52 protein-coding genes (2 of these 52 only partly in view) are annotated in these 57,671 nt (G+C 62.8%); 37 read left to right on the forward strand and 15 right to left on the reverse strand.

Going from position 1 to position 57,671, the window contains the following annotated elements:
- Positions 1–103, forward strand: partial view of a hypothetical protein gene (locus AO716_RS17410; protein WP_160317901.1) — the final stretch only. 296 nt of this gene lie to the left of the window's left edge; only the last 103 of its 399 coding nucleotides appear in the window; its start codon lies beyond the left edge, outside the window; the stop codon is at positions 101–103.
- Positions 104–157: 54 nt separating this feature from the next.
- On the opposite strand, the gene AO716_RS02815 is transcribed toward AO716_RS17410, so the two are convergent.
- The 3 genes from AO716_RS02815 to AO716_RS02825 all read right to left on the reverse strand — a co-directional run bounded on the left by AO716_RS02815 (position 158) and on the right by AO716_RS02825 (position 2,039).
- A complete protein-coding gene (locus AO716_RS02815) occupies positions 158–907 on the reverse strand; it encodes an SAF domain-containing protein (protein ID WP_082413261.1) in 750 nt (249 codons plus the stop codon).
- A 138-nt stretch (positions 908–1,045) separates the two neighbouring features.
- Positions 1,046–1,342, reverse strand: a complete 297-nt coding sequence (locus tag AO716_RS02820) for an FmdB family zinc ribbon protein (RefSeq protein ID WP_055239423.1) — start codon at positions 1,340–1,342, stop codon at positions 1,046–1,048.
- An 88-nt stretch (positions 1,343–1,430) separates the two neighbouring features.
- A complete protein-coding gene (locus AO716_RS02825; RefSeq protein WP_055239424.1) occupies positions 1,431–2,039 on the reverse strand; it encodes a 5-formyltetrahydrofolate cyclo-ligase in 609 nt (202 codons plus the stop codon).
- 68 nt (positions 2,040–2,107) lie between these two features.
- On the opposite strand from AO716_RS02825, the gene galU reads away from it, so the two are divergent.
- The 11 genes from galU (at position 2,108) to AO716_RS02880 (ending at position 12,461) form a co-directional block, all read left to right on the forward strand.
- Positions 2,108–3,010, forward strand: a complete 903-nt coding sequence (gene galU, locus AO716_RS02830; RefSeq protein WP_055239425.1) for a UTP--glucose-1-phosphate uridylyltransferase GalU — start codon at positions 2,108–2,110, stop codon at positions 3,008–3,010.
- Between the two features lie 4 nt (positions 3,011–3,014).
- The gene (locus tag AO716_RS02835) at positions 3,015–3,632 is read left to right on the forward strand and encodes a GNAT family N-acetyltransferase (RefSeq protein ID WP_055239426.1); all 618 of its coding nucleotides are present in this window, start codon (positions 3,015–3,017) and stop codon (positions 3,630–3,632) included.
- A gap of 94 nt (positions 3,633–3,726) precedes the next feature.
- Entirely contained in the window at positions 3,727–4,686 is a 960-nt protein-coding gene (locus AO716_RS02840; protein ID WP_055239427.1) for a hypothetical protein, read from the forward strand.
- A gap of 110 nt (positions 4,687–4,796) precedes the next feature.
- Positions 4,797–5,966: a phosphotransferase gene (locus tag AO716_RS02845; RefSeq protein ID WP_152969832.1), complete on the forward strand. Its 1,170-nt coding sequence runs from the start codon at positions 4,797–4,799 to the stop codon at positions 5,964–5,966.
- A gap of 70 nt (positions 5,967–6,036) precedes the next feature.
- Positions 6,037–6,951: an N-acetylglucosamine kinase gene (locus AO716_RS02850; RefSeq protein ID WP_055239429.1), complete on the forward strand. Its 915-nt coding sequence runs from the start codon at positions 6,037–6,039 to the stop codon at positions 6,949–6,951.
- Positions 6,948–7,406, forward strand: coding sequence for an NUDIX hydrolase (locus AO716_RS02855; RefSeq protein ID WP_055239430.1), 459 nt, complete (start codon positions 6,948–6,950; stop codon positions 7,404–7,406). The genes AO716_RS02850 and AO716_RS02855 overlap by 4 nt, the downstream gene beginning before the upstream one ends.
- Positions 7,407–7,533: 127 nt before the next feature.
- Complete coding sequence (locus AO716_RS02860) at positions 7,534–8,703, forward strand: ABC transporter ATP-binding protein (protein ID WP_414826573.1); 1,170 nt, start codon at positions 7,534–7,536, stop codon at positions 8,701–8,703.
- A gap of 2 nt (positions 8,704–8,705) precedes the next feature.
- Positions 8,706–9,398: an ABC transporter permease gene (locus AO716_RS02865; protein ID WP_055239431.1), complete on the forward strand. Its 693-nt coding sequence runs from the start codon at positions 8,706–8,708 to the stop codon at positions 9,396–9,398.
- The gene (locus AO716_RS02870) at positions 9,398–10,150 is read left to right on the forward strand and encodes an ABC transporter permease (protein ID WP_414826574.1); all 753 of its coding nucleotides are present in this window, start codon (positions 9,398–9,400) and stop codon (positions 10,148–10,150) included. The genes AO716_RS02865 and AO716_RS02870 overlap by 1 nt, the downstream gene beginning before the upstream one ends.
- Positions 10,147–11,115 (forward strand): ABC transporter substrate-binding protein, encoded by a 969-nt coding sequence (locus tag AO716_RS02875; RefSeq protein ID WP_055239432.1) that lies wholly within the window; start codon positions 10,147–10,149, stop codon positions 11,113–11,115. The genes AO716_RS02870 and AO716_RS02875 overlap by 4 nt, the downstream gene beginning before the upstream one ends.
- A gap of 128 nt (positions 11,116–11,243) precedes the next feature.
- Positions 11,244–12,461, forward strand: a complete 1,218-nt coding sequence (locus AO716_RS02880) for a pyridoxal phosphate-dependent aminotransferase (RefSeq protein ID WP_055239433.1) — start codon at positions 11,244–11,246, stop codon at positions 12,459–12,461.
- Between the two features lie 15 nt (positions 12,462–12,476).
- On the opposite strand, the gene AO716_RS02885 is transcribed toward AO716_RS02880, so the two are convergent.
- Together AO716_RS02885 and xseA are read right to left on the reverse strand one after the other, a co-directional pair.
- Positions 12,477–12,707, reverse strand: coding sequence for an exodeoxyribonuclease VII small subunit (locus AO716_RS02885; RefSeq protein ID WP_055239434.1), 231 nt, complete (start codon positions 12,705–12,707; stop codon positions 12,477–12,479).
- Between the two features lie 45 nt (positions 12,708–12,752).
- Positions 12,753–14,024 (reverse strand): exodeoxyribonuclease VII large subunit, encoded by a 1,272-nt coding sequence (xseA, locus tag AO716_RS02890; RefSeq protein ID WP_055239435.1) that lies wholly within the window; start codon positions 14,022–14,024, stop codon positions 12,753–12,755.
- Positions 14,025–14,153: 129 nt separating this feature from the next.
- Here xseA and AO716_RS02895 point away from each other — a divergent pair, with 129 nt between their 5' ends.
- The 3 genes from AO716_RS02895 (at position 14,154) to ychF (ending at position 17,315) form a co-directional block, all read left to right on the forward strand.
- Positions 14,154–15,032, forward strand: a complete 879-nt coding sequence (locus tag AO716_RS02895) for a hypothetical protein (RefSeq protein ID WP_152969833.1) — start codon at positions 14,154–14,156, stop codon at positions 15,030–15,032.
- 58 nt (positions 15,033–15,090) lie between these two features.
- Positions 15,091–16,164, forward strand: a complete 1,074-nt coding sequence (locus AO716_RS02900) for a 4-hydroxy-3-methylbut-2-enyl diphosphate reductase (RefSeq protein ID WP_055239437.1) — start codon at positions 15,091–15,093, stop codon at positions 16,162–16,164.
- A 65-nt stretch (positions 16,165–16,229) separates the two neighbouring features.
- On the forward strand, positions 16,230–17,315 hold the full coding sequence (ychF, locus tag AO716_RS02905) for a redox-regulated ATPase YchF (RefSeq protein WP_055239438.1): 1,086 nt from the start codon (positions 16,230–16,232) through the stop codon (positions 17,313–17,315).
- 475 nt (positions 17,316–17,790) lie between these two features.
- On the opposite strand, the gene AO716_RS02910 is transcribed toward ychF, so the two are convergent.
- Positions 17,791–19,215: a hypothetical protein gene (locus AO716_RS02910; RefSeq protein ID WP_055239439.1), complete on the reverse strand. Its 1,425-nt coding sequence runs from the start codon at positions 19,213–19,215 to the stop codon at positions 17,791–17,793.
- A 528-nt stretch (positions 19,216–19,743) separates the two neighbouring features.
- On the opposite strand from AO716_RS02910, the gene AO716_RS02920 reads away from it, so the two are divergent.
- The 5 genes from AO716_RS02920 to AO716_RS02940 all read left to right on the forward strand — a co-directional run bounded on the left by AO716_RS02920 (position 19,744) and on the right by AO716_RS02940 (position 28,237).
- Entirely contained in the window at positions 19,744–21,015 is a 1,272-nt protein-coding gene (locus tag AO716_RS02920) for a PIN-like domain-containing protein (RefSeq protein WP_055239441.1), read from the forward strand.
- Positions 21,016–21,567: 552 nt separating this feature from the next.
- Positions 21,568–22,134: a hypothetical protein gene (locus tag AO716_RS02925; protein WP_055239442.1), complete on the forward strand. Its 567-nt coding sequence runs from the start codon at positions 21,568–21,570 to the stop codon at positions 22,132–22,134.
- 547 nt (positions 22,135–22,681) lie between these two features.
- Positions 22,682–23,611 (forward strand): hypothetical protein, encoded by a 930-nt coding sequence (locus AO716_RS02930; RefSeq protein ID WP_055239443.1) that lies wholly within the window; start codon positions 22,682–22,684, stop codon positions 23,609–23,611.
- Position 23,612: 1 nt separating this feature from the next.
- Positions 23,613–24,278, forward strand: a complete 666-nt coding sequence (locus tag AO716_RS17160) for a hypothetical protein (RefSeq protein ID WP_152969834.1) — start codon at positions 23,613–23,615, stop codon at positions 24,276–24,278.
- A gap of 461 nt (positions 24,279–24,739) precedes the next feature.
- The gene (locus AO716_RS02940; protein WP_152969835.1) at positions 24,740–28,237 is read left to right on the forward strand and encodes a hypothetical protein; all 3,498 of its coding nucleotides are present in this window, start codon (positions 24,740–24,742) and stop codon (positions 28,235–28,237) included.
- Between the two features lie 1,043 nt (positions 28,238–29,280).
- Here AO716_RS02940 and AO716_RS02950 read toward each other — a convergent pair.
- The gene (locus AO716_RS02950; RefSeq protein ID WP_055239447.1) at positions 29,281–29,925 is read right to left on the reverse strand and encodes an NAD(P)-dependent oxidoreductase; all 645 of its coding nucleotides are present in this window, start codon (positions 29,923–29,925) and stop codon (positions 29,281–29,283) included.
- 312 nt (positions 29,926–30,237) lie between these two features.
- Between AO716_RS02950 and AO716_RS02955 the strand changes: the two genes are divergently transcribed.
- From AO716_RS02955 to AO716_RS02965, 3 genes are all read left to right on the forward strand, one after another.
- Positions 30,238–30,591 carry a DUF1801 domain-containing protein gene (locus tag AO716_RS02955; protein WP_055239448.1) on the forward strand — a complete coding sequence of 118 codons (354 nt, stop codon included), beginning with the start codon at positions 30,238–30,240 and terminating at the stop codon, positions 30,589–30,591.
- Positions 30,592–30,748: 157 nt separating this feature from the next.
- Positions 30,749–31,306 (forward strand): dihydrofolate reductase family protein, encoded by a 558-nt coding sequence (locus AO716_RS02960; protein WP_055239449.1) that lies wholly within the window; start codon positions 30,749–30,751, stop codon positions 31,304–31,306.
- A gap of 76 nt (positions 31,307–31,382) precedes the next feature.
- Positions 31,383–32,090 (forward strand): hypothetical protein, encoded by a 708-nt coding sequence (locus AO716_RS02965; RefSeq protein ID WP_055239450.1) that lies wholly within the window; start codon positions 31,383–31,385, stop codon positions 32,088–32,090.
- Positions 32,091–32,179: 89 nt separating this feature from the next.
- Here AO716_RS02965 and AO716_RS02970 read toward each other — a convergent pair whose 3' ends face one another.
- Positions 32,180–34,105 carry an MFS transporter gene (locus AO716_RS02970; RefSeq protein ID WP_200907576.1) on the reverse strand — a complete coding sequence of 642 codons (1,926 nt, stop codon included), beginning with the start codon at positions 34,103–34,105 and terminating at the stop codon, positions 32,180–32,182.
- A 156-nt stretch (positions 34,106–34,261) separates the two neighbouring features.
- Entirely contained in the window at positions 34,262–34,828 is a 567-nt protein-coding gene (locus AO716_RS02975; protein ID WP_055239451.1) for a TetR/AcrR family transcriptional regulator, read from the reverse strand.
- 90 nt (positions 34,829–34,918) lie between these two features.
- On the opposite strand from AO716_RS02975, the gene AO716_RS02980 reads away from it, so the two are divergent.
- Complete coding sequence (locus AO716_RS02980) at positions 34,919–35,938, forward strand: hypothetical protein (RefSeq protein WP_055239452.1); 1,020 nt, start codon at positions 34,919–34,921, stop codon at positions 35,936–35,938.
- Between the two features lie 50 nt (positions 35,939–35,988).
- Here the strand turns inward: AO716_RS02980 and AO716_RS16885 are convergent, their stop codons facing one another.
- Positions 35,989–36,357, reverse strand: a complete 369-nt coding sequence (locus AO716_RS16885; RefSeq protein ID WP_200907577.1) for a hypothetical protein — start codon at positions 36,355–36,357, stop codon at positions 35,989–35,991.
- Positions 36,358–36,401: 44 nt separating this feature from the next.
- Complete coding sequence (locus AO716_RS02985) at positions 36,402–37,013, reverse strand: NAD(P)-dependent oxidoreductase (protein WP_055239453.1); 612 nt, start codon at positions 37,011–37,013, stop codon at positions 36,402–36,404.
- A gap of 320 nt (positions 37,014–37,333) precedes the next feature.
- Between AO716_RS02985 and AO716_RS02990 the strand changes: the two genes are divergently transcribed.
- The 3 genes from AO716_RS02990 to AO716_RS03000 all read left to right on the forward strand — a co-directional run bounded on the left by AO716_RS02990 (position 37,334) and on the right by AO716_RS03000 (position 41,887).
- Positions 37,334–39,133: an ABC transporter family substrate-binding protein gene (locus AO716_RS02990; protein WP_055239454.1), complete on the forward strand. Its 1,800-nt coding sequence runs from the start codon at positions 37,334–37,336 to the stop codon at positions 39,131–39,133.
- A 196-nt stretch (positions 39,134–39,329) separates the two neighbouring features.
- Positions 39,330–40,871, forward strand: a complete 1,542-nt coding sequence (locus AO716_RS02995; protein WP_055239455.1) for an ABC transporter permease — start codon at positions 39,330–39,332, stop codon at positions 40,869–40,871.
- Positions 40,868–41,887: an ABC transporter permease gene (locus AO716_RS03000; RefSeq protein ID WP_055239456.1), complete on the forward strand. Its 1,020-nt coding sequence runs from the start codon at positions 40,868–40,870 to the stop codon at positions 41,885–41,887. Before AO716_RS02995 ends, AO716_RS03000 begins: the two co-directional genes overlap by 4 nt.
- Before the next feature lie 35 nt (positions 41,888–41,922).
- Here AO716_RS03000 and AO716_RS03005 read toward each other — a convergent pair whose 3' ends face one another.
- Entirely contained in the window at positions 41,923–42,552 is a 630-nt protein-coding gene (locus tag AO716_RS03005) for a PH domain-containing protein (RefSeq protein WP_055239457.1), read from the reverse strand.
- Between the two features lie 91 nt (positions 42,553–42,643).
- Here AO716_RS03005 and AO716_RS03010 point away from each other — a divergent pair, with 91 nt between their 5' ends.
- The 7 genes from AO716_RS03010 (at position 42,644) to AO716_RS03040 (ending at position 52,843) form a co-directional block, all read left to right on the forward strand.
- Positions 42,644–44,476 carry an ABC transporter ATP-binding protein gene (locus tag AO716_RS03010; RefSeq protein ID WP_055239458.1) on the forward strand — a complete coding sequence of 611 codons (1,833 nt, stop codon included), beginning with the start codon at positions 42,644–42,646 and terminating at the stop codon, positions 44,474–44,476.
- A 389-nt stretch (positions 44,477–44,865) separates the two neighbouring features.
- A complete protein-coding gene (locus AO716_RS03015) occupies positions 44,866–46,497 on the forward strand; it encodes a peptide ABC transporter substrate-binding protein (protein WP_055239459.1) in 1,632 nt (543 codons plus the stop codon).
- Between the two features lie 123 nt (positions 46,498–46,620).
- Positions 46,621–47,547, forward strand: coding sequence for an ABC transporter permease (locus AO716_RS03020; RefSeq protein ID WP_055239460.1), 927 nt, complete (start codon positions 46,621–46,623; stop codon positions 47,545–47,547).
- Positions 47,540–48,493: an ABC transporter permease gene (locus AO716_RS03025; RefSeq protein ID WP_055239461.1), complete on the forward strand. Its 954-nt coding sequence runs from the start codon at positions 47,540–47,542 to the stop codon at positions 48,491–48,493. Before AO716_RS03020 ends, AO716_RS03025 begins: the two co-directional genes overlap by 8 nt.
- Complete coding sequence (locus AO716_RS03030; protein WP_055239462.1) at positions 48,490–50,196, forward strand: dipeptide ABC transporter ATP-binding protein; 1,707 nt, start codon at positions 48,490–48,492, stop codon at positions 50,194–50,196. The genes AO716_RS03025 and AO716_RS03030 overlap by 4 nt, the downstream gene beginning before the upstream one ends.
- A 213-nt stretch (positions 50,197–50,409) precedes the next feature.
- Positions 50,410–52,332: a translational GTPase TypA gene (gene typA / locus AO716_RS03035; protein ID WP_055239463.1), complete on the forward strand. Its 1,923-nt coding sequence runs from the start codon at positions 50,410–50,412 to the stop codon at positions 52,330–52,332.
- Positions 52,333–52,393: 61 nt separating this feature from the next.
- On the forward strand, positions 52,394–52,843 hold the full coding sequence (locus AO716_RS03040) for a hypothetical protein (RefSeq protein WP_152969836.1): 450 nt from the start codon (positions 52,394–52,396) through the stop codon (positions 52,841–52,843).
- Here AO716_RS03040 and AO716_RS03045 read toward each other — a convergent pair.
- Together AO716_RS03045 and AO716_RS03050 are read right to left on the reverse strand one after the other, a co-directional pair.
- A complete protein-coding gene (locus tag AO716_RS03045; protein WP_055239749.1) occupies positions 52,836–53,357 on the reverse strand; it encodes an ArsR/SmtB family transcription factor in 522 nt (173 codons plus the stop codon). The genes AO716_RS03040 and AO716_RS03045 overlap by 8 nt on opposite strands.
- A gap of 45 nt (positions 53,358–53,402) precedes the next feature.
- On the reverse strand, positions 53,403–53,639 hold the full coding sequence (locus tag AO716_RS03050) for a hypothetical protein (RefSeq protein WP_055239465.1): 237 nt from the start codon (positions 53,637–53,639) through the stop codon (positions 53,403–53,405).
- A gap of 124 nt (positions 53,640–53,763) precedes the next feature.
- Between AO716_RS03050 and fdxA the strand changes: the two genes are divergently transcribed.
- The 3 genes from fdxA (at position 53,764) to AO716_RS03065 (ending at position 56,718) form a co-directional block, all read left to right on the forward strand.
- Entirely contained in the window at positions 53,764–54,087 is a 324-nt protein-coding gene (fdxA, locus tag AO716_RS03055) for a ferredoxin (RefSeq protein ID WP_055239466.1), read from the forward strand.
- A complete protein-coding gene (dapC, locus tag AO716_RS03060; protein WP_055239467.1) occupies positions 54,084–55,238 on the forward strand; it encodes a succinyldiaminopimelate transaminase in 1,155 nt (384 codons plus the stop codon). Before fdxA ends, dapC begins: the two co-directional genes overlap by 4 nt.
- A 187-nt stretch (positions 55,239–55,425) precedes the next feature.
- Entirely contained in the window at positions 55,426–56,718 is a 1,293-nt protein-coding gene (locus tag AO716_RS03065; RefSeq protein WP_055239468.1) for a citrate synthase, read from the forward strand.
- Between the two features lie 92 nt (positions 56,719–56,810).
- Here the strand turns inward: AO716_RS03065 and galE are convergent, their stop codons facing one another.
- On the reverse strand, positions 56,811–57,671 hold the 3' portion of the coding sequence (gene galE, locus AO716_RS03070) for a UDP-glucose 4-epimerase GalE (protein WP_055239469.1). Its footprint extends 159 nt past the window's final position; only the last 861 of its 1,020 coding nucleotides appear in the window; its start codon lies beyond the right edge, outside the window; its stop codon occupies positions 56,811–56,813.

A 57,671-nucleotide genomic window follows, 5' to 3' on the forward strand; every position in this document is an offset into this window, starting at 1 on the left:
TATTCCCAAGAAGGCGGCCGAAGACGACCCGCGTGCCTGGGGCGACCGGCCCGATGATGTGGCCGCCTGGCTGAAGGAACAGCGCCCTCCGCACTGGGGCTGAGGCCCGGGAAGCGTCTGCGCAAACGCCCCTGATGAGCTGCCCGGTAACTCAGGCCTACCCGCCGTTCGGAACAAGATAGAGCTGGCTCTGCGCTGAGGCTACCGCGAGGCGGGCAGCGTCGGCGGCCGGCGCTGCTACCACAACCAGAGGGCCCTCATCGGGGCCGGACCACGGCCCGGGGCCGCTGTCTGCCGCCGTAATCCAGAGCACCGGAACAGCTGAAGCCAGAACATCCAAAGGGCCCGCGCCGTCGAATCCTGTCTCCGAAGCCGCCACCACGTCTACAAGAACTCCGGGGGAGAGGAGCGCCGCGGCTGCTGGATCTGCCGGGCGCAGCGGAACAGCGGACGAGCCTTCGGCCGCTCCTGCGAGCATGCCGTCTCCTATCAGGAACGAGTCATTAATGACTGTGCCTTTGCGCAGCGGCACCGCCAGCTGCTGTCCTGCGGCCTGGCCTGGATCCGCGAACGCCCCGGCGGGGACCGCTCCGGGCGGAAGCTGCACCAGCCGCAGATCCCGGGAGGCAAGCACATGCCCTGAAGGCAGGTCTCCGGCGGCAGCCGCAACGGCAACCGTTCTGGGTTCCTGGGGAAGCAGGGACTGGACCGCCAGTCCGCATGCGGCAGCAGCCAGTACGCCGGCGAGCAGGCGGCGCCGCCTAACCAGGAAGCGGTGGAATTTTCCCCGCCCAGATTGCGGTCCGGACCGCCCGGTCTCCGGCTGCCGGGCTGCCCGGACACCGGAGCGGGCAGGTTTCCGGCGACGTGCACGGGAGGATGAACCGCGTCTGGATCTAATCAACATGCGCCCACGCTAGGCGCGCAGGCCGAAGAGACTCCGGCACAGCAGGGAAAAACGGGCATAAAAAAGGCGCCCCGGTTTCCTGTGGAGGAGGGGCGCCTTCGGATCAGGTCCGGGAACCGGATCCGATCATACGTCTGGCTAGCTTGCAGATGCCGCCGGAGCAGGCGAAGCGGCAGGTGTGGGAGCCGGTGCGGATTTGGCTGCAGACTCCTTTGCGCCGGTGTCCTTGGAAGGTGCCGCCGGGACCGTCGAGGCGGCATCCCGCGAGTCGGTGCGGTAGAAACCGGAGCCCTTGAAGACCACGCCTACGCTGTTGAACTTCTTGCGCAGGTTTCCGCCGCACTCCGGGCACACGGTCAGGCTGTCATCGGTGAAGGACTGCTGGATGTCGAACGCGTGGCCGCAATCCTTGCAGGCATATGCATACGTGGGCACTCTTACTCCTCCTGAAGGGCGAAAGGAAGGCCTCAGCAGTGCCGGCGCCCGCCTTGGGCGGCTGACTGGCACTCTGTGGCCTAGAGTGCTAAGTATACACCTCCCGGCCGTCTGCACGGGTATAGCCGGACGGGGTGAGGATGCCGTCTACGGGGACGTCCAGGGCATCGGCAGGCAGTCCGCCGGCCGGAACGAACTCGTGATCGTGAACCAGTGCCACTACGGGTGCCGTGCCGCCCCGGGCACGGAACGCGGTAAGGAACCTGTCGTAGTAGCCCCCGCCCTTGCCCATGCGAACGCCGTCGGACGCGGCTGCGAGGGCCGGTATCAGCAGCAGGTCGAGTCCCAGCACCCGGGTGAGGTCCAGGCGCGGACCAGCGGGTTCAGGTATTCCGGGGAACAGGCCCGGAACCAGCTCGGTGTCCGGTGTCCAGACGCACCATGAAAGCTGATGATCGGGTTCGCAGACGGGCACAACCACTGTGTGGCCGGCCAGCGTGATGGCCTGAAGGAGGTCCGTAGTGTCGGGCTCCTTTCCGGCTGAAAGGTAGCAGCTCACCAGTGAACCGGGTTTCAGCGGCTGCAGCAGGGGAGCAGCGGCGGTTCGGAGTTCCTGTGCCGTTGACACGGTTTCAGGCAGGTCCCGCCGGAGCTTCTTGAACCGGGAACGGACCTGTTCTTTCATTTCGGCGCTCATGGGCCCATTCTGCCTGTTTGGGCGGGGCATTTGGCGTGCCACGTGATCGTTTAGGTACTCTTACCGTCATGACCTCACGCCCAAAGATCACCAAAGCCGTAATTCCCGCCGCCGGTTTGGGGACGCGTTTCCTTCCTGCCACCAAGGCAATGCCGAAGGAAATGCTTCCGGTCGTGGACAAGCCGGCCATCCAGTACGTTGTCGAAGAAGCAGTCAACGCGGGCATGCCGGACATCCTGATGATCACCGGCCGTAACAAGCGCTCCCTCGAAGACCACTTCGACCGGGTTCCCTTCATCGAGCAGACGCTCAAGGACAAGGGCGACGACGAGAAGCTCGCGCTGGTCCGTGAGTCCTCCGAACTGGGGGAGATCCACTATCTGCGCCAGGGCGATCCCAAGGGCCTGGGCCATGCTGTCCTGCGCGCCAAACTGCACATCGGTGACGATCCCTTCGCCGTGCTGCTCGGTGATGACCTCATTGATGCGCGCGACCCGCTGCTTGAGACCATGGTGGAGGTCCAGGCGAAGACCGGCGGTTCCGTCGTTGCGCTGATCGAGGTTGAGCCTGACCAGATCAGTTCTTACGGCTGCGCCGATATCTCCGTGATTGAGGGCGAGGACTACGTCCGCGTCAACAAGCTCGTGGAGAAGCCCGACGCCGCAGACGCGCCGTCGAACCTGGCCGTCATCGGCCGGTACGTGCTGCACCCCTCCGTCTTCGATGTCCTTGAAGAAACCGGCCCCGGCCGCGGCGGGGAAATCCAGCTGACCGACGCCCTGCAGACCCTTGCATCCGCTGAGGGCGAGGGCTCCGGCGTTTACGGCGTCGTCTTCCGCGGCCGCCGCTATGACACCGGTGACAAGCTCAGCTACCTCAAGGCCGTCGTCACCCTCGCATCCGAGCGCGAAGACCTTGGCCCGGATCTGCGTGCGTGGCTGAAGGATTTCAACAGCTCTATCGAAGACTAGCCCCGTGCTGGGGTCGGCCATCTGGCCGGTGACGCTGGAGAACGGCGACCTCATCCTCAGGCCAATCCGCTACCGGGACCGCACCGAATGGAACTCGGTGCGGTCCCGGAATGCGCAGTGGATCGGCCCGTGGGAAGCGACCAACCCGTTGCCGGGCACCGACCTGCCGACGTACGCCGGCATGGTCCGCAGCCTCAACCAGCAGGCGCGGCAGGACACAGCCCTCCCATTTGTGATCACCGAACGCCAGGGCAGCCTGCGCACCCCGCCGCCGATCGTGGGACAGCTGACGGTGTCCTCGATCATCTGGGGATCAGCCCGGATGGCGACGCTGGGCTATTGGGTGGACCAGGCGCACGCGGGCCGGGGGATTGCACCCACGGCCGTGGCGATGGCCACCGACCACTGCTTCCGGGTGCTGGGTCTGCACCGAATGGAGATCAATATCCGTCCGGAGAACCGGCCAAGCCTCCGCGTAGTGCAAAAGCTGGGTTTCCGGGAAGAGGGACTGCGGAAGCGCTACCTGCACATCGCCGGTTCCTGGGCAGACCATCTCAGCTTCGCAATCACCGCCGAAGAAGTACCCGAAGGGCTGCTGGCACGGCTGGCATCAACGCGCTGACTTCGGGTTTTGGGTCAACAGGTTTTTCCGAAGTGACTCGACACACCCCCGGTAATGCCGGAGGAGATGACTGTTTTCTTCTACGGTCATAGATGTGGACTTCCCTCTTAACAGCTCCCTGGTCCTGGCAGCCGCCGTCGGGCTCTGGCTGCTGTGGGTCGCCCCTCAGTACCTGCATGGAAAACAGGTGCCGGCCCCCTCCCAGGGGCGTGCCGGCACCGCAGTCCGCGCAGCCAGCAGTGCCGTCACCGAACCGGACCCAAGCTCTCAGGGGAAGACCATGCACAACACCAGCACTGGCGTTCAGCACACGCCGCTCCCGCAGGGAGGCTCCGGGCACGGATCCGGATCGCCGGCGGGCCAGGCTACCCCGGCAAACGCTTCCCGGTCGCTGCAGGTGCGCTATGGCCGGCTGACGCTGGCCGTCCTCGGACTGCTCTTTATCCTGACTTTCCTCGCCGGAGGAACCGTTGCACTGTTCGGACCCCTTTCCGGCTGGATTCCCGCCGGTGCCGCGCTGGGCACCGTTGCAGTTTTCGCCTCGCTGCGAAGCCTCGCTGTCCGTGACCTGCGTGCACGCCGTGCGCGCCAGGCAGCAGCAGCGGCCCGCAGGAAGGACTCGGTGCCTCCTGCTGCTCCTGCGCCCCACAATCCACGCGCAGACAAGGTGTTCGACGCCGTTGGCGAAGACGCTGCCCGAAAGGCTGCATCCCCTGCAGCAGCAGAGCCGACCCGCCCTGAGGCACCGCAGCCCAAGCCTGTGCCCCGCCTGACCGCGCAGGAACTGCGCGCAGCGGCCCTGGCCGAAGCTGCAAAGAGTGCGGAAGCATCGTCCTGGCAGCCGGTCGCAGTGCCGAAGCCGACGTATGTCGATGCGCCCGTGGCGCAGCGCCCGGCGCCTGCGCCGCTGGCCGCGCCTGCCTCACCCAGGCCTGTCCTGAAGACTCCCATCCGTCCCGTGGCCACTCCCGCGGCCGGAAGCACGGCCATTGAACCGCGGCCCGCCACCGGGATCCTCAACCTGGACGACGTTCTCCAGCGACGGCGCGCCTAACCGAAGGCGTGGTTCCTCCTCCCCGCAGCCGGTCCGGAGCCGGCCGCAGCGGGGCCCAGCGCGGCAGGCTCCGGTCCGCTGAGGACCGGGGACTGCTTGAGAGCCGGGCCATGGCAGTCCCGCTCGCGGAACTGCTGACCGCCGGTGGACTGGTTCTGCATTCGTTCAACCATGAGCGCACCTTCGACCGTCCCGGCGCCGGAGTCACCGTTCTCTTCCGGATCCAGGCAGTGGACCAGGACGGCGCGGAGATAACCGTCTACGCCGGTGCCACGACCTCGCCCGCGGCAGCCCGGGGCCCTGCCCTGCGCACCTCCCTTTCAGGAACGCAGCTGTTCCTCTGGCTGCACCCCCGTGATCCGCTTCTTCCGGACCTGGCCTGGGCCCTGTCTCCCGAGGATCTGGCCCGCGATGTGTTCGCACCCGGCACCAGCCCCGCAGGCGTCGGCGTGCGGGTCACCGGTTACCGGCCGCTGCGCCGCGCCGTGGTGCACGCTTCCTCAGGTCTCGACGGTGTGTACCTCAAAGTGGTCCTGCCCGGCCAAGCTGAGGAACTGCGCCACAGGCACCGGCTCCTCGCGGCATCCGCAGTACCCGCGGCCGCGCTTCGTCCGGGACCTGCCCACCGCAGTGCCGTCGTGCTTGAACAGCTAACGGGTACCCCCCTTCTGCGAGGACTGGCAGCCGGCTCGCACGGACTTTCCGCAGGGGACCTGACCGGTTTGCTGGATGAACTGCCCGCAGCTGCCCTGGACCTCCGGCGCCGGCCTGCCTGGGCGGAGCGTTCGCGTGCCTACGGCCAGGCGGCCGCAGCCCTCCTGCCTGGCCAGCGCATGCGGGTTCAGGCCCTTGCAGCAGGGGTGGAGTCGCTGGTTGCTGAACTGGACCCGGGACCCGTTGTTCCTGTCCATGGGGACTTCTATGAAGGAAACCTCCTGGCCGCGGCGGGACGGATCACCGGGGTGCTGGATGTTGACGGGCTGGGTCCCGGGCACCGGGTGGACGACCTCGCGTGTTTCATCGGACATCTGGCGGTATTGGCCAGGCTCTCGCCTGACTCAGCCCTGCCCGGCGAACTCGCAGCGTTCCAGGCCGGGTTCGAATCCGCGGCAGCAGCTGCCGGCAGTTCCCCGGCGGCACTGAACGCACGGGCTGCCGGAGTTGCCCTCAGCCTGGTCCCCGGCGCCCGCGCCGGGAGGCTGGACCGGGAGTCCAATGCCCTGGCCCGGCTGGAAGCGGCTGAGCACCTGCTGGAGCAGGCACAGGGCCGCGCCGCCTGATTGCGGTGCGGCGGCGGGCAAAAACCGTCGCAATATCCGGTCCGCCGTCCCGCCTGCGTAGGCTAAAGGAATGCAATCAAGCACCAGCGCACCACATCCGGACCCGTTCACTGCCATCGGTCTGGACATAGGCGGCAGCAAGACCCACGGCATACGCCTCGAGGGGCAGACCGTCGCAGCGGAGGCGGTCACGGGCAGCGCGAACGTGCAGAACGTCACCACGGAGCAGGCACGCCACAATCTTGCGGAGATCTTCGCAGCCCTGGGCACCGACGGCGTCTCGCGGGTTGTTGCCGGCTCCGGGGGAGTGGACACTGCCCAGGACGCTGCAGCGCTGCAATCGCTGATCCTTGAACACGTGCCCACAGCTGAAGTAACCGTTGTGCATGACACCCGGCTGATCCTTGCGGCCGGCGAAGCGCCCTCCGGCATCGGCCTGATCGCCGGTACCGGTTCGGTGGCCTGGGGGATGGACCAGACAGGGGCCCAGGCCCGTTCCGGCGGATGGGGCTACCTGCTGGGTGATGAGGGAAGCGCCTACTGGATCGGCCGTGAAGCAGTCCGCCACGCGCTGCGGCTGCATGACACGGGCCAGCAGCCGGACCGGCTTTCAGCGGAGCTGCTGCTCGCCGTCGGCATTGAGTCCCCCGACGCGCTGATCGCACGTTTCCACGGCGGAACCGGCCGCCGGTACTGGGCCTCGATGGCGAGGGTAGTGTTCGACGCCGCGCAGGAAGGGCACGCACCCAGCCGCAGCATCATTGCTACGGCGGCCCGCGACCTGGCTTCCCTGGTTGCCGACGTCGCGGCGCAGCTGGGCATCAGCGGCCCAGTGGTAGTCGGCGGCGGAATCGGGGTGCACCAGCCGCTGCTCCAGGAGCTGCTGACCGCCGGGCTGTCCGCCCGCGGCCTGGGAGACATCCGTTTCCTCACCCAGGACCCGGTCTTCGGCGTCCGCTACCTCCTGCAGGACTCCGCCGCATGAGCCGGGACTTTGACGTGCGTGTTGGCGCCTATGCCGTGGTGGTCAGGGACGGGAAAATCCTGCTCGCCCACTGGAACCAGCACGGCAACTCGGCCTGGACCCTGCCGGGCGGTGGACTCGAGTTTGGTGAGGATGCCCCCACCGCCGCCGTGCGGGAGGTGCAGGAGGAAACAGGCTTCCGCGTCGAACTGCAGGACCTGCTGGGAGTGGACAGCCACTTCGTGCCCCCTGAACGCCGGATGCGCGGAGAGGGACGGATGCTCCATGCACTGCGGGTGATCTACCGCGCCCGGGTCACGGGCGGCTCACTGGTCAACGAAGCGTCCGGAAGCACGGATGAAGCCGCCTGGTTCCCGCTGGATGATGTGGAGGGCCTTGAACGCGTGGGGCTGGTCGACGTGGCCCTCAAACTCCTCGCCGCTGCTCCCGGCAGTGGTCCTGCACCTATTCGCTAGCCGCGTAACCGGGCTTTCCGCTGGACTCGGGGGCACGGAAACACATAGCTTAAACCCACGGCTTGTAAGCATGCTGCCGTTTAATAGAGCGTATGCGAGCCTGTCGCACCCAACCACGGAGGCAGCCATGTCCATGCCGGAATCCTCAGCATCCCCTTCGGACACAGCCGAGCCCATGATCCGTTTCCGGGACGTCACCAAGTCCTATCCCGGCTCGGACTCCCCGGCCGTGGACAATCTGTCGATGGACATCGCCAAGGGAGCCATTACCGTTTTCGTGGGCCCCTCGGGCTGCGGAAAAACCACCTCCCTTCGGATGATCAACCGGATGGTTGAACCCACCTCCGGAACAATCCACGTAGACGGCATGGATGCTTCGAAGGTCGCTCCCTCGGCGCTGCGCCGTTCAATGGGCTACGTTATGCAGTCCTCCGGGCTCCTTCCACACCGCACGGTGCTGGACAACATCGCCACCGTCCCGCGCCTTAACGGGGTTCCGCGCCGTCAGGCGAGGGCCCGCGCTGCGGAACTGCTCGACGTCGTGGGCCTGGACCCGGGGATGGCCAAGCGTTACCCGGGACAGCTCTCCGGAGGGCAGCAACAGCGGGTAGGTGTCGCCCGTGCACTCGCCGCTGACCCGCCCGTGCTGCTGATGGACGAGCCGTTCAGCGCCGTCGACCCCGTGGTGCGCAGCGAACTGCAGCAGGAACTGCTGCGCCTGCAGCGGGAACTTGCCAAGACGATCGTGTTTGTCACCCACGACATCGACGAGGCGACGGTACTCGGCGACAAGGTGGCCGTCTTCGCCGTTGGCGGCAGGCTTGCCCAGTTTGACACCCCCGAGGGCATCCTGCGTGCCCCCGTGGATGACTTCGTAGCGGGCTTCGTGGGCAGGGACCGCGGCTTCCGGCACCTGGGATTCCAGCCCGGCAAGGAAGTACCCGTGTATCCGGTGCAGACACTGGACCCCGATCAGCTTGCGGACCGCAGCGTGCCGGTCCGGGATGGCTGGGCGCTGGCCGTCGACCATGGCAGCCGCCCGCTGGGCTGGGTGCCGGCGTCAAGCCGGGACTCCGTGACCTCCTCCGAACACGTGGTTCCGGGCGGGTCCCTCCACCGGCTCGGTGAGAGCCTCCGCAGCGCCCTGGACGCCGCACTTTCTTCGCCTTCCGGGCTGGGCGTCGTGGTGGACGCCGATGGCCGGGCTGCGGGAATCGTCCGTGCCGGTGAGATCTTCGAACTGATTGAAGCCGCCCGGCTGCGGCGCGGCAGGGCACTGCACGGTTCGGAGGTCTGAGCATGGACTGGTTCCTCTCCAACACGGAGATGATCTCCCGGCTGACCGCCCTGCACCTCTTCCAGGCTGTGGTTCCGCTGATCCTTGGCCTGCTGATCGCGCTGCCGCTGGCGCAGTTCGCCCGGCTGCACCGCCTCGCCGGAGGTGCCATCCTGGGAACATCGGCCATCCTCTACACGATTCCGTCGCTGGCACTGTTCGTCCTGCTGCCGGTAATTCTCGGGACAAAGGTCCTGGACATCACCAACGTGGTGGTTGCCCTGACGATCTACGCCGTGGCTCTCCTGGTCCGCTCCACCGTTGATGCCTTGAATTCAGTGGACGACGACGTCCGGCAGGCCGCCACGGCCATGGGCTACAAGCCGCTGCGCCGTTTCCTCGCCGTCGACCTTCCGCTTTCCCTGCCCGTGCTGTTCGCAGGACTGCGGGTGATCTCGGTGTCCAACATGTCTCTGGTGAGCGTGGGCGCGCTGCTCGGCATCGACAGCCTGGGCCGGCTGTTCATGGACGGTCTGTACCGGAACTTCCTCACCGAAATCGTGATCGGCATCGGCCTGATCCTCCTTCTGGCGCTTGTGCTGGACCTGGTGCTGGTCCTGGCGCAGAGGCTGCTTACTCCGTGGACACGTGCCGTGCGGAGCACCAAGCCAAAGCTGCCGCTGAACACGGTTGAAGCGCGGACGGCGGCACGCTGATGAATTACTCAAGCGACAACGTCCTGGTCCAGATGTTCGAATGGCTCACTGCGCCATCATCGTGGGAAGGCAGCCGGGGAATCTTCGCACGCATCCTGGAGCACCTTGGCTACACCGCGCTCGCAGTGGGCATCGCAGCCCTGATCGCTGTACCGCTGGGCCTGTACATCGGGCACACCGGCCGCGGCCGCGTCGTCGTCGTCTCCGGGGTCGGAATCCTGCGTGCCCTGCCCACGCTGGGTCTCGTGTTCCTCTTTGTACTCCTCGCCGGGGTCGGCCTGATGCCGCCCATCTGGGCGCTCGTGCTGCTGGCAATTCCGCCGCTGCTCGCGGGTGTCTACGCCGGAATATCGTCCGTGGACCGCACCGTCGTGGACGCGGCCAGGGCCATGGGGATGAGCGAAACACAGATCCTGTTCAAGGTTGAGCTGCCCAACGGCCTGAAGGTTGTCTTCGGGGGCGTGCGGGCCGCGGTGCTCCAGGTCCTGGCCACTGTTTCAGTGGTGGCCTTCATCTCGCTGGGCGGATTGGGTGTTTACCTGACCGAAGGGACACAGCTGCGCGACAATGGGCGGCTCTTCGGCGGCGCGCTGCTGATCGCGCTGCTGGCCCTTGCCGTTGATTTGGTGCTGGCGGCCGTCCAGCGCCTCGTACTTTCGCCGGGACTGCGCAGCAGCAGCTCCCGGAAACCGGCCACACACCGCAGCCGGCAGGTATCTCCTGCAGGCGTCCAAGGAGGAAGAACAGCATGAAAACAATTACGCGCCAGGGCAAAAGGAAGGCCCTTACCGGTGCCGCTGGCCTCGCCGCGGTCGCAATGCTCGCGGCCTGCGGGGCGAACTCGGATCCGCAGAGCGTGGAGTCATCGACGGCTCCCACCGGCGTGGAAGACTCCTCCACGGTGGTTGTGGGTTCCGCAGATTTCCCTGAATCCCAGATCATTGCGGAGATCTATGCCGGAGCGCTGAATGCCAAGGGCATCCAGGCAACCACCCAGCCCGGCATCGGCTCCCGCGAAATCTACTACCGGGCGCTGGAAGACGGCTCCGTGCAGATCATTCCGGACTACAGCGGCAACCTGCTGCTCTTCGCCGACACAGAGGCCACCGCCCAGTCGGCCGAGGAAATCATGGACGCCCTTCCGGCGGCCCTGGAAGAGGAGTCCCCGGACATGAACATTGCCGTCCTGGAGCCCGCCGAAGCTGAGAGCAAGGACGCGCTGGTTGTTACCCAGGCGACCGCGGAAAAGTATGGACTCACCTCGCTCGAGGATCTGGCGGAGGTGTGCGGTGAAATCACCATTGCTGCTCCCACCACGTTCCAGGAGCGGGCCTACGGGCTGCCCGGCCTGAAGGATAAGTACGGCTGTGAGCCGGCCGGTTTTGAAGCCATCAATGACGGCGGCGGCGAAGCCACGCTCCAGGCCCTGCTGACGGACAAGGTGCAGGCGGCGGACATCTACACGACCACCCCCTCCATTGAGGAGAACTCACTGGTGGTCCTGGAAGACCCGAAGAACAACTTCATTGCCCAGCAGGTGGTTCCCCTGGTGAACATGGATGCGGTCAACCAGGAAGCACAGGACGTGCTCAACAGTGTGTCTGCGATCCTGACAACCGAGGACCTCATCGCCCTCAACCAGGCAGTCTCCGGGGACCAGAAGCAGGATCCGCGGGATGCAGCCCGGGCATGGCTCGAGGAAAAGGGACTGGCCTAGTCCGCAACAGCCGCACTTCCCCTTAACGAGATAGCAGAAACTGCCCTTTTCGCTCGCGAAACGGGCAGTTTCTGCTATCTCGCGTCTTCAGTGGGGAGGGGATGAACCGGTTATGGCATTCTGTGTAGATGGCAGAATTCACCCAGTCTCAGAAGCTCCACAACGTCCTCTATGACATCCGCGGGCCGCTCCTTGAGCATGCCCAGCGCATGGAGGCGGCGGGGCAGCGGATCCTCAAGCTGAACATCGGCAACCCGGCGCCGTTCGGGTTTGAGGCACCTGAGGCGATTCTGGTGGACATGATCCGCCACCTGCCTACAGCCCAGGGTTACAGCGACTCCCGCGGCATCTTCTCCGCCCGGACCGCTGTTGTGCAGTACTACCAGAGCCGCGGCATCCACAACATTGATGTTGACGACGTCTACCTCGGCAACGGCGTCAGCGAACTAATCACCATGTCCCTGCAGGCGCTGCTGGACACCGGCGACGAGATCCTGGTGCCCACCCCTGACTACCCGCTCTGGACGGCATCGGTCTCGTTGGCGGGCGGCACAGCCGTCCACTACCTCTGCGACGAGGACAACCACTGGTGGCCCGATGTCGAGGACATGGAAGAGCGGATCACGCCCCGGACCAAGGGCATTGTGCTGATCAACCCCAACAACCCCACGGGCGCCGTGTACCCGGAGTATGTGCTCCGCCAGATCGTGGACCTGGCCCGGAAGCACGACCTGATCATCTTCGCCGACGAGATCTACGAAAAGATCCTGTACGACGGCGCCGTGCACATCAACGCTGCGACCCTCACCGGCGACGACGTTCTGTGCCTGACCTTCAGCGGCCTGTCCAAGGCCTACCGGATTGCCGGTTTCCGCAGCGGCTGGATGACAATTTCCGGTCCCAAGCGTGCCGCGGCAGACTACATCGAGGGCATCAACCTGCTGGCCAATATGCGCCTCTGCGCCAATGTTCCGGCCCAGCACGCCATCCAGACTGCGCTCGGCGGCTACCAGAGCATCAACGACCTGATCCTTCCCGGCGGCCGGTTGAAGGCGCAGCGCGACCTTGCCTACAAGATGCTCAATGACATCCCGGGTGTGAGCGTGGAGAACGCTGAAGGAGCCCTGTACCTCTTCCCCAAGCTGGATCCGGAGGCCTATCCGATCCAGTCCGACGAATTGTTCGCACTGGACCTGCTGAAGCAGCAGAAGATCCTGGTCTCCCACGGCACGGCGTTCAACTGGATCCGGCCCGACCACTTCCGCATGGTGACGCTTCCGGCGCTGGAGGACATTGAAGACGCCATCTCGCGGCTCGCCGAGTTCCTCAGCACCTACAAGCCGTAGCGGGAGGCCGGGCAGCTACTCGGAGGTTTCACGGGCTGCGCGTGCAGCTTCCAGACGCTGCCGCGCGCCCTCCAGCCAGGACTCGCAGCGCGTCGCCAGCGCCTCGCCGCGCTCCCAAAGGGAGAGGGATTCCTCAAGACTGGCGCCGCCCGCCTCCAGACGGCTCACGACGGCCACCAGTTCATCCCTGGCCTGCTCGTAGCTCATCGCTTCAATGTCTGCAGGCAGTGCTGCTGCTTCGTTCATGGTGTTCTCCTTGGTTCTGGAAAGATCTGAAAAGTAGGGGAAGCGCTAGCGGTGCCCGGTGGCTACGGCGTCGAGCTGGCCCGCCGCGACCCGGATGCGCAGCTGCGCCTCCGTCTCCACGGCGGCCGCATCGCGGACCACGGAACCGTCCGCCAGCTGCACGACGGCGTAGCCCCGGTCCAGGGTTTTCTGCGGTGAGAGGGAGCGGACCTGGGCACGCAGGTAGCTGATCCGGTCTGTGTCCCGCCGTACCTCTGAACGCATGGCCGAGAAAGCACGGTCCCTCAGCCTGCCGATGTCTTCGCTGCGGCTGGCAAACATTGTTTCGGGAGCCGAGAGGACCGGGCGGGTCCGGATGTGCGCCAGCCGGTCGGCTTCACGGCTGAGCATAAGCTCCATGATGCGCCGAAGCTGTGAGCGGGCCGTGCCGATCCGGGAGAGCTCCTCGCCGACGTCCGGCACAATCCGCTTAGCGGCATCCGTCGGCGTGGAGGCGCGGAGGTCGGCAACTTCGTCGAGCAGCGGCCGGTCAGCCTCATGGCCGATGGCGCTGACAACCGGTGTCTGTGCGGCTGATACCGCCCGGACAAGATCTTCGTGGCTGAAGGGCAGGAGGTCCTCCATGGACCCGCCGCCGCGGGCAATGACAATCACGTCAACTTCGGGCAGGGCGTCCAGCTCGGACAGTGCCCGGGTCACTTCGGCGACCGCGTTCACGCCCTGCACTGCCACCTCGCGGACTTCGAACTGCACCGCGGGCCAGCGCAGCGACGCGTTCCGCATAACGTCCTTCATGGCATCGGAGTTGCGTCCGGTGATGAGTCCAATTCGGTTCGGCAGCAGCGGCAGCCGTTTCTTCCGGGAAGCCGCAAAGAGCCCTTCGGCAGCCAGCGCCTGCCGCAGCCGCTCAATCCGCGCCAGCAGGTCCCCGAGGCCGACGGGACGGATGTCCCGGGTCTGCATGGACAGCCGGCCGGTTTTGACCCAGAAGTCCGGCTTGATCAGGGCCACCACGCGGGCACCGCGCTCCAGCGGCAGTTCGAGCCGGTTCATGACCGTGCTCCAGACCGTCAGGGAAAGCGAAACTTCGGCGTCGACGTCGCGCAGCGTGATGAAGGATGCGTTGGAACGGCGGTTTAGCTCAATGACCTGGCCTTCAACCCAGGCGGCCGGTGCGCGGTCAATGTACGCCTTCAGATTCTTGGACAGGAGGGCCAGGGGCCAGGGATTCTCAGGGGACGTCAGGGCTGCCGTGGGCGCAAGCGTATTCCCCGCATCTGCGTGGCCGGGTTCCTGCGCTTCTGCGTCATTCTGCATTCTGTGAAACTCCTGTTACTCCAGCGGCAGGCCGGTGCCTTGGCGGTGACGGTCCTAAGGCTATTGTCTATCAGGTGGCCCGGACACATTGCGTCCCGGTCCCCGGAGCCGTGGAAAACGGTTCCACTCATGAGTGATGAAATACCGCCGGTTGATCCGGCGCCACAGCTGGAATGGGGAACTATGCGCACATTCGGATCGGCGGTCCTGGTACTGGCAGCGCTGCTGCTCGCCGGAGCCGCGGTATGCGGCGCCTGGTTGTCGCAAAACGCCGTCTCGGCACAGGGGTTCTCCCAGCTGGCCGAGCCGCTGGGGGAGGACGAAGCGTTCCAGTCCGAGCTTTCCTCCGCGGTCGCGTCGCAGGCCAGCGCATCCCTCAGTGAAGGACTGCCCGCAGGACTGGCCGCGCTGGTTGAGCCGGTTATTGAGAACGTCGTGTCAGGGTTCCAGCAGGCACCGGGCTATCCGGAGGCGTGGACACAGACGCTTGAACGCTCCCATGCGGCAACCTTCGATTCCGGAACGCCTTCCCTGGACCTCGGTCCGCTCCTGAACCTTGTGAGTTCGGAGGTGGCCGGCGAGATCGGTACCGAACCGGCCGACGCCGGACAGCGGCTGCTCACGGTTTCCAGTGCGGAGTACAGCAGGGAACTCGAAACGCTGGTGCGCTTTTCGGATTCATGGCCCCTGTTCGCCGCTGCCGGTGTCCTGGCTGCCCTGCTGGGGCTGCTTGCGGCCCGACGCCGTTCCACCACCGTTGCGCTGATCGGTGCAGGTACGGCCGGGATGGCCGGTGCCCTGTGGCTGGCCTCCGGTGCCGCCGCGTCGATCGTGGAGAGACAGACCCCGGCCAACCCGGTGGCATCTGCGTTCACGGCAGGCTTTGTCCCGCTCGCCGAATCCAGCTTCCACTCCTGGCTGGTTGTGATGCTGATTGCCGCAGCTGTGCTCTTTGTCCTGGGGCTGGTGTTCCGAGTCGCGGCCGGAAACCGGCGGACTGTGCGCTGACAGCGGACGTACCCGCCCCGGCTCGGGGTCCGTCCGGCCTACCGGCTAGCATGGAGTCATGACCAGCACAGCCGTTTCCGTGCCGATGCCCACCGTGCCACGCCGCCGCCGCAGCCCTGAAGAGGTCGCTGCCGCTGCTCCGGTGTCCGGAGCGCGCCGGGTCCTGCTCGCCGCTCCGCGCGGCTACTGCGCCGGCGTCGACCGTGCGGTGATCGCCGTCGAAAAGGCGCTGGAGCACTACGGCCCGCCCGTTTATGTGCGCAAGCAGATCGTGCACAACCTGCACGTCGTCAGCACGCTGGAAGAGCGCGGCGCCATCTTCGTCGATGAGACGGACGAAGTTCCGGAAGGCTCCCTGCTGATCTTCTCCGCCCACGGAGTCTCTCCCGCCGTCGTCCAGTCTGCTGAAGACCGCGGCCTGCGCACCATCGACGCCACCTGCCCGCTGGTCACTAAGGTCCACCGCGAAGCCGTGCGCTTCGCCCGCGACGACTTCGACATCCTGCTCATCGGACACGAGGGGCATGAGGAAGTCGAAGGCACCTACGGCGAGGCGCCGGAGCACATGCAGATCGTCAACGGACCCGAAGACGTGGACAAGATCCAGGTCCGGGATCCGGACAAGCTCATTTGGCTTTCCCAGACCACCCTGTCCGTGGACGAGACCATGACCACGGTGAAGCTGCTGCGGGAGAAGTTCCCGAACCTGCAGGATCCGCCCAGCGATGACATTTGCTACGCCACCTCCAACCGCCAGGCGGCGATCAAGAAGATCGCTCCGGACACGGACCTGGTGATTGTGGTCGGCTCGGCGAACTCCTCGAACTCCGTGCGGCTGGTCGAGGTTGCCCTTGAATACGGCGCCAAGGCGTCCTACCGGGTGGACTTCGCCAATGAGGTGGACGAGTCCTGGTTCGAAGGTGTCTCGACCGTGGGCGTGACCTCCGGTGCATCGGTTCCGGAGAACCTGGTCCAGGACGTTCTCAACCTGCTGGCCGAGTACGGCTACGGGGACGTCGAGGAAGTCGTGACGGCGGAAGAGGACATCATCTTCTCCCTGCCCAAGGAAATCCGCGCCACGCTCAAGGCCATGGGGGATTCCTCCCGAGGACTTGGCGGCCGCCGCTCCTAGCCCGTTTCCCGGCACCGCGGTGCCGGGTTCGGCTCTGACGGCCTGCCCCGGTAACATTTACTAACGTGGCTCTTACTATTGGCATCGTCGGCCTGCCCAACGTCGGCAAATCAACCCTGTTCAATGCGCTGACCCGCAACAACGTGCTGGCGGCGAACTATCCGTTCGCCACGATCGAGCCGAATGTCGGCGTCGTATCCCTTCCGGATCCGCGCCTGGCAAAGCTCGCCGAGATCTTCGGTTCGGCCCGCATCCTGCCCGCAACCGTGTCCTTCGTGGACATTGCCGGCATTGTGAAGGGCGCGTCGGAGGGCGAAGGCCTGGGCAACCAGTTCCTCGCCAACATCCGCGAAGCCGAGGCTATTGCCCAGGTTATCCGCGTCTTCGACGACCCCGATGTGGTCCACGTGGACGGCAAGGTCGATCCGCGCTCGGACATGGAGACCATCAACACCGAACTGATCCTCGCGGACCTCCAGACCCTGGAGAAGGCCATTCCGCGCGTGGAGAAGGAAGTGAAGATCAAGAAGCGCGACGCCGCGCAGCTGGCTGCCATGCAGGCCGCCCAGGCTGTGCTGGAGCGCGGGGATACGATCTTCTCCTCCATCGCCAGCGACAAGCTGGACATGGAGCACCTGCGTGAACTGAGCCTGCTCACCGCCAAGCCCTTTATCTACGTCTTCAACGTTGATGACGCCGTCCTGGGCAACCCGGACCGCCAGGCTGAGCTGCGTGAACTCGTGGCTCCGGCCGATGCCATCTTCCTCGATGCCAAGCTCGAAGCCGACCTCGTGGAGCTGGACGAGGAAGAAGCCCGCGAGATGCTGGAGATGAGCGGCCAGGAGGAGTCCGGCCTGGACAAGCTGGCCCGCGTTGGCTTCCACACCCTGGGCCTGCAGACCTACCTCACTGCCGGTCCCAAGGAAACCCGTGCCTGGACCATCCGCAAGGGCGACACCGCGCCCCAGGCTGCCGGCGTCATCCACAGCGATTTCCAGCGCGGCTTCATCAAGGCCGAAGTTGTCTCCTTCGACGACCTGGTCGAAGCCGGTTCCATGGCTGAGGCCAAGGCGCACGGCAAGGTCCGGATTGAAGGCAAGGACTACGTTATGGCCGACGGCGATGTGGTGGAGTTTAGGTTTAACGTTTAGTTCCTGATCAGTGGGACTCGTGAGGGCCGCTGAGAACACGTGTTCTCAGCGGCCCCATTGCTTCCTTGCTCATTGTCGAGTTGAACCGATGAAGCAGACCATGGCGGAGTTGTTCTCCTAGAATGTTGATGATCGTCCGCGCGAGCCGCGCCGACAGCAGTGGCCGGACTCGCATGGGCCACCAGGCGCGCACTTGAGGACTCCGGACCTCGGGAGGATCCCCGCTGCCAGAACCTGTTATGGACTGCGATTCCATGGTGCGGGATAGCCCAAGACAATCTCGACCTCTAAGAACTTCCACCCCCGACACCTTGAGAAGGACTTCCAGCCAAGTGTGACGCGTTTCGTATTGCCTCCTCATTTAGGGGTAGAAACCATAATTCTCAATGGCAACTTTTTCTTCGACAGGTCGACCGGTGTCATCCGCGACGACACTGTGGCACAGGCCTATTCAAGGATGCTAAGCGTCATGTGCCTAAGGGTGTTGACGCCCACCATTGTCGGCGGGGCCCTCGGCAGGGATGAACTCTTCAAATTTCACTAGGGTGGGCAAACTAGTGGGCGCGAGCGCCCGCTGAACGACGGCGTCGGGTCCGCGGAATTCGTGGACCGCCACGAACATCTCTTCCCACACATGGAAGTGGTACTCAGCTCGCGCCTCGCCCTCCCACCCGAAGCTGGCGATCACTTCGAATCCTCGGCGGTCTCGGTCGGTTTCATCGGGAACAATCGTCAACCCTGCATTCGCCAAGAGTTTTTCCATCCAGCCCGAGTTGTAAGTCGCTGCGATGACAAGTCGGTTGCGCAAAATGTCGCGGACGGCTCGCTGAGGGACCTCCCACAAGTAGAACGGCAGCACTCTGGAACTGTAAGTGTCTTGGTCGTTATCCGGGATCATTGACAGAGTAATACTGTTTCGATCACCTATTTCTTCGTGCAGCAGGCCTCTGACATCGTGGTTCAGCGAGGTCGATAGGATATCTTCTGAAGAGACCCCGTCGCTGTTGTAGATGAGGGAGTATCCGACAAAGCCTCCGAGTTCAAAGTACGCATTTCCGTCACGTCTGGCCTGCCTAATCGCGCGTCGCAGTTCTTTCCAGTGGGGCTTCTGTTCTTCCGGAAGTGAGATCGGGAAGACGTGCTGGTTTCCGATTTTGGTGGACTTGTGGAGTGGGGCATTCTTGCTCGCAGTCGCAATTTCCATCCGCGCGAGCTGCCGCTCAATGCGACGATCAGCGCGTCGCCGACGGGTGGTATTCGGCGTATGGTCCGGGTTGCTGTGTGGAGGATCCGTGACGTAGGAAGGAAACGGTTCTGTGCTGATCGCAGTGATGCCTAAAGTGACGGTGGTCTTTCCTCCCTCGATTTCGCGTTCGTCTAGCCGTGAAGTTTTGAGTTCAATCGTTCGGTAGTCTGCTTCAGCGGCCAGGCCTGTCGGCCGCATAAAGGTAAGATCGCCGATGCGAAGCACATTGGTAATGTCGTGCACTATGGGAATTCCCCACTCGGAACTCGTCATCGAGCGGGCGAATTGGAAGGCACCGCGGTGCCCTTCTGACCACGATGAAGGGACTGGCACAGGATCATTTTCGGCAAGCGCATATATGACCTGCCGGTTCAATAGCAGTGCCTGCCACGCAATAGCGTCTCCTAAGCGTCGAGACTGCCAACGGACCCAACGTAACTTGTTTAGGTAGTCTAGGACCTCCGCGTTTTTTGGCCCTCTTCTTTTGGCCTCCGCGATTGCGGTCTGAACCTCGACTTGGAGTTCGAACAACTGCTCCTGCAAATCGAGATAGGCGTCCAGGCCCTCATCGAACAGCTTTCCTCCGCTGACCCGTTGGGCCCTTTTCTCCAACTTCACGAGAATCCCGAGAAGAACTTTCTCGTCTCCGCTCATGACTGCTTATCTCTCATGACCGAATGGTACTGGACAGGCGGACTCTACCCGGCGGCGACGGCTGCTCGTGGAGTGCCGGCCATGGCGACGGCGCCGCTATGATTGCACAGACATACTCAGAGGTTCTCTCGTTACTGACTTCCGCACTCATTACAGGTTCGAGTTAGTTTCCGTAGGGCCCATCGGCGGCCACGGAATGTGGTGCAGCGTTAGGTGGTGTTCAACCTCTAGCATTCTCGACGAGCGGACATCGTTGTGCTTTCGAGTGAGCCACCGAAATTGTGAAGTGACGCCGGTGCCAAGCTCCTGGTCTTCCATCCCGTCCTCGGTCATGTCGGTTAGGCGGTACACGTCTGCGACGTGAAGTGGTGGGGGTGGATGCCTGCCCCCTTGTTTGCAGCTGCATCGTGTTAGTCGAACCGCCGTGTGCGGGAGAGTGAAGCTATTGCGTACTCGGGTCGCTCAATTGCACTCGGCTCGCCGGGCGAGTGACCCTCTGTTGTTGGAGATGTTTGTTACGGTCTGCACATGGGGAAAAGCTTGTGGGACGGTCACCAATATCGAGCGAGCGAGCAGAGGGCTGACCTTCTAAACGCCCTTGATGAGGCACTGGTTGTGGTCGACACCAATGTCCTGCTCGATTTGTACCGATACGTTTCCTCGCCACGCGAGGCGCTCCTTGACGCGCTGCGTTCGCTGGGTGACCGTATTTTCATTCCATATCAGGTCAGCGTCGAATTCTGGCGCGGTCGTGAAGGCGCCCTGAATGATTCGGCGATCCGAAGGCCGAAGGCCCTTGAAGACTTGAGTGCAGCTCAAGACTCGGCGGTGCAGGTGTTTAACGAATGGGCAAACCGAGTTGCTCTCGACGAAGGAACCCGGCGGGATGCGCATGGTGCACTCGCAAAGGCGTTTGAGCAAGTCACCAAGACGATTGAAGGGTTAGTCGGTCCTGAGCGTGCGATGCGGGTGGTGGATACGAACAGCGACTCGATCCTTGGGGAGATCATCGATCTTTGCGACGGCAAAGTTGGCCTCCCCCCAGAACTCCCAGTGATTGAAACGCGAACAAAAGAAGGCATGAGGCGGGCGGCCGCAGGTGAACCTCCCGGATACAAGGACAAGAAGAAGGAACCTGCTCGAGTAGTCGGAGACTACTTGCTGTGGTGCGAGGCGATCGACACAGCGGCTGAACGCGGAGCTGATCTCGTTCTAGTCACCCGCGATACGAAGGAAGACTGGTGGAAGATCGTTGGCGGTGAACCTGTTGGCCCGCGGGTTGAGCTTCTCGAAGAGTTTTGGGTTAAAAGTGCGGGCAAACGCGCGTACTTCTTGAGGCCCTCACAGTTCGTCTCAATGGTTGCTGAGAAGGCCGGACAACCGACATCGGAGACCGTCGGCCAGCTGGCCCGCGCTGAGCGCTCACAAACTGGAGGGGCATGGAACTTTGCAACGGCATCCGAGTTGATTTCGGCTCTTCGTGAGTGGTATCCACCCCAGTACGAAGCTATGAAGTACGCCGCTCTGCACTCTGGTCGTATACCTAGGGAAAAAATCTACGAGCTAAGCGGCTACCAGAATGACCGCACCCTGCGGGGGTTCGGGCGGCCCGTAAACCGTTTAGCCCGTAGCATCTACGACCCTACTGACGCCATGGAAGACTTTCCCCCTGTTTTCGATTCCTACTATGACCCAGCCGTTTCGTGGGTCCAGGCAGCAGGCTTCGAAGTGGACGGGGACCTAGCGTCGGCAATGCGAGCAGTGCTCTCGCCCGCAGACAATCCGGCTAAAGACGATTAGGGCGAGTCCGGGAGAGGGACGCAGTCGAGAGGATCGTTTCGCTCTTTAACCTCAACGTAGAGCAACCTAGAAAGCGGTCTGTAAAACCTGATATCTGTGTACTTCTCCGCCCAGCCAGCGCACGGTGGCTGTATAGCCACCCTTCCGTACAATAGGTTATTCGGCTACGGAACGTGGTGGAGTTTAGATTTAATGTATAAAATCTTCGCCTGAATCAATAGAAATGCCGCCCTCCCTGAAAACGTATGAGGGCGGCATTTCTTGTTTACGGATCGAGCGTTGTATCGTCACCAGCCTTCGTGGAGCTCGTGCGGCACCGCCACCGGTCCTTTGAAGAGGAATAGCCAACACGGGTCACGACTAGTTCGCCTTCGGGGGCCCCGATCCCAGTGGACATTTCCGATCGGGACCTCTAGCTTTGAGCGAACCATTTACTGAAGGCAGGTCGAATGCGATGCTCGGAACCAACGACTGTTCTCCGTCCGGCCGACAAATGAAGGAGTCACTATGTGGGGAATAGGGCTTAAACGGCGGGCTGTTTGGCCAAAGGAAATGACCATCCGGATTGATGACCACGCGCAGAACCTGAAGATGCTTCTCTTCATCCGACAGGCATGGATGATCGCCCAGGACATCGCAATTCCGGAACTCAGCCCTGTGCCTGCGACGGGTGCATCGAAGATCCCGGCGTCAGCAAGCCGTGAGGTATGGGATGAACGCTGGAAGCAGCAATGGGACCGCAGCTGGGACTGGTTCAACGTAAGCACAGTTCAAAACGAACCGATCTCACAGGAAGAGATGCAAAAACTCTCGAGCCCTGGTCAGGTACTCCACCCGATTGTGCCACCGTTCTGGCCCGTCGAATACGGCGAGGACGGGGTAGATCTGGTGGCCTTCAATACGTGGGATAAAGAGACAACGCCGAACTTTCCTTCCCGGTCCGAACAAGATAGCCTTCCGGCGCTGGTTAAGGCATGGCAAGACGGGCTCACGACGATCGTCGTACTGCCCTATTTGGGGTACTTTGCGCAGCGTCTAAACGGCAGTCATCTTGCCATCTCAGCTGAAACCAGGAACGACCCGAAACTCTACACTGCGGCACTCCAAACAAGTCGCTGATACCAAGAAGCGCCCAGATGGCAAAGGACGGCGGCGCCGTTGGCAGGGGCCGGTGCCCCGCGCCGGCGGCAGGACCTCCGGCGCGGGAGCGGGGTTCCGTCAGCGGCCCATGCTGCCGCCGCCGGGGGCATTCCTCAGATCAACCGGGACGTAGCGCTCGGCTTCCCCTACCTCGAAGGTAATCTGACTGCGAATGTTAGGGGTTGTTTGGCTACGGAACGTGGTGGAATTTAGGTTTAACGTTTAGTCTCTTTGACCGAATGCATTAGAAATGCCGCCTTCTGCAAAGCGTAGGGGGTGGCATTTTTGCATAATGATGTGGGGATCGCATCAAACAAACGGTGCGGGCGCGTATTTATGAATCGTCAGAGTAGTGCAATCCGATCAGGAGGTGATCTTTCCGGATCGTCAGTCAAGGCACGCCCTGTAGCTGCGCGCTCAGATTCGGCCACGACCATTCGTAGATTTTTGGGAATGCGCGTGGCGCATACGAGCGGTAAGCAAACTAGGTATAAACTCGCAGGATGCATGAAACATTGGTGCCTCGGTGAGGGCCTTTTTCGGTAAGTTCTCAAAAGTTGACTGGATATCGTTTGCTTCCTGTGCGACTCTCTTTGCTCTGACTCTGATCCCGGTGTTCTTTGATGTCAATACGACTGGCGGGTGGTTGCGCACAGCCCTTATCTCGTTTGTAGCTCTTATAATCTCAACTGTCGTGCTCGCCCAGATTGGTGCGCGCGAGTCTGACAAGGAACTGGCACGGAACGTGGAGACACTTCAGTCTCTCGTTGAGAGTGCGGTGGACCAGAATGCGGTTCATGAGATTCCAGCGGGTCACATACGTCGCGTTCTCGATGAGATGCTTGGTTCCTCAAAGGAGTGGTACTTTCGCGGCGGCTCCGCACGATGGCAACGAGAACATGTCCTTCCGGCTCTCGCGCGAGTGACGGACAGGCCAGTCCAATATAAGGTGCAAGTGATCTCACCGTTTGATAGTGAGTTGTGTGCCAAGTATGCAGCGTACAGGCGTAAAAGTCGCCCAGATGATGAGCGCGCAGATCCGCAGAGGATCCAGATGGAACTCCTAGCCTTTATATATGGGGCGGTCGTTTGGACCTCGCGATCAAAAATTGTGTCGCACATCACTCTGCTTCATAGATTCTCACCATTCCGTTTAGACGGGAATTCAGAAAGCATCGTTATCACTGTTGCCGATCCCCACCGCAACGGCCTTCGCACTAGGGTGGGAAACTGGTACCACGCGGCGCTCCTGGATGAGTTCGAGTTTGAAGCGGGCTATGCGACGCCTTTGATATTGCCAGCGGAAGCATCAGATGCTGAGGGCATCCCAGACGTAAAGCGATTCTTCATGCGGGTTCGAGAGTTGAACCAGGAAGCTACGGCGAATTGGAACGAGGATTACACGGATGAAGAATGGGGAAAGATCTTTGAGTTCGCTGGGACGACCAATGCTTAGTATGCGCGATATTTATGAATCCTATGTGGCTAACGAATTCACAAACATCTCAATTAGCAGTGTTTTTAGAGCAATGATTTTGGAAGCAGACAGAGTGGATGTATGGAAGCATCCACTTGGATTCAACCATGCAGAACTGACACCTCTCGTGGATGCGCCTGCTGGCGAACGGTTTCGGCTGCACTTTTGGTTGGATGATCGCGGAGTCGTCGATGAACTCGGTGACCTTCATGAACACACCTGGGATCTCACTAGTCTCGTGCTAGCGGGTTGCGTTGTTGATTCGAATCTCGCTGCCTCATCTTCGAGGGGAGGCGAATACTTAGGGTCAAGGATCACTTATGGTGCAAAGAATATAGCCGAGGAAGTGGGAAGGTTCGATCTGAAGGTTACGAACGTGCGTACAATCCGGATGGGATCGGCTTATCAGATTCCAAGCCGAACAGTTCACCTGAATGAAGTCGGCACTATCCCTACAGTGACGCTCGTACGCTCAGTGGAAGATGGCCGGGGAGACGGCCCTTTGGTACTGACGAAGTACGCTAAAGGTCAAGGCCTCGCTACAGAAATGCGAGCCAAGTTGCCGGCATCGGAAGCGCTTGATCGATTGGCAAAGGCATTATTGGAATCCGAACCGGCCGTGGCTCTGTCGCCGTGTGAACGCTAGGGGAGACGGGACTGTCGCACTATAGCGCTCGTTGACGACCCGGAACAGTCAGCTTGGGGCAGTGCACTTACTGTCACACAGTCATGAATGTCGGTCCGGACCATTTGTCCTACGCGAACCCCAACAATAGTGGGGCTGGCGGATCAGGGTTCCAAAGACCGTGAACCTTGGTCGGGAAGCCCCAACATTGAGTTCAGCTACGTACCTGTCGACTCATGCACGCGTGAATCAGGCATCCCTCCGGCCCAGGGCGGATAGACACTGCCAGTGCTCAGCTGACTAGTGTGGTGAAACCTATGCTCCCCACTAGAGTGGGCAAGGAGTGCACCATTCGGATTGGCTTTTTCGAGCTGGTGGAGCGATGCGCAAAAAGTTCGCGCCTTTCTCTGACCAGTCCCAGTCCGCGACCCGAGCAGCACAAGCCCATGAAGACTATGCGGCAGTATGAGGGGAAGGCAGAGTTGAGCAAGGCCGACGAATTCGTCTGTTCGCAGCGTGCCATCGCCGAATGGCTCGAGGAGCAGAGGCCCGAGCTTGGGCATACCTACCGGGGGGCGCGGGAACTGTTAAACGCGACACCTGATCCAGGCCAGGAAAGAACTCGAGTTCTTCTGATCTGCCACTCCATGAGGGAAGTGATAAATCGGTTGCCTACCGCAGTGATGCTGGGGCGAGGAAGCATCTACCATAGTGCCGAAGCGAACCACAAGACGTCATCCGAATTGGTGCGCGGCCTTCCTAGTTTCCGCGTCGACTACCCGGAAATGGATTTGTCGCTTGAAGTCGAAAACGTGCCAGTTCCGCACGGCGTGGCGGTCGCTCTCAACCGACTGATAGATGCTGCGGTGCACGAAAACCAGAGGCGCTTGAGCGATATTGCGACGTTTCTGACCGATGATGCCAATCCCAAGCATCCTGCGGTGCGTGATTGGCGCGGCTTGAGTGAGTACTTTACGAGATGGGCTCACCTAAGCGACAAACCAGAGCAATCCATTCCTACGGACCAGCAGCTAGCCGCCAAGATCCGTATCTTCGAGGAACATGTTGACGCGATTCGTCTCGCCTTCTTCGAAAGCAAGAGCGTTGTTGAGGGCCTGCTTGCAGCAGCGAACGCCCTCATTGAGGAGGGTCAGTACAGTGTTCCGGCGAGGATTGACGTCGAGGCCGCTGCTCGAAGGCTCACCAGCTATCAGCTACGCAGGCTCTTCTATGAGGGTTTGAAGAATCCGCACTGGGTAAAGCCCCTTGCCGACTTGGGTGTCTTTATTGACCCCCCGGAGCCGGAGCCCGTAGGGGATGGCAACATCCGCGACGTGTTCTGGCCGGAGGTCAGCTACCTGACTAACGTGTGTACGGAGGTTCCTGGCGATGTCGTTGACATATTGCTCAGCCTAGAGGCGTCGTCCAACTCTTGGGTTCGGCGAGCCGCTTTCGTGATTGGCTCCCAAGTGCCAGCTGTAGAAGCGGTACGCCTGAAACCGTTGCTCAAAGTTTGGGCGAAGTCGGGCGGATTTGGATGGCGAACAGATCCGCGCGATATGGTCGCGTTCGCAATCAATCTGCTGACGGGAGGGCAGACGAAGTATGGAGTGTCATTCGCGAACCTACTCTTCAGGCCCCGGGAAACGCCTGGGGACGGCCGCAATTCGGTAGTCGAACTCGAGAACTATTGGTATGTAGAAGAGATGCCCCGTCTCCTGGAGGCTCTAGGAGATACCGCACTGAAGACTGTTCTCCCTTGGCTCGTCGAGAACGAACGGATCAAAAAGACGGTCACGGACGACTTTGACCACAGCGGCTTCGCACGTTCTTCAGTTGGGCAGCAGCTCAACGAGCGACACGACATTGGGGATACGCTCATTGATGCGGTGCGGGCGTGCGCCATCACTGGTTTCGGCAGCGACGCGGCCTCTACGTGGTCCCTGTTTAGCCGTAAGCCCATCCTTATCACCGAACGCATCGCCATGCACTCTCTCGCCCAAGTTCTCGGTTCACTGAGTGATTCAGAGGCGCCCCTGCTCGTAGAGATCGGTAAAGAGTTGCTATGCCGGCCTAAGTGCCGAGATGAAGGTGCACTGTTAGAGTTCGTGGCCCTTGCGCGCGCCCTCGCGCAGCGATGCGAACGAGAGGCGCTTGAGCGTATCGTCGCACAAGGACACTTCACGGACGAAGACCGCGACCGTATTCGCAGGAACATGGCAGCAAGCGGAGAACCCTTAAACGAAATCGAATCCTCCATAGAACGCTGGGAGGATCACTGGCAGCACCGAGTGCTGAGCGGAATCGGACGCGAACTGTTATCCGATGGCCTCGTCTCCGAACTGGACCGGCTAGAAACAATGCACGGAGTTTTGGAGGACCCGCTCCGCCCTTCGTTCCAACTGACTTCATGGGAAGGGCCCAATAGTCCAGTCGAGCAAGCAGAGATGGCGGCGATGAGCCCTTCCGAACTAGTGGCCCAGCTTGAGAGTTGGCATATGACTGACGAGCGGTTTGGGCCGAGTCCGTCTCACGAAGGTCAATCGCGTGTGCTCGTCGCCGTCCTGACCGCCAACCCGCGTGCTTTGGGCGAGGTTACAGGTTTGGTCAGAAGGCTAAGGCCCACGTATATCCGAGCTGCGTTCTCGGGGTGGGAAGCGGCGTTTAAGGCCGGCTTGGACTTGGACTGGGTCGTTGTTATCGACGCCCTGGCTGATGCTGTCAAGCACGGCAGAGAGTCATCTTTTCCGGCTGAAGGCCGTCAATACGATGACGATGCAGACTTCACCTCCGCGAAGAAAGCCGCCGTTGGACTCCTCGAAGAGCTCTCTAAGCCGAAGAATGCAGAAACTATTGGCTCGGAATGGCTGGTACCCGTCGCGGACCTGATCGTTGAAGTATCCGGCGATGAGGCAGCTTGGACTGACTATGCGCGATCTGATGCGTCGTCCTCAGCAATGGACCCCTTGACTGTTTCACTCAACTGGCAATGGCCTATTCTCATCCGTGCACTCGTGAATCTGGTCGCACACGGATCGGAAGCCCAATGGCATGAGGTGGCTGAGTCAGTTCTTCGCAGGGAACTCGCCCGCGATGATCCCCGAGGTGCCTCTCACGCTGTGCTGGGCGAAGGCCTAGGTCGACTGCATGACGGTGCCTCCGAATGGCTGAGAGAAAATCTAGCTTTGTACTTCGGATCGGCAGGCGTACTAACACGGCACCAGCAGATCGCGTTGACGACAGCGATTGCCATGTACCACTACCACCCAGCTTTGTACCGCCTTCTGAGCGGATCGATGATTGCCGCCCTGCAGGAGCACGACATAGCGGTTGGATGGGGAGACCCTGGAAACCCAAAGGGGCGCATCGGGCAGTGGGTGGTGCAGGCAATCATCCGTGGGCATATCTCTGATGACGACGAGTTGCGTCAGGCGTTCTATCAAATTGCAGCACCCGAAGTACGAGGCGATGCGATCGGCCACATCGCCTGGAGCTTCATGCACGCCGATGTCGTTGATGCATCGATCCGAGACCGCCTCGGTAGCCTATGGGACGAACGCGTGCGGCACGTTGAATTTCACCCAGCACACAATGCAGAGCTCAAGGACTTCTATTGGTTTGTCCGGTGCGGCAAGTTCAGTGCTAGTTGGTGGCTACCACGCTTGACGCAGGCCGTCCAACGCTATCCCGAGCTTAGTACACATGGAATGATCGGTGGACAGCTCGCGAAGGCTGCATCGACTATGCCTGCTGACGCGCTTGCTGCGCTGACTGCGCTCCTGAAGCCTGAAGACACCGAAAGTCTCAATAACTGGGATCTTCGGCGTGAAGCTTTGGCCCCAGTGATCGCGTCGGCGCTGGAATCCGGGGACCCGCAGCTGGGGCAGGAAGCCATGGACCTTATGAATGCTATGGGCGCCCGGGGGGAGATAGACCTCGATCGCCGTGTTGCAGAACTTAGGGAGAAGCCCGGAGGGTAGGGGAACGCGGGAAGTATTAGCCGACACAATGGCAGAGGAATTACAGGATGCCGTCTCGCATGATTTGCATAGAGATTATTCGGTTACGGAACGTGGTGGAGTTTAGGTTTAACGTCTAGTTCCTGATGAACAGACTCGGAAGGGGTCGCTGAGAACAAATGTTCTCAGCGACCCCTTCCTGCATGTCCCTTGATAGCTTGAACCGATGAAGCAAACGATGGCCGAGTTGTTCTCGAAAGACGACGAGTACGCGTACATCATGCTGGTATGGGCAAGCCGTGCGGAAACACCGGAAGAAGTCGCGGGACGAGCATGGGCAACGATGTGCGCTCTCGAGGATTCCGTGCCTCGGGATGATCCCCGATACCAGGACCCGTCATGGACTGGGATTCCTTGGAGTGCCACACCCGAAGAGAATCCCGAGCTCTATGATCTTCCCGCACCCGGAAGCCTGCTAGAGCTTGAAACCGAGATGCGGCATCGGGCCGAGGTTGGGTCGGACGGCACTCTGACGGCTGGCCTGCCCATTGGTGCTGACCTGACCTGTGCCAGGTCCAACGGCGCCAGTATGGCCTCATATTCAGGGAATGTAGGTTCGGGCGTGGCCTCACTGGAAAACACAGTAACCATTCGTTTTGCACCGCTGTTTCCGACAGGGGACAAGAGGGATCTAACGGCCCTTTTCCGTCGGATCGTTAGCATCTGGCAGCCGGACTGGGCTCTCCTGGATACGCTCCAGACGAGCAGGGAAGTCCAGGGAGCACAGGAATCGTACGCCGACTATCTGATCTGGCTTTCAGAAGCTGAGTCCGGTCCCGCCCCTGCACTGCAGGCTGCGACTACTGGACCTTTCGGGGACGGGACCCTGATCACGCTGAACACCTGGAGCATTGACGGAGTCCGGGCCCTGCATCAGGAGCTGCTGAGCGCTGGGATCCCTCCAGTGAACATCAGGCGGCCTCTGGACCTGCAAATAGTGCCCCAGTTTCCTGCCGTGGACCTTTAAAGCGGCTATACGATGCCCGTTCCTGTAGCGGGTATCTTTAGTGCCCGACGGTAAACCTCTGACGCGGGTGTGCACGGTTTTCGATCTCGTCGACGAAGGCCAGCGCGTAGTCGGTACCGGAGATCTCCGAGGAACCGTCATCCTTGGTCACCAGGACGTCGCCGCCGGTCCGGTAGGAACCGGTGGCTTCGCCGGGAGCGAAGACACCGAAGAGAGCTGCCGGGCTGACATAGAACCAGTCGAGGTCCTCGGGTGCCTGCCGCAGTGCCTCGAGGACCTCGGCGTGCGCCAGGGCTTCGGGCTTCCAGTCGTCGTGGAAGTCCGGGGTATCGACCAGGCGCGGACCTCCTTCCTTGACTAGTGAAGAGCCTGCCCCGCCAACGATGGCAAGACGCGCGGCGCTGGTGCGCGCGGCTTCGATCAGCGCCGGCACATACGTAGAGAGCGGTGCGCCGTCAACGTCGGCTCCGTGCACCGCCACAACGAGGACATCGGCGTCGGCGGCAGCCGCGGCGGGCACTTCCGGGGAGGCCAGCGAACCCGTGCGGTATTCGACTCCGTGCAGCGGCTGTTCCGGTGCATTACGGGAGTAGGAGATCACGTCGTGCCCGCGTGAAGCTGCCTCGCGGGCAATGTGTCCGCCCGCGTAGCCGGTTCCGCCGAAGATAACTACTCGTGCCATGTGCGTTCTCTCCTTGGAGTAGGGAGCCGGCAATTCCCCGGCGAAGATGGAACCCGCCGCCGAGTCCACCTATTCCCTCCCGGAAGCTCGTCATCGGGTGGGAATCAGGAGGAACAACCGGTGGCTTCCGCACAGGGGCAGAGTTATCCTCTTGCCGGTGGCCCTGCCACCGAATGCGCTTCCACGTGAAGACCACGTGAATCATCGCGGAGAGGCCTGGCTTCCCAGGACACGTCCCGATGGAGTGCGGCGCACTAATGCGCCAGCTTCATTGCACCGATGCCGCGGCATCGGCTGTCGAAAGGACGCGAAATGTCATCGAAAGACGAGAAAAACCTGGCCCAGGTCGTGGATAAGATCGCGGGCATGCATGAGCCGCAGCGCGGACTAATGCAGCAGGTCCATAACGTCATCATGGGCGCGGCGCCGGGGCTCAAACCGCGCATCTGGTACGGCATGCCCGCGTATGCCACATCCGCGGGCTCCCCGGCGATGCTGACCCTGCGCAACGATGAACGCCTCAACCTGGCGGTCACCGAGAAAGCACGGTTCCGCCCGGCCGGCGGCCCGGACGGCACGCTTATGCCTGCCGCCTGGTACTTCGAAACCATCGACGCCGAGACGGAGAAGCGCATCGCTGGGATCGTCCGCTCAGTTCACGACTAAGCCGGGTAACGCCCTCCGCCGGCGGCGTCACGGAATGGAACACCGTCGGCGGTGGGCTGACCCCTCCACCCACATATGAGAGGCCTTTGCGCCGCGCCTGGAACGGCTGATTCCTAAACGGATTGCACCCGTGAGCCGGCCGCCGGAGAATCACCCTATGGGCTCCCTGACATTCAGCTACAACGTCACCTTGGATGGCTGCGTGGACCATCAGGAGGGGATCGCCGACGACGAGACCCACACGCACTACACCCGGCTTCTGCACGAATCCGGTGCGATGCTGTGGGGGCGAACCACATATGAGCTGATGGAGACTTACTGGCCGCTCGTTGCCCGCGGCGAGGTCGAGGCGCCTGCGGCGATCCGCGATTGGGCGCTCACGCTGGAGGACAAACCCAAGTACGTAGTGTCCGCAACGCGCAGCGATTTCCCGTGGAACAACAGCCACCGCCTCGAAGGCGATCTGCGCACCGCGGTGCAGCACCTCAAGGACCAGACTCCCGACGGTGTTCTGCTCGGCAGCGGCAAACTCGCGTCGACGCTGGACCGGCTGGACCTCATCGACGAGTACCGGTTCCTGGTCCACCCGATGATCACCGGGCATGGCCCCACCCTCTACGGAGGTCTGCTCGACAGCGCTCGCCGCCTGGAGCTGATTTCAGCCGAGCCAATGAGCAACGGCGCAATCTCCGTGCACTACCGCCGGGCAGGCTGAGCAGCGTCAGCTATTTGACGCGTGCCGCGGCGCCCGGCAAGGATCAGGGGATGGGGAAACAACCAGCGCCGGCATTATGAGCATCTACTCCTTCCACCTCGCCGCTCTGCCGCCGCTCGCTGCCGCGGGTGCTCTGCTGCGGCCGCTCAAAGCCCCCGGCCTGGTTCACGCCGAAGTGTTCGCAGGAATGGAGCTGGGAGCACCGATAGTGTCACCGCGCAGGATGCAGCTGAAGCGCACGGCCGTGTTCGCGCACTGGGAAGACGAACGGTCGCTGACGGACTTCCTCACCGGGCATCCGTTTGGCAGGAAACTGGACCAGGGCTGGCACGTCCGGCTGCAGTTCCTGCGCCGCTGGGGGAGTGTCAGCGAGTTCTCCGGGCTGCCGGAATCCGCAGAATCAGCCAACCCGCACGAGCCGGTGGTGGCCGTGACCCTGGCCCGCCTGCGCCTGCCGGAACTGCCCCGCTTCATCCGGTGGGGCCGTCCCGTGGAAACCCAGATCCGGGACCACCCCGAGGCGACACTGGCCATGGCCGGCATCCGCCTGCCCCGAACAGTTTCAACCTTCTCCATCTGGACCAGCACCCGGGCGATGACCGGCATGGTTTCCGGGAGGGACGCCGGGGAAACCGGACGCCGCCATACCGAAGCGATGACCGAGCGGGAACGCCGGGACTTCCACCACGAATTCACGACGCTGCGCTTTCGGCCGCTCTCCGAACACGGCTCCTGGCAAAGCCGGAGCGATTACATCCCATGGCCTGCCCCATCCAGCCGCTGACACCGCGCCCTCGCCGGACCTACTACATAAGACAGCAGCAGGCCGGACCCGCAGTGGGTTCGGCCTGCTGCTCGCTAACGACGGCGGGACTACGCCGGAGTGCGGACGTCGGCCTCACTGCGTGAACGCAGGTAGGTGGCAATCGCCAGCCGGTTGATAGCAGACCGGCTCACGATGCCAATGGGACGGGAATCTTCGCCCTTAACCACCGGCACCTTTTTGAGCCGCGCGTCCGACAGCGCAGCCACAGCGTCACTGACCGATGCGCCGGCGTCGAGCGTGACGACGTCGTGCGTTGCGAGACGCATTACGTTCAGGTTCGCGAGATCAGACATTGCCTGTTCCAGGTCGTCCGCAGCACCGATCGCATAGGAGTAGATCGACGTCGAGGACGGATGGGTCGCGGAGAGGTAGCGCAGCACATCGCCGTCGGACAGGAAACCTGCCAGCGTGCCGTCCGCGTTGAGGACCGGTGCACCCGAGATGCCGCGCTCGGCGAAGGTCTGCAGGGCGTCAAGCACGCTCGCGTCGGAGGACAGGGCGTAGACGTCGGACTTCATGATCGACTGGACGGTGTCAGCCGGGGCCTGTGCGTTCTCCGCGGCGCGGCGGGACTGTACGGAGCGGTAGGCCAGGAACGCGAGGAGGATACCGAGGAGTGACGTGGCAACCACCAGGGCGACGGAGCCGTGGAAACCGGCCAGCAGGGAATCACCTTCACTGCTACCGGACTCGATGTTTGACGCAATGACGGCGCCGTAGATTCCGGTAGCGAGCGAGGTGCCCACGCAGCCGGCGATCTGGAAGCTGGTTGAAACCACCGTGACGCCGTGCGGGCTGGTCTCGCGGTCCAGGTTGGCCAGCGCGAACGTCTGGGACGGCCCGACGACGAATGCCGTTGCCAGCACTGCCGGGACGTAGAGCAGCCCGAAGATCCAGACCGAGCCCTGTCCTGCAGCGACCCCGACGAGCGTCACGAAGATTGCCATGACGAGGAATCCGAGGGGAATCGACCAGCGCCCGCCGTGGCGGTCGAACAGGCGGCCGGCGATTGGCCCCATCCCCACGGTCAGCAGGATGCCCGGTGCAAGGGTCAGCGAGGCACCCAACGGCGGCATCTCGAGAGCACCCTGCAGGAACAGGGGGATGACCACGTTCATGGCGAAGACAAAGACCAGGCCGAGCATGGTCATCAGCACTCCGAACACAAAAGGTGCGCTGGAGAACGGCCGCAGGTCCAGCAGCGGATTCTCGATTCGGCGCTGGCGGAGAATGAACAGCCACATGGCGAGAAGGCCAACGACGCCGGCAACCCCTGCGTAGAGAGCGGATCCCTCGAACGCGCTGGAGACGCCGTAGAGGATGCCGACCATGCCGACGGCAACGAGGACGAAGGACAGGATGTCCAGGACCGGGCGGCCCAGCTCCGTGACGTTCCGCAGGACGATCGCACCGGCGAGCAGCACTGCGACGGTGAGGCCGCCGAAGGCCCACATCAGGGTGGTCCACGGGGCCACGGTCAGAATGGCGCCGGAGAGAACGATCGCCAGCGACGGGCCGAGGGTGGTCATGGCAGCCATGATGCCCATGTTGAGGCCAAGCTTCTCGCGCGGGGACACCGCCAGCGTGATGTTCATGCCGATGGGGGTGAGCAGGCCGGTCCCGATGGCCTGCAGCAGACGTGCGATCAGCAGGACTTCGAAACTGGGAGCCAGGGCTCCCACGACAGAACCCAGGACCATGATCGCGACGACGGCGACGAACAGCGGTCGGGTGGGGAACCGGTGGTACAGGACGTTGGCAACGGGAACGAAGACAGCGGCGACGAGCAGGTAGCCGGTGGTTAGCCACTGTACGGTGCTGACGTTGACGCCGAAGTCCTGCATGATCGGCGTGAAGGCTACGTTGAGGAACGTCTCGTTGAAGGTGGCGAGGAACGCAGCGGCCGCAGCGACCGCGATCATCCCGCCTGCACGATCCTTGACATTCGGACGGGAAATTGAAGAGGGCGCCATAGAGTCTCCTGACAGTCGGCGGTGTGGAGGCGATCGACCGTGCCGTGTCAGAAGGTACTTTTTAAGTGCCCCGCGTGTCGTGTCATCGATGCCGTGGTGGCCAGAGGCCGCATCAACTCTAGCAGAGCCGTGTTTTGAAACCGGTATACGGCCAGCTCAGGTCGCGCGGCTCCAGAGCAGGTAGGCCTCGGCCAGCTGTGCGGGTACGTTAGGGGCTGCTCCGCGGATAGGGGAGACCTGCGGCCGGGTGATCGTCGCCACCGCAACGATCACGTCCAGTGCCGTGAGGTCCTCCCGAACAGCCTGGTGCCGCTTGAGTTCCGCAAGCACAGTATTAAGGGCGTCCACCGCCGGCTGCTGGACCTGCGCAAGTGGTGTGGCTTCCAGATTCCGGGCAGCTCCGGCCTGCAGGGCAAGCCCGTCGGTGAGAGCCCCAAGTTCCATTGACGTCAGTCTGGACAGCAGGGCCTGCCATGCCTCGGACGGATCAATATCCAGACGGCTCCGGGCCTGATCCACGGCATGAATGATCTGATCCACCATGTCCTGGACCACGGCCCGCACAAGGTCTTCGCGGGAGGGGAAATTGCGGTAGAGGGTAGCGATGCCGACACCGCTCGCCGCCGCCACGGCTTCGAGCGCGACGTCCCCGCCCCGTTCGGCAAATACGTGCTTGGCGTGCGTAATGATGTTCTGCCTGCGGCGTGCGGCGTCAGCCCTCATAACTACTCCTTCAACTTGACCTTCAGTCTAAACCGGAGGAATATCGTCCGGTAGAAGTGGAGGAAAATCCTCCACAAAGAAGGATGATTCATGACCACCCAGACCCGGGAGCCGAGCTCCCACCGGAAACACGCAGCCATTTGGGCCGGCCTGACGGTCGGGCTCTCAGTCATCCTCCTGGCGCTGCTGATGCTCTTTATCTCGCCCTCCCTGCTTTCCGGCCCGCGGGACCTCGGACTTGGCGTGGTTGGAGCAGAGCACCAGGCGGAGTCGATCGCCGAAACGCTCGAGGAACAGTCCCCGGGGGCTTTCGTCGTCCAGCCCTATGACAGTGCCGCCGATCTGCAGCAGGGAATCCGGGACCGGGACATCGTGGGAGGATTCGATTTCTCGGCGCCGGACATGACGGTATACGTAGCGAGCGCAGGCTCAACCGCAGTATCCGGAACCGTCAGCAACGTGGGTGCCACCATGGCCGGCAGCATGGGACAGACCGCCGAGATCGTTGATGTTGTGCCGCTTCCTTCCGCTGATCCGACGGGCGTTGGTATTGGCGGACTGGCTTTCCCGCTGGTGTTCGGCGGCATTGTGCCTGCCGTGGCGTTCCGTTCCATGCTCTCGGGCAAGCGCTGGTGGATCTTTGCCGGTCTCACCGGCTTCTCAGTCGCCGGCGGGTTCGTCGTTGCGGCCGTCCTTAAATACCTGTTCGGCAGCATTGAGGGCCCACTGGTCCCGGTTGCGGCGAGCGTGGCGCTCGGCATCGCAGCCCTGGCGCTGCCGCTGGCAGGCCTTAACGAGTGCTTCGGCACCAAGGGTTTCACCATTGCCGCGATGTCCATGATGTTTGTTGGCAACCCGTTCGCCGGCATCGCAACGAGCGCACAATGGCTCCCGGCCGGAGTTGCCATGATTGGCCAGCTGCTGCCTCCGGGTGCGGCGGGCACCCTGGTGCGTGCGGTGGCCTACTTCGACGGCGTAGGGGGAGCGGGTGCCGCGGTGACCCTTGGTGTCTGGGTGCTCGTGGGGATTGTGCTGTGGTTTGCGGGCCCGAAGCTCAGGAACGCAAAGGCCGGTAAAGCCGGTAAAGAGTCCACACTCCAGCAGGTCTGAGGTCACGGCCCGGCGCAGGCACTGGGGTCGGAGCTCGGCTGGGAAGTGCGCTATGGGCGGCGGCTATGCCGCAGCTCATGCCAGGCAGCCGCACCCAGTCCCAGTGCCCAAAGGCTCCAGAGTTTCTCAGGGCGGGAGGGCGACATCGCGTTAAGCACTGTCCCCACCGCGCCGACGCCGGTGCATGCAATATATAGGGCACGTTTCAGGCCCGGGGGAGTGCGGCGGGCAGCAAGGGCAACAGCTCCCGCCGCGTACACCAGGGACGCGGCGGCGCTGACCGTACGCAACCGCTCCGGAAGCCGTGCGTCGTACTTGCCTCCATAGGAAACCCTGCCCCAGGGCGCTCCGGCAGCCAGGCCAGCCTGAAAGGCAGACAGCACTCCCAGCAGCGCCGGGCAAATCCATTTCGTCTCCACGCCGCTATGGAATCAGTGCAGCGGCGCGGTGGCAAGCATCCGGGTTAGCTGCTGATGCCCATGGCCTTGCCGATCGAATCCTCATCTTCGAGCAGTCCGAGCATGCAGGCCGCCAGATCGGCGCGCGGAACCGAGCCGCGCAGGGTTCCGCTGTCCCCGGTTTCAAGTGCCTGCCAGGAGCCGGCAGGCTCCTTGTCCGTAAGGCCGGTGGGGCGGACGATTGTCCACTTCAGACCGGAGTCCTTCACCGCCGCTTCCTGCTCGTTGTGATCGGCCAGGGGTTTGGCCAGGGCCACTTTCATGGCCAGCCGCAGCGGAGCCGGCATTAGCGACCCGGAATCCCCGGCACCCAGGGAGGACTGCACCATCAGCCGCTGTACGCCTTCCTTCTTCATGGCGTCGATGACAGTGCGGGTGACATCTGCCCGGTGCCTGGGGTTTCCCTTGGCCCCGCCGACCGTGATGACAACGGCGTCGGCTCCCTGAACTGCCCGGGCCGCGGCGGCGGGATCCGTGGCATCCCCGGTAAGAACCCGAACACCTTCGGGTCCCTGCCCGCTGCGGGAGAGGACGGTGACTTCATGGCCTGCGGACCGTGCCTGGGATGCGAGCTGCGCCCCGGTTCCCTTGGATCCGCCGATGATGGTGAGCAGCACTGTGAGTCCTCTAATGGTTGGTGCGGGCCGGTGTTCCCTGCCCCTGTGAATCTTACCGCCGCCGCCGAAACGGCCCCCGAGGTGTGTGCGGAGACACAATAAACCCTATAAGGCACCACGCGCCAGAGCATGAAGCGTATTGATATTTTTCAGGTTGCAAACGTGTAACAACCGTGTCGTGCCGGGAACAAGGTTACGGACCAGTAGCACTCTGCGGTCTACTCTCTAAGTCATATGCGACGAGGCACGCAGGATCTGCGCTGTCCGTGATTCCGGTAATCCCGCCGGAGATAAACACGCACTGAGAAATAGGAGGCGGAATGCGTTTTGCACGTATTTCCAAAGCAGTGGGAGTTGCGGCAGTAGCTGCGCTTGCACTGAGTGCCTGTGCTGCGAATCAGGGGACCACCGACGGCGGTTCAACTGACAGCGAGAGCACCGGCGGTTCTGTCCGTGTTGTGGAGGTTAACGCCTTCAGCTCGTTCAACAGCAACACGGCGAACGGCAACGTAGATATCAACGGCAAGATTGCGTACGCCACGCATTCCGGCTTCAACTACATCACCGATGAACTCAAGGTCGAGCCGCTGGAAGACTTCGGCACGTACGAGAAGCTCTCGGATGATCCGCTGCAGGTCAAGTACACCGTCAACGAAGGTGTTAACTGGTCCGACGGCGAGCCCGTCGACGCAGACGACCTCATGCTGCTGTGGGCCGTGAACTCCGGTCACTTCAACGACGCCACCCAGAACGAAGAAGGCGAAACCGTTTCCGGTACCACCTACTTCGACTACGCCGGCGACACCTCCGGCCTGGGCCTGACGGACGTTCCCGAAATCGGTGACGACGGCCGTTCCATCACCCTCACCTACTCGAAGCCCTTCGCTGACTGGGAAGTTGCCTTCGGTGCGATGACCGACGGCGGCGTCAGCACTCCGGCGCACGTCGTTGCCGAGAAGGCCGGTCTGGCCGACGGCGACGCGCTGATCGAACTGCTCCAGAACACCCCTGCCGGCGACCCGGCGAACCCGGCTCCGGTCAACGAAGAGCTGAAGGCTGTTGCCGACTTCTGGAACACCGGTTTCGATACGAAGTCGCTGCCCTCGGATGCTTCCCTGTACCTCTCCAACGGTCCGTTCATTGTCTCGGAAATCGACCCCGAGAACTCCATGACGCTGACCCGCAACGAGGACTACAACTGGGGCCCCGAGCCCAAGATCGACGAGATCGTCGTCCGTTACATCGGCGAAGCTCCCGCTCAGGTCCAGGCTCTGAAGAACGGTGAAGTGGACATCATTGCTCCGCAGCCTTCGGCTGACACCGTGGAGCAGATCGAAGCCATTGACGGCGTTTCCATGAACTCCGGCAACCAGCTGTCCTACGATCACGTTGACCTGAACTACACCGGCGTCTTCGCTGACCAGAACGTCCGCACGGCGTTCATGAAGGTCATCCCGCGCCAGGCGATCGTTGACTCGATCATCAAGAAGCTCAACCCGGATGCAGCTCCGCTGGATTCCGAGATCTTCCTGGCTGACCAGGCCGCCTACGCAGAGTCCGCCGCCAACAACGGCTCCTCCGAATTCGCCGAGGTTGACGTCGAAGGCGCCAAGGAACTGCTTGCAGGTGCCACTCCTGAAGTACGCATCATGTACAACAAGGACAACCCCAACCGTGCCGACGCCTACACGCTGATCGCACAGTCTGCCTCCGAAGCCGGCTTCAAGGTCGTCGACGGCGGCCTGGGCGCCTCTGACTGGGGCTCCGCCCTGGGCACCGGCACCTACGATGCCTCCATCTTCGGCTGGATCAACTCGGGCGTTGGCGTGACCGGCGTTCCGCAGATCTTCAAGACCGGTGCTGCATCGAACTACAACGGCTTCTCCAGCCCTGAAGCCGATGCACTCATGGACGAACTCATCATCGAAACCGACGTTGAGAAGCAGGAGGAACTGCAGATCCAGATCGACAAGCTGATCTGGGAGTCCTCCTACGGCCTGCCGCTGTTCCAGTCTCCCGGCGTGGATGCACACAGCGACCGCATCGGCGGCATTGATTCCTTCATGCCGAACCAGACCGGTGTCTGGTGGAACTTCTGGGAATGGGAAGTTCTCGAGTAACAGTTTTTCCTAGCAGCTAAGCAACACCCGCAAGGCGCCGGGGCCTCCACGGTCCCGGCGCCTTGTACTTTCCCCTAGTAACCCAAATAGCCGGTGAGTGATTGGGATTAACCAAATTCCCAGCACTTATGACCTGCACTACACTTCTGCGAGTGCCGGGAGAACCCCCGGACCGTTCTAATGAGGCTGACACTCTATGGTTACCTACATCGTCCGGCGGCTCCTGACCGCCGTTCTAATCCTCTTCGGGGCTTCGTTCCTGGTCTATCTCCTGACAGCGGCGTCGGGGGACCCACTTCAAGACCTGCGCGAGAACCCCGCACCCAACCGGGACGAACTGATCCGGGCACGCACTGAGCTCCTTGATCTGGATGTCCCCGCGCCCCTGCGCTACTTCTACTGGCTTGGCGGAGCAGTAAAGTGCCTCGCCCCCTTTGCCGCGACCTGCGACCTGGGCCAGAGCATCCAGGGCGAGCCCGTCACGGAGGCCCTGGCACGCGCCATGGGCGCCACAATCCTGCTGGTCACCACGGCGACACTGCTGGCCATCGTTGTGGGCATCTCCCTGGGCATCATTACGGCCCTGCGCCAGTACAGCTCGCTGGACTACGGCGTCACGTTCATGGCCTTCCTCTTCTTCTCACTGCCGATCTTCTGGCTGGCCGTCCTGCTCAAGGAATACGGAGCCATCGGCTTCAACAACTTCCTGGCCGACCCTCAGATACCGCTCCCGGTAGTCTTGAGCGTCGGTGCCGCCAGCGGCCTGATCTGGGTGGTCTTCGCCGGGGGTAACCTCAAACGCCGTGCAATCGCCTTTGTTGGCGGTTTCGTGGCCGCAGCAGGCCTGCTCTGGGTACTCGGCGCCACCGGCTGGTTCACCACACCGAGCCTGGGACCGGTTGTCATCGCCATTACGGGCGTGGCTATCGCCTACGGCGTGACTCTGCTTAGTGCCGGCCTGAAAAACCGCAAGGCCCTCTACTCGGCCCTGATCACTGTGGCACTCGGCGTCGTTGCCTACTACGCGCTGCAGCCGCTGCTGAACTCGGCCACGTGGCTGATGATGCTGCTGCTCGCCGTGGCGACCGTCGCCGTCGGCTGCCTGGTCGGCTACCTGATGGGCGGTTATGACCGCGGCCAAAGCATGCGCGGTGCCGCGCTGACCGGCCTGCTGGTTGGCGGACTGATTGTCCTGGACCGCTTTATGTACGCCTGGCCGTCCTACATGGACAACTCCCGGATCCGGGACCGGCCGATCGCTACAGTGGGTGCCTCCACTCCCGGCCTGAACGGTGACTTCTGGATCAGCGGCGTGGATACCTTCACCCACCTGCTGCTGCCCACCGTCGCGCTGCTGCTGGCCTCCCTGGCCTCCTACAGCCGCTACTCCCGGGCTTCCATGCTGGAAATCATGAACATGGACTACATCCGCACCGCACGCGCCAAGGGTCTTTCCGAGCGCACCGTGGTGATGCGCCACGCGTTCCGCAACGCCCTGATCCCGCTGGCCACAATCGTTGCCTTCGACATCGGAGCACTCATCGGCGGCGCCGTCATCACCGAGCAGGTCTTCGCCTTCAGCGGCATGGGCCAGCTGTTCGTGCAGGCGCTTAGCCGGGTGGATCCGAATCCGATCATGGGCTTCTTCCTTGTGACCGGCATTCTGGCACTGGTGTTCAACCTGGTGGCAGACCTTGTTTATACCGTCCTTGATCCGCGCGTAAGGGTGAAGTCATGAGCACTACGTTTTCCGCCGAAACCCCCTCCAACCCGCCCGGCACGGATCCCGAGACCCCTGCCAAAGGCAAAACCAAGGGCCTCTCACAGGGGCAGATTGTCCGCAAGCGCTTCTTCGACAACACGGCTGCGATCATCTCGCTGGTCGTCTTTGCCCTGATCTGCATCCTGGCGTTCTCCTCCATTGGGTTCGCCGGCATACCGGGCTGGTGGAAGTACGACCACCGGCAGTTCACCGAGCAGATCAACGGCGGCGCACCAACGTTCGTCAACCTGTTCAACTGGGGCGAGCATCCCTTTGGCCAGGACCGCATTGGCCGTGACATGTTCGCCATGACCATGCGCGGCACGCAGCAGTCCATCATCGTGATGTTCCTCGTCGGCGCCATCGCCTGCGTGGTTGGTTCAGTAGTCGGAGCAGTTGCCGGCTATTTCCGCGGCATGGTCGAAGCCGTCCTGATGCGCCTGACGGACGTCGTCATCATCATCCCGATCATCGTCATGGCCGCCGTTCTGGGCCAGATCGCCAACCGCCTGGTCGGCGAGGGCATCGGAGTGGTCCTGCTGGGAATCTTCCTCGGCCTGGCGACCTGGACGTCGCTGGCACGACTGGTGCGCGGAGAGTTCCTGTCCCTGCGTGAACGGGAGTTTGTGGACGCCGCACGCATCGCCGGTGCCTCGAACAAGCGCATCATTTTCAAGCACATCCTGCCCAACGCGGTTGGCGTGATCATTGTGAACACCACCCTGCTGATGTCCACGGCCATCCTGCTGGAAACCTCGCTGAGCTACATCGGCTTCGGCGTGCAGCCGCCGGACACGTCGCTGGGCCTGCTGATCAGCCAGAACCAGGAAGCCTTCCAGACCCGCCCCTGGCTGTTCTGGTGGCCGGGCCTGTTCATCGTGGCGATCTGCCTGTGCATCAACTTCATTGGTGACGGCCTCCGGGATGCTTTTGACCCGCGGCAGAAGAAGTTCAACGCCAAGAAGGCCAAGACAAAGCCGGCTGGCAACTAGTGGCAGCCCACCTGCCCGGAGCGGGGGCAGCCGGACTAGGCTGTCCCCGCCAGGGCGAAGAGCACGGCGGCCAGGACCGGCAGGCCCAGCAGCCAGCGCCAGTTGATGCCCACGGAAGCCCGGGCGGCTTCGGTCTGGTCAGTATCAATCAGGCCCGCGTTGACCAGCTGTTCCCAACGGCCCCGGACCAGGCGGGCAGCCTGGCCGGAGTCAGTATTGCTGAGGTCTCCGGGACGAACCGAACCGCCGGCGCCGTACGTGGTGCCCGGAAGGTTGCGCAGGTGTTCGGGCTTGCCCTGATGGGTGCCCCAGACGCCGGGAGCAGGCGCGGCCCATGCCGTGTAGGAGCCCTTCGGCGTGACAAGCTTCAGGGCGAACTTGGTGTCCACGTAAATCAGGGCGGCCCACGGAACCTCGATGGTTCGGAACGGGTTAGCCAGGGTTACTCCGGACCCGGACACCCGGACGCTCGGATACCAGAACAGCCAGGCTGCCCCGGCCGGGATCAGCAGCAGGGGCGCGGTGGCAAGCAGACCGCCAAAGCCTCCGGTCCACACCGCGGACACCATGGCCGCAGCGGTCAGTACCGCGGCGACACCCACGAACCACTTGGTGGTGCGCGGTCGGAAAACTTCGGTCTCGGGCTCGCTCTGCGGGTTCGGCATAACCCCATCGTTACAGCTTTTTCAGGCACCTCCGTAATCGGCCCGATGATCCGGGACCGGCGCGCTGCCTGGACGGAAGGAAACTACAGCCATGACTGAAACCTTCAGCACAGCGGAGACCCGCAGCACGGGCCGTCCGCCGGTCCTTGAAGTCCGCAATCTCTCCGTGGACTTCGGCGTGGACAAGGAATGGGTTCCCGCCGCAAAGGACCTGAACTACTACGTGAACGCCGGTGAAGTGCTGGCGATCGTGGGTGAGTCCGGTTCGGGCAAGAGTGCCAGTTCCATGGCCCTGCTGGGCCTGCTGCCCTCAAACTCGCGGGTTACCGGAGAGGTCCTGCTGGACGGCGAGCCCCTGCTGGGTCTCTCCCAGCACAAGCTGCGGCAGGTCCGCGGCAACGACGTCGCAGTGATCTTCCAGGAGCCGATGACGGCGCTGAACCCCGTCTACACTGTGGGTTTCCAGATCGTGGAGACCCTGCGGCTGCACAACGAGCTGTCTCCGGATGAAGCGAAGCAGCGGGTGCTGAAGCTCCTGGACATGGTGGAACTGCCTGACCCGGAAAAAGCCTTCAAGTCCTACCCGCACCAGCTCTCCGGCGGACAGCGGCAGCGTGCCATGATCGCTCAGTCGCTCTCCTGCGATCCGAAGCTGCTGATCGCTGACGAACCCACCACAGCGCTGGACGTAACGGTGCAGGCCGAAATCCTGGACCTGATGCGCAACCTGCGCAACAAGCTGGACTCGGCGATCGTCCTGATCACCCACGACATGGGCGTGGTTGCCGACCTCGCGGACCGCATTGCCGTGATGCGCCACGGTGTGATCGTTGAGACGGGCACGGCGAAGGAGATCTTCGCCAATCCGCAGCACCCCTACACCCGAGCGCTGCTCGAGTCCGTCCCTCACCTGGGGCAGGGCGCTGACGGTGACGGCGACGTCGACGTGGTGGCTGCACTGGCAGCCGCGACGCACGTTGAACTTGAGTCGGTAGACCAGGAAGAGCTGGAACGGCGGGAAGCCGAAGTCCTCTCCGGGCTGCGGACCGATGAAGCCGCGAAGATTGACGCTGCGGGCGGAGAACCGGTGCTCGTGCTTGAGAACGTCGCCATCGAGTACCCGAAGCAGGGGCGCGTAGCTGCCTTCCGCGCTGTAGAGGGAGCCAACCTGCGGATCCTCCCCGGCCAGGTTATGGGACTCGTGGGCGAATCCGGTTCCGGAAAGACAACCATCGGACGTGCCGCCGTCGGGCTCCTGCCCGTAGCCGAAGGCGAACTCCGTGTAGTGGGAACGGATATCTCCGAACTCAAGCCGAACTCCAAGGCCATGCACAATCTCCGCCGCCAGGTGGGCATGGTCTTCCAGGATCCGTCCTCCTCGCTAAACCCGCGGCTGCCCATCGGCGAGAGCATCGGTGAGCCGATGTTCCTGGCCGGCGAGGCCAAGGGTGCTGCCCTGCAGCAGCGGATCGAGGAACTGCTGGACCAGGTTGAGCTGCCCCGCGCCTACCGCAACCGCTACCCGCATGAGCTCTCGGGCGGACAGAAGCAGCGTGTGGGCATTGCCCGGGCGCTGTCGCTGAAGCCCAAGCTCATGGTTGCGGACGAGCCGACGTCGGCCCTGGACGTTTCCGTCCAGGCGAAGGTGCTTGAGCTGTTCCAGAACCTGCAGCGTGAACTGGGCTTCGCCTGCCTGTTCGTCACGCACGACCTTGCCGTGGTTGACGTCCTGGCCGACCACATCTGCGTGATGCGGAACGGACGGATCGTGGAGCAGGGGACCCGGGACCAGATCCTGCGCAACCCGCAGGAGGAATACACCCAGCGGCTGATCGCCGCCGTTCCGCTGCCCGATCCGGACAAGCAGCGGGAGCGCCGCGAACTGCGGGCCAAGCTGCTTCAGGCATCCGGCCCGGTCGCCTAACCGCCGCCAAGCACTAATCGAGATAACAGAAACTGCCCGTTTGGAGCTCCAAACGGGCAGTTTCTGTATGTTCGGGAACCTGCCGAAAACCCGAAAAGCACAGTCTGCTTATTTTGTCCAGTAAATAACGTGACGCATAGTACATCGTCCTCGAATCGTTATATTGGGGGTCGCCTCGATATAGTTGGAAAGCGAGGGGGACAGGCTTCCCGGCACCCGTACATCGGGCTGGCCGGAGAGGGCATGTCCCCTTTGGTTACCCGTAAAACGTGCGTAGCCAGGACCATTAGCTGAGGTCTGCGGAAGACACTCTGGGCACCCACACCAGCTGCTACCCGGACATCAGCGCCGGAAACAACACCGGCTTCCTTTTCTATTCAGGAGGCGGAATGCGTTTACAGCGCGTATCCAAGGTTGTCAGCGTGGCGGTGGTTGCCGCTCTCGCGCTGGGAGCCTGCGGCGGAGGATCGAACAATGCGGACTCCGCTGCCACCAGTACAAGCATTACGGCCAACGGCACCGAGCCGCAGAACCCGCTGCTCCCCGCCAACACCAACGAGGTGGGCGGCGGCAGGATTATGGACCTTCTGTTCGAAGGCCTGCTGAGCTACGACGCCGACGGCAAGACGGTCAACGAAATCGCCGAGTCCATTGAGACCACGGACTCGCAGAACTACACCATCACACTGAAGGACGGGAAAACCTTCACCAACGGTGAACCGGTAACCGCGTCGTCCTTCGTTGATGCCTGGAACTTTGGTGCCGCCGCGAAGAACGCCCAGCTCAACTCCTACTTCTTCGAGAGCATCAAGGGCTACGACGAGGTGAGCGCTGAGGGTGCCACCACCGAAACCATGAGCGGCCTGAACGTGGTGGATGAGAAGACCTTCACGGTTGAACTCAGCCAGCCCGAATCTGACTGGCCGCTGCGCCTGGGCTACACCGCGTTCTACCCGCTGCCCGCCGAGGCCTTCGAGGACCCGGCAGCATTCGGGGAAAATCCGGTGGGCAACGGCCCGTACATGCTGGCAGGGGACAACGCCTGGCAGCATGAGGTCCAGATCGATCTGGTTGCCAACCCCGACTACACCGGCACCCGGGTTCCGCAGAACGACGGCGTGACGTTCAAGTTCTACTCCTCCTACGACGCCGCGTACGCGGATCTTCAGGCGGATAACCTGGACGTCCTGGACCAGATGCCGGCAGCCGCCCAGAAGACGTTCAAGTCCGATCTGGGTGAAGGCCGCTACTCGGAGAAGCCGACGGCGCAGAACCAGACCATCACCATCCCGCAGTACCTGGAGGAGTTCTCCGGCGAAGCCGGCGCCCTGCGGCGCCAGGCCATCTCCATGGCAGTGAACCGCGAGGAGATCACGGACGTCATCTTCTCCGGCGCCCGGCAGCCTGCCAATGACTTCACGTCACCGGTAATCGAGGGCTTCAACGCCGAGCTTCCCGGCTCGGAGGTGCTCGCCTACAACCCGGAGCGGGCAAAGGAACTGTGGGACCAGGCTGAAGCCATTTCCCCGTGGCCTGAGGGCAAGGCCTTCACGATCGGCTACAACGCCGACGGCGACCACAAGGAATGGGTGGACGCGGTCTGCAACTCGCTGAAGAACAACCTCGGTGTCGACGCGCAGGGCAAGGCCTACTCCACGTTCAAGGAGCTGCGTTCGGACGCCACTGCGAAGACCCTGAGCGGAGCCATCCGCACGGGCTGGCAGGCAGACTACCCGTCGCTGTACAACTTCCTTGGCCCCCTGTACGCCACCGGAGCAGGTTCAAACGACGGCGACTACACGAGCCAGACCTTCGATGACCTCCTGGCTGCCGGCCTGTCCGCAGCCACGGCCGAAGAAGGCGCGGCTATCTTCAACCAGGCACAGGAAGTCCTGCTGAAGGACCTCCCGGTCATCCCGCTGTGGTACCAGGTCTCCCAGACCGGCTGGAGCAACAACGTCACTGACGTGGAAACCGGCTGGAACGGCGTGCCTGTCTACTACAACATCGCACGCAAGTAATAACCCCGCGCGCCGTCCGCCGCCCGGGTTTCCCCGGGCGGCGGACGGCGCCACCAGGCAGAAAACAGGATTGCTAACCATGCCACTACCTGCCAAGACCCCAGACCAAGGCAGGCCCCGGCGATGACCAGATACATTGCCCGCAGGGTCCTGCAGATGATTCCGGTGTTCTTCGGAGCCACGCTGCTGGTCTATTTCCTCGTTTTCTCACTGCCCGGTGATCCGATCGCAGCGCTGTTCGGCGACCGGCCGGTCAACGAGGTAGTTGCCGCGCAGCTGCGCGAACAGTACAACCTCGACCAGCCGTTCATCGTGCAGTACCTGCTGTATTTGAAGAACCTGCTCACCTTCAACCTGGGCAATGACTTCTCCGGCCGGCCAGTGGCCGAGGTCCTTGGTCAGATCTTCCCGGTCACCATGCGCCTGGCAGTGCTCGCACTGCTGTTCGAGGCAGTGTTCGGCATTGTCTTTGGCCTGATTGCCGGGCTGAAGAAGGGCCGTATCTTCGACGCCACGGTGCTTTTCGTCTCCCTGGTCGTCATTGCCATCCCGGTGTTTGTGCTCGGCTTCCTGCTGCAGTTCATCATCGGCGTCAAACTCGGGTGGGCGTCGCCAACGGTGGGGGCGAGTGCCGGCTGGAGTGATTTGATACTTCCCGCCGTCGTCCTGGGACTGGCGTCCTTCGCCTACGTCCTGAGACTGACGCGCACATCCGTCATCGAAAACATGAATGCCGACTACGTCCGCACGGCTACGGCCAAGGGCCTTTCCCGCGGACGGGTGGTCACCGTGCACATCCTGCGGAACTCCCTGATTCCGGTCATTACCTTCCTTGGAGCCGACCTCGGGGCGCTGATGGGCGGGGCGATCGTCACGGAAGGCATTTTCAACGTGCCCGGCGTCGGGCAGAAGCTCTACCAGGCAGTCATCCGCGGTGAAGGACCAACCATCGTTTCAATCGTGAGCGTACTGGTCCTGGTCTACGTGGTGGCCAACCTGCTGGTGGACCTGCTTTACGCCTGGCTGGACCCGAGGATCCGCTATGAGTAAGAACCAACGGACCCAGGAGCACTTCGTCGCCCCGGTGGATTCCGCCGGGCTGCCGGAAACTGACGCAGTTCAGGACGGCCGTGAGCCCCTGAGCATGTGGGGTGAAGCCTGGCGGAACCTGCGCCGCCGGCCACTGTTCATCATCTCCGCGCTGCTGATCCTGCTGATCGTTGCGGTTGCGGCCTTTCCGCAGCTGTTTACGCACACACCGGCAGACGGCGCCTGCTACCTGGCGGATTCAAACGCCGGACCCGCTCCGGGACACCCCCTCGGTTTCACGCTGCAGGGGTGCGACGTCTATGCCCGCCTGATTTACGGCACCCGGGCATCGCTGCTGGTTGGCGTGATCACCACCGTCTGCGTCGTGGTCCTCGGCGGATCGCTCGGCGCGCTCGCCGGGTACTACGGCGGCTGGCTTGACGCCGTGATTGCGCGGCTGGGTGACATCTTCTTTGCCCTGCCGCTGATCCTGGGCGCGATCATTGTGATGCAGCTGCCGATGTTCCGGGAGAACCGCAACATCTGGACAGTCGTCCTGACACTGGTGGTCTTCGGCTGGCCGCAGATCGCCCGGATCACCCGCGGTGCGGTCATCTCCGTGCGGAACGCTGACTTCGTCGTCGCCTCCCGGGCACTTGGCGTCTCCAAGTTCCAGGCGCTGGTGAAGCACGTCCTTCCCAATGCCCTCGCCCCGGTGATTGTCACCGCCACCATTTCGCTTGGCACCTTCATCGTGGCCGAAGCAACCCTGTCCTTCCTGGGGATCGGCCTGCCGCCGGACATCATGTCCTGGGGCAATGACATCTCCGCCGCCCAGACCTCGCTGCGGGCCAACCCTGCAGCGCTGCTGTGGCCTGCAGGTGCGCTGTCCGTCACCGTCCTCAGTTTCATCATGCTCGGCGATGCCGTCCGTGATGCCCTCGATCCGAAAGCCCGCAAGCTATGACATCCAACGCCCTGCAGCCGGACACGGATCCGGCCCCGCTGCTGGACATCCGCTCGCTCGCGATTTCCTTCGAAACTTCCAACGGCACGGTGGACGCGGTGCAGGACGCCAATCTGTCTGTCCTGCCGGGGGAGACGGTGGCGATCGTGGGGGAGTCCGGCTCAGGAAAATCGACGACGGCGCTCGCAGCCATTGGGCTGCTGCCCGGCAACGGGCACGTCAGCGGCGGGCAGATCATTTTCGACGGCGAGGACATCACCCATGCCGGCCCGAAACGGATCGTGGAACTGCGCGGCAACTCAATTGGCATGGTTCCGCAGGATCCGATGTCCAACCTCAACCCGGTGTGGAAGATCGGCTTCCAGGTCCGGGAAACCCTCAAAGCCAACGGCCGTCCTTCATCGGATGAGGACGTGGCCCGGGTCCTGAGCCAGGCGGGCCTGCCCGACGCCGGCTCCCGCGCCAAGCAGTACCCGCATGAATTCTCCGGCGGCATGCGCCAGCGGGCCCTGATCGCCATTGGCCTCTCCTGCTCGCCGCGGCTGCTGATCGCGGATGAACCGACGTCGGCACTGGACGTCACCGTGCAGCGCCAGATCCTGGATCATCTGGCTTCGCTCACCCGGGAGATGGGGACGGCGGTGCTGCTGATTACCCACGATCTTGGCCTGGCAGCCGAGCGCGCCCAGCGCGTTGTTGTCATGTACAAGGGCAGGGTGGTGGAGTCCGGCCCGGCACTGGAGATCCTGAGAAACCCGCAGCATCCCTATACCCGCCGGCTGGTGGACTCAGCCCCGTCCCTTGCTTCCAAGCGGATCGACACTGCGAAGGCGCGTGGCCTGAGCGCTCCGGACCTGCTCGCGGCTGACCCCGGCCAGCAATCCGGCAAGGCTACGGCGGCGGACGTCATCGAGGTCCGCAACCTCACCAAGGTCTTCAAGCTGCGCAGCGGACTGGGCCGGCATGCCGACTTCAGAGCCGTTGACGACGTGTCTTTCTCGGTAAAGAAGGGGACCACCACCGCCGTCGTGGGTGAATCGGGTTCGGGCAAGTCCACGGTGGCCCGTATGGTACTGAATCTCGAAACCCCTACCAGTGGAAGCATCCTCTTTGACGGTGTGGACATAACTACCCTGGACAAAAAGAAGCTCTTCGAGTTCCGCCGCCGGGTGCAGCCCATCTTCCAGGATCCGTACGGATCGCTGGACCCGATGTACAACATCTTCCACACCATTGAGGAACCTCTGCGGGTCCACGGCATTGGGAACAAGGAAAGCCGTTCCAGGAAGGTGCGGGAGCTGCTGGACCAGGTGGCGCTGCCCTCCTCGGTCATGCGGCGCTTCCCGAACGAACTCTCCGGCGGCCAGCGCCAGCGCGTCGCAGTGGCCCGGGCCCTGGCACTTGATCCCGAAGTCGTGATTTGTGATGAAGCCGTTTCTGCGCTGGACGTGCTGGTCCAGGCACAGATCCTGAACCTTCTTGCCGAACTCCAGGCCGACCTTGGGCTCAGCTACCTCTTTATTACGCACGATCTCGCGGTTGTCCGGCAGATTGCGGACGACGTCTGCGTTATGCAGAAGGGAAAGGTGGTGGAAACCGGAACGACGGACGAAGTCTTCAACTCACCGAAGCAGGACTACACCAGGGCCCTGCTGGCAGCGATCCCGGGGGCGGGCCTGGACCTGCCGCCCGAGGCCGCCTGATATCCGCCAAGGCGTTCACCGGAAGACAGCGCATTAGGGAACCTTTGGCAAAACGACTAGAATGGTATGGTGCCCGCTGACAGCGGCCTATCGGTGACTTCTTACACGTGTGTTCCAACGCAGCATTTGTACAGAACTGCCGGATCATCCGGAGCGACTCCGGACCACTGTGAATTATCCCCGAACTGTAACCAATGAATTGAGTCTTCACGCATGTCAGAAACCAACACGGCTGTGAACAGCGCAGTGCGTAGCGATCTCCGCAATGTTGCTATTGTGGCCCACGTTGACCACGGCAAAACGACCCTCGTCGACGCCATGCTCAAGCAGACGAACTCCTTCGCCTCGCACGGAGATGTCGAAGAACGCGTGATGGACTCAGGTGACCTGGAACGCGAAAAGGGCATTACCATCCTGGCCAAGAACACCACCGTGTTCTACAACGGCCCCGCTGCCAACGGCGAAACCATCACCATCAACGTGATCGACACCCCCGGCCACGCCGACTTCGGCGGAGAGGTCGAGCGCGGCCTGTCCATGGTCGACGGCGTTGTCCTGCTGGTGGACGCATCTGAGGGCCCGCTGCCGCAGACCCGTTTCGTACTCCGCAAGGCCCTTGCCGCGAAGCTGCCCGTGGTGCTCCTGGTCAACAAGACCGACCGTCCCGACGCACGCATCGACGAGGTCGTCAGCGAATCCATGGACCTGCTCCTGGGCCTGGCCTCCGACCTCGCGGACGAAGTTCCCGACCTGGACCTGGACCTGGTCCTCAACGTTCCCGTTGTCTACGCTGCCGCCCGTGTTGGCGCAGCCTCGCTGGAGCAGCCGGCCGACGGCCAGGCGCCCGCGAATGACAACCTGGAACCGCTCTTCCAGACCATCATTGAGCACATCCCGGCTCCGACCTACGATCCGGAAGGTGTGCTTCAGGCACACGTCACCAACCTTGACGCTTCTCCCTTCCTGGGCCGCCTGGCGCTGCTGCGCATCTTCAACGGCACCCTTCGCAAGGGCCAGCAGGTTGCCTGGGCCCGTCACGACGGCACCCTGAAGACCGTGAAGATCACCGAGCTGCTGGCCACGAAGGCACTCGAGCGTGTTCCGGCCGAATCCGCCGGTCCCGGCGAGATTGTTGCCGTCGCCGGCATCGAGGACATCACCATCGGTGAAACCCTCACCGACGTGGACAACCCCAAGCCGCTGCCGCTGATCACCGTGGATGATCCCGCGATTTCCATGACCATCGGTATCAACACCTCGCCGCTGGCCGGCAAGGTCAAGGGCGCCAAGGTCACCGCACGACAGGTGAAGGACCGCCTGGACAAGGAACTGATCGGCAACGTTTCCCTTCGGGTTCTGCCGACCGAGCGTCCGGATGCCTGGGAAGTCCAGGGCCGCGGCGAGCTCGCCCTGGCTATCCTCGTGGAGCAGATGCGACGCGAAGGCTTCGAGCTGACCGTTGGCAAGCCGCAGGTTGTCACCAAGGTGATCGACGGCAAGATCCACGAGCCGATGGAACACATGACCATTGACGTTCCCGAGGAATACCTCGGCGCCGTCACCCAGCTGCTGGCAGCCCGCAAGGGCCGCATGGTCAACATGGCCAACCACGGCACCGGCTGGGTCCGCATGGAGTTCATCGTTCCCGCACGCGGCCTGATCGGCTTCCGCACCCGTTTCCTCACCGAAACCCGCGGCGCCGGCATCTCGGCTTCCATCGCCGAAGGCTACGAGCCGTGGGCCGGCCCGATCGAATACCGCACCAACGGTTCCATGATCGCTGACCGCGCCGGCGTCGTGACCCCGTTCGCCATGATCAACCTGCAGGAACGCGGCTCCTTCTTCGTAGAGCCGACCTCCGAGGTTTACGAAGGCATGATCGTGGGCGAGAACTCCCGCGCTGATGACATGGACGTGAACATCACCAAGGAAAAGAAGCTCACCAACATGCGTGCAGCTTCCTCGGATACCTTCGAGAACCTGACCCCGCCGCGCAAGCTGACCCTCGAGGAATCCCTCGAATTCGCCCGCGAGGACGAGTGCGTGGAGGTCACCCCGGAGTCGATCCGCATCCGCAAGCTCATCCTGGACGCCAACGAGCGTGCCAAGGCCTACCGCGCCCGCGCAAAGGCCTAGTTCCATCGCCACGGCCCAAGCATCCGGTTCCCGGGTCCCGCGTTGGCGGGGCCCGGCTGCCGTGGTGCTTGGCGCCCTGGCGGCGGGCATCCTGGGAACATCACTGCACGCCCAGGTGCTCTATGCGGGGGACACTGCGCTGCCGCTCGGCGCGGTTGGGGCATTGATCTTCAGTGCCGCGGTTGCGTCCTTCGCAGGGCTCTGGACACGTTCGGTGGCTGTCAGCGCGGCCACCGGTGTCCTCACCTACGTCCTGCTCGGAACGTTCTCACTGGACATATTCAGCGGACCCCTGATCGTCACCGGAACCTCTTCCGGGCTGGACCTGCCGGTAGTCACAGCCGGGCAGATCTGGCTCTTTGGCCAGTCACTGGCCACCATTGCCGCCGTGCTGGTAACCGCCGTCGTGCTGCGCTCCGAAGCCCGCTTTGAACGCGCCTCGGCGAAGGAAAACACCCTTCCCTACGGCACCGATCCTGGTTACCGTCCGGGACCGGAACCGCTTAGCTAGTCAGGTCCCCTGAGAGTTTTTCACTGGTTCGGTCCCGGTGATGGGCCAGCATCAGTGATGTGGGTGTGCCGTCGGGGTCCGGACCGCGCAGGGCATAGTCATCGAAAACCGCACGCAGCTTGTCCATCAGGATGCGGCGGTTTTCCTCGTTAAGGCACAGGCCCATACGCACTACCTCGATGTCCGACGGGGGAAGCCCCTCGATTTCCTGCAGGAACGTCTCCACAAAGACCATGTTGGTGCCCTCAGGCAGTGAGGCTTTCCAGCTCAGGCCGGTGGCGCGGTAGGGAATTTCCTTGGCGCCGCGGTTCCCCGTGCGCGGTGTTCCGGCAGCGAGAAAACCGGTGCCCAGCAGGGTTCGTACGTGATGCAGGGCAGTGGCAGGATTCAGTTCCAGTGCTTCGGCGATTTCCTTGTTGGTCCGCTCGGCATGCAGGCACAAACGCAGAATCCGCAGCCGGACAGGGGAGCTCAGCGCTCGTCCCCGGGCCTGGATCACATCATCGTTTGGCATCATCCCAGCATACCCGTGCGGAGAGCCGGGCCTTTTTTGCAGTGATCAGGCGGTTCGCGGACGCCGGCGCTCAGGAGCGGGCGGGACAGGCTTGCCGGCAGTCACCAGATTCCACGGAATCCGGACCGGACCCTTGCGGGTCATCAGGGTGCACCCCTCGGAATCCAGCGCAGTAATGGTTCCCAGCGCGTCCGTCAGTCCGCCGTCAATGCGGTAACGCACGACGGCGCGCTGCCCCGTGCCGGCGGCGCGGAGGCGTTCCTCGGGGGTTGGGGAAGTCACCGTTACATAGTACGCGGCGGTCTCCCGGCTGGGAGATAATGGAACGGACTACTAACGTGGAAGCATTACCTCGTGGAGATCTGCGGTTTCGCGGATAACCGCACACCAAGGAAGGCAAAGGGACGTGACGTACGTAATTGCGCAGCCATGCGTGGATGTTAAGGACAAGGCATGCATCGAAGAATGCCCCGTGGACTGCATCTACGAAGGTGAACGCTCCCTCTATATCCACCCGGATGAATGCGTTGACTGCGGCGCCTGCGAACCCGTCTGCCCGGTAGAGGCCATCTACTACGAGGACGACACTCCCGAAGAGTGGGCCGACTATTACAAGGCCAACGTCGAATTCTTCGATGACCTGGGTTCCCCGGGCGGTGCCGCCAAGCTTGGCAATACGCACAAGGATCATCCGATGATCGCCGCACTGCCGCCGCAGAACCAGGAATGAGCACTGCAGCCTCCGGCACTTTCGGCCTGAACCTGCCGGAGTACCCGTGGGAAGCCATGGCCCCATACGTGCAGCAGGCCTCTGCGCACGCGGACGGCGCCGTGAACCTCTCCATCGGAACTCCTGTGGACCCGACTCCGGAGTTCATCCAGGAAGCCCTTGCCGGCGCAGCCAACGCGCCGGGATACCCCACCACGCACGGAACAGCCGAGCTGCGGCAGGGGATTGCGGACTGGTTCTCCCGGCGCCGTTCCGTCCCGGGCCTGGATCCGCAGGACATCATGCCCACGGTTGGTTCCAAGGAACTGGTTGCCTGGCTCCCGCTGCTGCTGGGGCTGGGAGCGGGCGACGTCGTCGTGCGTCCCACCGTTGCCTACCCGACCTATGACATGGGTGCCGTCCTCGCAGGAGCCACCCCCGTCGCCGCGGACGACCTCTCTGAGCTCGATGACGAGACACGCTCGCGCGTCCGCCTGGTCTGGGTCAACTCTCCCGGAAATCCGACCGGCAGTGTCCGCGGCGCCGAATCGATGGCAGCCCTGGTGGACCAGGCCCGTTCACTGGGCGCGGTAGTGGCATCGGACGAGTGCTATGCGGAACTCGGCTGGGGCGAATGGGACACCGCGCGAGGCGGAACCCCGGTACCGTCAGTGCTCGATCCCCGCGTCAGCGGAGGCAGTAACGAGTCCCTGCTCGCTGTGTACTCCCTCAGCAAGCAGTCCAACCTCGCCGGGTACCGTGCCGCGTTCGTCGCAGGTGACGGCGCGATCATCGCCAACCTGGTGAACAGCCGCAAGCACGCCGGGATGATTGTCCCTGCACCCGTGCAGGCCGCGATGCTGGCGGCGCTGTCCGACGACCGGCACGTTGCGGAGCAGAAGGACAAATACCGTGCACGAAGGGAGATGCTGGTCCCCGCGCTGGAAGCTTTCGGCCTGAAGATCAGCAGTTCCGAGGCAGGGCTGTACCTGTGGGCCACCGCGGGCGAGGACACCTGGACAACCATTCAGCGATTCGCCGCACTCGGGATCGTAGTTGGCCCCGGCGTTATCTACGGAGACGCAGGCGCCGGTTTTGTCCGGGTGGCACTCACTGGAAGCGACGAACGCATCGCCGCAGCAGCGCAGCGGCTGGAGGCAGCGGCGCGCTGATTGGGCGGTTGCATTATGCAGTGATGTTGCGCTTGCACAACAAGATCGCTGCCGATTAGTGGTAACGCCCGGTAAACCGGTAGCGTTTTAGCGAAATAGATAACAGCACGAATGTGTACTATGGGCGCTCTTCTCACGAGGACGCGGGCCCGTAGCAGTGGGTTCTTCAAACTCCTGAAGGAGAAAAATGACTGAGCGACCAAGTGCCGAACTGCACTATGGGACCGAGCCGGCGGACAAGCTGGAGCTTCCCCGCATTGCGGCCAAGGAAGGCAACGACGGCTTTGACGTATCGAAGCTGCTGAAGCAGACCGGCACCGTAACGTTCGACCCCGGGTTCATGAACACCGCGGCCACGACCTCGGCGATCACCTACATCGACGGTGATGCGGGAATCCTGCGTTACCGCGGATACCCCATCGAGCAGCTGGCAAAGCACTCCAGCTTCCTCGAAACTTCCTACCTGCTGATCTACGGCAACCTGCCGACTCCCGCAGAGCTTGAAGCATTCGACCACCGGATCCGCCGGCACACACTGCTGCATGAGGACCTCAAAGGCTTCTTCGGAGGCTTCCCGCGTGATGCTCACCCGATGCCCGTGCTCTCCTCGGCAGTCAGCGCGCTGTCCACCTTCTACCAGGATTCCCTGGATCCCTTCGACGAGGAGCAGGTGGAGCTTTCCACCGTGCGCCTTATGGCGAAGCTTCCCGTGATTGCTGCGTATGCGCACAAGAAGAGCATCGGCCAGCCCATGCTCTATCCGGACAACTCCATGAACCTGGTGGAGAACTTCATGCGGCTCTCCTTCGGCCTGCCCGCCGAGCCGTACGAACTGAATCCGAAGCTGGTCAAGGCCCTGGACCTGCTGCTGATCCTGCACGCAGACCATGAGCAGAACTGCTCTACCTCCACGGTCCGCCTGGTCGGCAGCTCCAACGCGAACATGTTCGCTTCGATCTCCGCCGGCATCAGCGCGCTCTTCGGCCCGCTGCACGGCGGTGCCAACGAAGCCGTGCTGAACATGCTGCGGGACATCCAGTCCACCGGCATGCAGCCTGAAACCTTCATGGAGAAGGTCAAGAACAAGGAAGACGGCGTGAAGCTCATGGGCTTCGGGCACCGCGTCTACAAGAACTACGATCCGCGCGCCAAGATCGTTAAGGCAACGGCCCACGAGATCCTCGCGGACCTCGGCGGCAACGACGAGCTGCTGGACATCGCCATGCGGCTTGAAGAGAAGGCCCTCGCGGATGACTACTTCATTGAGCGCAAGCTCTACCCGAATGTGGACTTCTACACCGGCCTGATCTACAAGGCCATGGGCTTCCCGGAGAAGATGTTCACTGTGCTCTTCGCAATCGGCCGCCTGCCGGGCTGGATCGCCCAGTGGCGCGAAATGATGCAGGACCCGCAGACCAAGATTGGCCGTCCGCGCCAGTTGTACACGGGTGTCCCGGAGCGCAACTACCCGGAACGCTAAACAGGCACAGCCAGTGCCCAACAGGTTCTAAAAAGGACGGGTCCGCATCCTCACTGAGGATGCGGACCCGTCCTTCGCTGTACGTCCGGCGGCTATGCCTGGGTGGCGTACCCCTGCGGGTTCTGCTTCTGCCAGTTCCAGTGATCGCGGCACATGTCATCCAGGGACCGCCCGGCGGACCAGCCGAGCTCTGCCCGGGCTGCCGAGGGGTCCGCGTAGCTCACGGCGGCGTCTCCCGGGCGGCGCGGCGCGAACTCGTAGGGAACGTCCTTCCCTGCTGCCTTGGAGAAAGCGGCCAGGACCTCCAGCACCGAGGAGCCGTTGCCGGTACCCAGGTTCCAGCGCTTGACCCCCTTGCGTGCGGCAATGTAGTCAAGGGCCGCCAGATGTCCGGCGGCCAGGTCCATGACGTGGATGTAGTCACGCACACCGGTGCCGTCAGGAGTGTTGTAGTCGTTACCGAAGACCATGACCTTCTCCCGGCGTCCCACGGCGACCTGGGCGACGAAGGGCAGCAGGTTGTTGGGAACACCAGTGGGATCCTCGCCGATGCGTCCGGATTCATGCGCGCCGACCGGGTTGAAGTAGCGCAGCAGCGCGATGCTCCAGCGTTCATCCGAGGCCCCCAGGTCTGCCAGGATGTCCTCGATCTGTTCCTTGGTCCGGCCGTAGGGGTTCACCGCATCCATCGGCATATCCTCTACCAGCGGCACCTCTTCGGAAGCCCCGTAGACGGTGGCTGAGGAGCTGAAGACGATGGTGCGCACATCGTGCCGGTCCATGGCTGCCAGCAGGTTCAAGGTGCCTGCAACGTTGTTCCGGTAATAGTGCAGCGGCTTGGCCACCGATTCGCCGACTGCTTTCAGCCCGGCGAAGTGGATGACAGCTTCGGGGGAGTGCTCGGCAAAGATGGCTTCAAGTGCCTGCGGATCGAGCAGGTCCGCCTGGACGAA

This window comes from Arthrobacter sp. Edens01, assembly GCF_001307035.1.
GTDB lineage: Bacteria > Actinomycetota > Actinomycetes > Actinomycetales > Micrococcaceae > Arthrobacter_B.

What these genes read in the sequence shown, in the direction of transcription:
- AO716_RS03020 (WP_055239460.1), top strand. Translation starts at nt 46,621, where the DNA reads ATGACCAGATACATTGCCCGCAGGGTCCTGCAGATGATTCCGGTGTTC.
- AO716_RS02855 (WP_055239430.1), top strand. Translation starts at nt 6,948, where the DNA reads ATGAGCCGGGACTTTGACGTGCGTGTTGGCGCCTATGCCGTGGTGGTC.
- AO716_RS02925 (WP_055239442.1), top strand. Translation starts at nt 21,568, where the DNA reads ATGACCATCCGGATTGATGACCACGCGCAGAACCTGAAGATGCTTCTC.
- AO716_RS02885 (WP_055239434.1), bottom strand. Translation starts at nt 12,707, where the DNA reads ATGAACGAAGCAGCAGCACTGCCTGCAGACATTGAAGCGATGAGCTAC.
- AO716_RS03030 (WP_055239462.1), top strand. Translation starts at nt 48,490, where the DNA reads ATGACATCCAACGCCCTGCAGCCGGACACGGATCCGGCCCCGCTGCTG.
- dapC (WP_055239467.1), top strand. Translation starts at nt 54,084, where the DNA reads ATGAGCACTGCAGCCTCCGGCACTTTCGGCCTGAACCTGCCGGAGTAC.
- AO716_RS03010 (WP_055239458.1), top strand. Translation starts at nt 42,644, where the DNA reads ATGACTGAAACCTTCAGCACAGCGGAGACCCGCAGCACGGGCCGTCCG.
- AO716_RS03025 (WP_055239461.1), top strand. Translation starts at nt 47,540, where the DNA reads ATGAGTAAGAACCAACGGACCCAGGAGCACTTCGTCGCCCCGGTGGAT.
- AO716_RS02960 (WP_055239449.1), top strand. Translation starts at nt 30,749, where the DNA reads ATGGGCTCCCTGACATTCAGCTACAACGTCACCTTGGATGGCTGCGTG.
- xseA (WP_055239435.1), bottom strand. Translation starts at nt 14,024, where the DNA reads ATGCAGAATGACGCAGAAGCGCAGGAACCCGGCCACGCAGATGCGGGG.
- AO716_RS02865 (WP_055239431.1), top strand. Translation starts at nt 8,706, where the DNA reads ATGGACTGGTTCCTCTCCAACACGGAGATGATCTCCCGGCTGACCGCC.
- AO716_RS03065 (WP_055239468.1), top strand. Translation starts at nt 55,426, where the DNA reads ATGACTGAGCGACCAAGTGCCGAACTGCACTATGGGACCGAGCCGGCG.
- AO716_RS02895 (WP_152969833.1), top strand. Translation starts at nt 14,154, where the DNA reads ATGAGTGATGAAATACCGCCGGTTGATCCGGCGCCACAGCTGGAATGG.
- AO716_RS02910 (WP_055239439.1), bottom strand. Translation starts at nt 19,215, where the DNA reads ATGAGCGGAGACGAGAAAGTTCTTCTCGGGATTCTCGTGAAGTTGGAG.
- AO716_RS03005 (WP_055239457.1), bottom strand. Translation starts at nt 42,552, where the DNA reads ATGCCGAACCCGCAGAGCGAGCCCGAGACCGAAGTTTTCCGACCGCGC.
- AO716_RS02900 (WP_055239437.1), top strand. Translation starts at nt 15,091, where the DNA reads ATGACCAGCACAGCCGTTTCCGTGCCGATGCCCACCGTGCCACGCCGC.
- AO716_RS02815 (WP_082413261.1), bottom strand. Translation starts at nt 907, where the DNA reads ATGTTGATTAGATCCAGACGCGGTTCATCCTCCCGTGCACGTCGCCGG.
- AO716_RS02825 (WP_055239424.1), bottom strand. Translation starts at nt 2,039, where the DNA reads ATGAGCGCCGAAATGAAAGAACAGGTCCGTTCCCGGTTCAAGAAGCTC.
- typA (WP_055239463.1), top strand. Translation starts at nt 50,410, where the DNA reads ATGTCAGAAACCAACACGGCTGTGAACAGCGCAGTGCGTAGCGATCTC.
- AO716_RS02955 (WP_055239448.1), top strand. Translation starts at nt 30,238, where the DNA reads ATGTCATCGAAAGACGAGAAAAACCTGGCCCAGGTCGTGGATAAGATC.
- AO716_RS17160 (WP_152969834.1), top strand. Translation starts at nt 23,613, where the DNA reads ATGCGCGATATTTATGAATCCTATGTGGCTAACGAATTCACAAACATC.
- AO716_RS02980 (WP_055239452.1), top strand. Translation starts at nt 34,919, where the DNA reads ATGACCACCCAGACCCGGGAGCCGAGCTCCCACCGGAAACACGCAGCC.
- AO716_RS02965 (WP_055239450.1), top strand. Translation starts at nt 31,383, where the DNA reads ATGAGCATCTACTCCTTCCACCTCGCCGCTCTGCCGCCGCTCGCTGCC.
- AO716_RS02995 (WP_055239455.1), top strand. Translation starts at nt 39,330, where the DNA reads ATGGTTACCTACATCGTCCGGCGGCTCCTGACCGCCGTTCTAATCCTC.
- AO716_RS03045 (WP_055239749.1), bottom strand. Translation starts at nt 53,357, where the DNA reads ATGCCAAACGATGATGTGATCCAGGCCCGGGGACGAGCGCTGAGCTCC.
- AO716_RS02845 (WP_152969832.1), top strand. Translation starts at nt 4,797, where the DNA reads ATGGCAGTCCCGCTCGCGGAACTGCTGACCGCCGGTGGACTGGTTCTG.
- AO716_RS02975 (WP_055239451.1), bottom strand. Translation starts at nt 34,828, where the DNA reads ATGAGGGCTGACGCCGCACGCCGCAGGCAGAACATCATTACGCACGCC.
- AO716_RS02990 (WP_055239454.1), top strand. Translation starts at nt 37,334, where the DNA reads ATGCGTTTTGCACGTATTTCCAAAGCAGTGGGAGTTGCGGCAGTAGCT.
- AO716_RS02875 (WP_055239432.1), top strand. Translation starts at nt 10,147, where the DNA reads ATGAAAACAATTACGCGCCAGGGCAAAAGGAAGGCCCTTACCGGTGCC.
- AO716_RS03015 (WP_055239459.1), top strand. Translation starts at nt 44,866, where the DNA reads ATGCGTTTACAGCGCGTATCCAAGGTTGTCAGCGTGGCGGTGGTTGCC.
- AO716_RS02860 (WP_414826573.1), top strand. Translation starts at nt 7,534, where the DNA reads ATGTCCATGCCGGAATCCTCAGCATCCCCTTCGGACACAGCCGAGCCC.
- AO716_RS02850 (WP_055239429.1), top strand. Translation starts at nt 6,037, where the DNA reads ATGCAATCAAGCACCAGCGCACCACATCCGGACCCGTTCACTGCCATC.
- AO716_RS02950 (WP_055239447.1), bottom strand. Translation starts at nt 29,925, where the DNA reads ATGGCACGAGTAGTTATCTTCGGCGGAACCGGCTACGCGGGCGGACAC.
- AO716_RS02970 (WP_200907576.1), bottom strand. Translation starts at nt 34,105, where the DNA reads ATGGCGCCCTCTTCAATTTCCCGTCCGAATGTCAAGGATCGTGCAGGC.
- AO716_RS03000 (WP_055239456.1), top strand. Translation starts at nt 40,868, where the DNA reads ATGAGCACTACGTTTTCCGCCGAAACCCCCTCCAACCCGCCCGGCACG.
- AO716_RS02880 (WP_055239433.1), top strand. Translation starts at nt 11,244, where the DNA reads ATGGCAGAATTCACCCAGTCTCAGAAGCTCCACAACGTCCTCTATGAC.
- galU (WP_055239425.1), top strand. Translation starts at nt 2,108, where the DNA reads ATGACCTCACGCCCAAAGATCACCAAAGCCGTAATTCCCGCCGCCGGT.
- AO716_RS02870 (WP_414826574.1), top strand. Translation starts at nt 9,398, where the DNA reads ATGAATTACTCAAGCGACAACGTCCTGGTCCAGATGTTCGAATGGCTC.
- AO716_RS02920 (WP_055239441.1), top strand. Translation starts at nt 19,744, where the DNA reads ATGGGGAAAAGCTTGTGGGACGGTCACCAATATCGAGCGAGCGAGCAG.